Below are 56,762 nucleotides of genomic sequence, written 5' to 3' on the forward strand. Positions count from 1 at the left end.
CACTGGATGGTCGGCGTCATCAAGTCCGGAACCAGATTCGATCCGCAGCTAGCGCTTGCAAAACTCTAGCTGACACAGTATCTGCGAAGGCGGGGGCCTATACCATATCCCCGAAGTTAATCAGCATGCTATAGGCCCCCGCCTGCGCAAGGGCGATGTAGGGCGGATCCCGCTCAGCTGCCAGCCACCACCATGTTTTCAATCAGGATCGAGCCGCTCTGCTTGTTACCGCGCGTAAGTACATCGTTGCCGACCGCGACGATCTGGCGGAACATGTCCTTCATGTTGCCGGCAATGGTGATTTCCTCGACCGGATATTGAATCACGCCATTCTCGACCCAGAAGCCGGACGCGCCGCGCGAATAGTCGCCGGTGACGTAATTGGTGCCCTGCCCCATCAGTTCGGTCACCAGCAGGCCGCGGCCCATCTTGCGGATCATGCCGGCAAAATCGTCGCCCTTTTTGGTGGTGCTGGAAGTGATGCTGAGGTTATGCGAACCGCCTGCATTGCCCGTGGTTTGCATGCCCAGTTTGCGCGCCGAGTACGACGACAGGAAGTAACCCTTGACCACGCCGTTTTCCACCACCAGGCGACGCTGGGTGCGCACGCCCTCTTCGTCGAAGGGCGCCGAACCAACCCCGCCTACCTGGTGCGGGTCTTCCAGAATCTGGATATGGGGCTGGAACACGTCTTTGCCCAGCGAATCGAGCAGGAAACTGGACTTGCGATAGAGCGAGCCGCCCGACACCGCCTGCACGAAGGAGCCCAGCAGGCCCGCAGCCAACGGCGCCTCGAACAGGACCGGGCAGGTGCGGGTATCAAGCTTGCGGGCATTCAAGCGTGCCAGCGCGCGTTCGGCAGCATAGCGGCCGACTTTTTCGGGCGCTGCCATGTCCTTGGCGTTGCGCACCGAGGTGTACCAGTCGTCGCGCTGCATTTTGGCGCCCTTGCCGGCGATGGGTGCGACCGACAGGGTATGGCGCGAGAACGGGTAGCCGCCAATGAAGCCGCGCGTATTGGCCGCCACAAAGTGCGATTGCTGGGCATGGACGCTGGCGCCCTCGCTGTTGGTGATGCGCGGGTCGACCTCGAAGGCGGCGTGTTCGGCGCGCTGCGCCAGAATGACCGCTTCTTCGGTGGTGATGGGCCAGGGGTAGCACAGGCGCAGGTCGCGCGGATTCATTTCCAGCAGATCGGCGTCGGCCAGGCCGGCGCAGTCGTCTTCCGCGGTGAAACGGGCGATGTTGTAGGCTGCGTCCACGGTGGCGCGCAGGGCGGCGGTGGAAAAATCGGAGGTGCTGGCATTGCCGCGCTTCTGGCCGAAATAGACCGTCACGCCCATGCCCTTGTCCTTGTTTTGCTCGATGGTTTCGATTTTGCCGCGCCGGACCGAGACCGACAGGCCGCTGCCTTCGGAAATTTCGACCGCGGCGTCGGTGCCGCCAGCCTGTTTGGCGAAGGAAAGCACGTCGCGCGCCAGCTGTTTGAGCTGGTCCTGGGTATGGATGAAGACGGAGTCGGTCATGGGTGTTTTCTTCGGCTATCCGGTTAAAAGGGTATGATAGCAGTCGTTTACAGTTTTTACCGGTCGGACAAGCGCCTGCCGGATCCATATCATGCCAAATCCTAACCGCGGCGCCTGCGGGTTCCAGTCCTCCGAGTTCGAACAAGAATACGAGCGCCCTTCCAAGTCCGAACTCAAGCGCCAGATGAGCGAGCTGCAAAAACTCGGCGAAGAACTGGTCAACGAAGCGCGCGACCGCGTCAAGCGTGTGCCCATGCCCGAAGACGTGCGCGAGGCCATTCTGATGTGCCAGACGATCACCAATCACGAAGGGCGGCGCCGCCAGATGCAGTTCGTCGGCAAAAAAATGCGCACCCTGGACGAAGAAGAAATCGCCGTCATCCAGCGCACCATCGACAGCTGGAAAGGCATGTCCAAGGCCGACACCGCCGCCTTGCATGCGCTGGAGCGCCGCCGCGAAAAGTTGCTGGCCGACGACAAGGCCCTGACCGTGCTGCTGGCCGAACACGCCGAACTCGATGGCCAGCACCTGCGCACCCTGATCCGCAATGCCCGCAAGGAGCAGGCCGAGAACAAGCCGCCCAAGGCCTACCGCGAGATCTTCCAGATCCTCAAGGACCTGGCCAACAAGGGCAAGAAAGCGGCCGCACCGCTTGAAGACGACGCCGAGCCAGAAGATGACGAGTCCGACGACGAGTAACACTGAACTGGTGATCGGCCTGGTGTCGGTCTCGGACCGTGCCAGCGGCGGCGTCTACCAGGACCAGGGCTTGCCGGCCCTGACCGAATGGCTGGCCAGCGCGATCACCACGCCCTACCGCATCGAGCAGCACCTCATTGCCGACGAGCGCGGCCAGATTGAACAAGTCCTGATCGACCTGGTCGACCTGCAGCACTGCCACCTGGTGCTGACCACGGGCGGCACTGGCCCATCGCGGCGCGACGTCACACCGGAAGCGACGCTGGCCGTCGGCACCAAGGAAATGCCTGGCTTTGGCGAGCAGATGCGCCAGATCAGCCTGCAGTTCGTGCCAACCGCAATCCTGTCGCGCCAGACCGCCGTGATCCGCGAAACGAAAGACCATGCGGCGCTGATCATGAATCTGCCCGGCCAGCCGAAATCGATCAAGGAAACGCTGGAAGGCCTGAAAGACGCGGACGGCAAGCAGTCCGTTGCCGGCATTTTTGCGGCCGTGCCCTACTGCCTTGACCTGATCGGCGCGCCGTATATCGAAACCAATCCTGCGGTGTGCAAGGCGTTCCGGCCCAAGTCGGCACTGCGCCCGCAGCCTACTTCTGACTAATATGAGCAAACTGCTGGAACGAATTGAAATCGAAACCGCACCGAATCCCACGGCGGCGGTGATCTGGCTGCATGGCCTGGGTGCCAGCGGCGACGACTTTTCACCCTGGGCGCGCCAGATGAAGCTGGACGACCTCGGCGGGATTCGCTTCATATTCCCACATGCGAACACGATGCCGGTCACCATCAGCAATGGCTACATCATGCGTGCCTGGTACGACATTGTTTCGCTCAACCGGCTCGATCAGCGCGAAGACGAACAGGGCCTGCGCACATCGCAACAGCTCATTGAAGCACTGATCGCTCGCGAACTGGAACGCGGCATTCCGGCCGAACGCATCATTCTTGCCGGTTTCTCGCAAGGCTGCGTGATGACGCTGCAAACCGGCTTGCGCTATCCGCAACGCCTGGCTGGTTTGATGTGCCTGTCCGGCTATCTGCCGCTGGCGGCCAGCGTGGCGCAGGAACGCAGTCCCGCCAACCAGTCGACCCCGATCTTCATGGGGCACGGCCGCAGTGATGACGTGATCCCGATGATGCTTGGCGAGCGCAGTCGCGATGCCCTAAGCGCCATGGGTTATGACGTTGAATGGCATGACTACCCGATGCCGCACTCGACCTGCATGGACGAGTTGAACGACATCGTACGCTGGATTCGCAAAGTACTGGCTTAACCCCTTCACACACCTACAAGGCAGCAAATGAAAAAAACCGGCATGGCAAAGAGCGACGCCAAAAAATTGATGGGCAAGATGGTCGCTCCTGGCGCAGCCGGTTTTGGACAAGGCGATGCCGCCGCAGTCGACCGGCGCGAGCAGCGCGAACGCGAGCGCGCATTGGGCCTGGTGCCGTTTGCCTGCAAGCTCAATGGCGATCTGCTCAAGCAGCTGCAAGCCCTTGCGGCCGAACGCAAGACCGACATGAATGCGCTGGTAGCCGACTTGCTGAACAAAGGGCTGGCTGCCAAGTGAAGGTCGTTGTTCTTGGCGGGTACGGTAATTTTGGCGCGCGCATCTGCCGCGCGCTGGCGTCGACTCCCGGTATCGAACTGGTGATTGCCGGGCGCGATGGCGCCAAGGCGTCCGCACTGGCGCGTGAATGCGGCGCCACTGGCGCCGTGATCGACATCGGTGACCCCCAGCTTGCACAGCTGCTGTCCGACATGGGCGCGGGCATTGTGATTCACACCGCCGGGCCGTTCCAGGCGCAAGGTTACGATGTCGCGCTGGCCGTCGCCGCTGCCGGCGCCCATTACATCGATCTGGCTGACGGGCGCCGTTTTGTATGCGACTTCCCGGCCGCACTGGACGCCGCCTTCCGCAGCGCCGGACGCATCGCCATCACTGGTGCCAGTACCGTGCCGGCCCTGTCCTCGGCCGTGGTCGACCATCTGACTGCTGGCTGGCGCAGCGTGGCCGACATCGATTTTTGCATCGCACCGGCGCAAACCGCACCGCGCGGCGTGGCCACCATGGCTGCCGTGCTGGGTTACTGCGGCGAAGCGATCCAGGTCTGGCGCGGCGGGCGCTGGGAGACCCAGTACGGCTGGGAAGCCCCGGCGCGCGTTGAATACAAGCGTTTGCGTCCGCGCATTGGCGCCTTGTGCGACATTCCCGACCTGGAACTGTTCCCTGCCCATTACCAGGGTGCGCAGTCGGTGATGTTCCGCGCGGCGCTGGAGGTGGGCATCGGTCAGCGCGGCCTGGCCCTGCTGGGCAGCTTGCGCCGCATGGGCGTGTTGCCCCGCCCGCAGCAGCTGGCCGGCTTTCTCAACAGTGCCGCGAGCCTGCTCGACCCGTTTGGCACCGCCCTGGGCGGCATGGTGGTGCGCGTGCGCGGTGCCGACGCTGCGGGCGCGCCGGCGCAAGCCGAATGGCACATCGCCGCCGACAACGACCACGGACCGGAAATTCCCTGCATGGCCGCCATTCTGCTGGCGCGCCGCATCGCCGCTGGCACGCTGACCGAAGTGGGCGCGCGCACCAGCATGAACATGCTGACACTGGCCGACTTTGCGCCGGAATTTAGCAAATGGAATATGGTGACCGACATTGGCGCATGAGCGTCTGGTGTTCGCCATGCCGGCCAGCTGCGAGGTCGCGTTTGACGCTTTTCACTATCACCACTGGCGCCTGCGCTGGGACAGTCTGGTCGAGCACACCACGGTCGAAGGCGGCGGCCCCTGCCCGTACAAGGGCGCCGTAACCCGTTCGCGCGGGCGCGGTCCGATGCGCACGCTCGTCATGCGCACCGAGTTTGTCAGCTACCAGCGGCCTCGCCTTGCCGCGGCGCGGATGTTAGGCCAGTCATTTCCATTCACACGCTGGGCCGCTTCAATGAAGCACGAGCCGGTCGCCGACGGCGGATCGGCTATCATCTACACCTACACGATCGAAACCGGGCCGGCGCTTTTGCGCTGGCTCATGGAACCGATCGTGCAGCGCATCTTCAGGCGCCAGACATACAAGCGTTTTGAACGCATGCGCCAGTTTCTGGCCACCAGCGCCAGCGAAATCGAAGCGTGGCAGCGCAGTACTCACCCAGCAAAGGAGTAACACCATGGCCAAAAAAGAAGAACTCGACGAAGAGACGATGGAACTGATCAACTGGTGCATCGAAGTTGAAAAATTTCTGGTCGCCGGTGGCGCCACCGTCAAGCAAGCGCAGGATCACATCGAAGAACAAGTGGAATGGTTCACCGACCAGTTCTACGACGGCCTGACGCCCGAAGAAGCAGCCAAGGAAGCACTGGCGTAAATGGGCCTGTCACTGGCCTGGATCGGCGTGCGGGGTCTCGGCTACGAGCAGGTGCTCGATCGCCTTGCATTAGGCGTGACCGAAGCGCGTGCCGGGTACTGGAGTGCACCGGTCAGCGGCCGGCCTGCGCGTGACGGCTGGGTCATCATTGCCGCAATCGGCTGCGCGCATCGCATTGTCGACCCCACCAGCCTTGCCACGCTGTCGGCCGGGTGCGAAGTGGTTGCCTGCTCAATCGAAGAACACGTCATGTTCTGCAGCGCGGCGCAGTGGTCGGACGGTGCCCGCGTGTGGGAAGTCGTGCACGAGAGCGAACAGGGTGACGATCATCTGGCCACCGAGGGTGCCCTGCCCCACGATCTTGCCAAGCTGCTTGCCGAGAAACGCAACGCTTTGAATGGCAGCAGGGATGACGACACTGATTACGCTTTCGACATCCCACTTGATCTGGCGTTCAGCCTGACGGGGTTCCGCCATGACGGCCCGCTCACGCCCGACGACGAGCTGTTCACCGTTCTGCACGATGGCATGCCGCCCAAGCCCTGGTGGAAGTTCTGGCAATAACGCCGCGTGTCAGTCCGGCAGCGCAGCGCTGGCGCCTTCCGGTACTGCCGTCTGCGCTGCATTCATCACCATCGCCAACAGCGTGTAATAACCGTTAATTCCCATCAGATCGACCACGCCCTTTTCACCAAACAAGGCGGCTGCGTCAGCGTAGGTGGCATCGCTCACGCGCTTGTTGCGGTGCAGTTCGATACAAAAATCGTAGACCAGCTCTTCGTCGACCAGCATGGCTGGCGGGCGGCGCCGTTGTGCAATCGCGTCGATCACGTCACGCGCAATGCCACAGCGCTCGGCAATGGGCGCGTGAATGGCCCACTCGACTGGCTGGTCCCATTCGCGCGCGGTGACCAGGATCGCCATTTCCGACAAGCGGTTGCCAATCGCGCTGCGATAGCGCAGGTACTCACCCATCTGCTGCGCGCATTGCATCAGCTCCGGACTGCGCAGCAGGGGAATGAAGGGACCGTAGACGGCGCCGCGCGGGCCATCGATGACGGCTTGGGCAGCCGCGCGCTGGGCCGCGTTGAGTTGGTGTGGCGCCAGTGGGCCGAGTCGATCTGTCATGCAAAAATATTCGCACAGCTTGCGCGAAAAATCAAAAGAATCAATGGCTTCTGCGTTTATTGTCAACTGTCAATAAATTACAGTGGAGAAACCATGACCCAGCTCATGCATCGCAATCTGCGCCTTACGCCACCCGTCGCCGCCAGTGCCCAAGGCATGCGGATTCGCGACCGCGACGGCAAAAGCTATCTCGATGCCTGTGGTGGTGCCGCCGTCTCCTCGCTGGGCCACGGCCACCCCGAAATCCTCGCCGCCATGCAACGCCAGATGGCGCAATGCGCGTATGCCCATACCGCTTTCTTCACCACCGATGCCGCCGAAGAGCTGGCGCAGCGTCTCGCTGCCGGCGCGCCGGCCGGCCTCGATCAGGTGTACCTGGTATCGGGCGGCTCGGAAGCGATGGAAACCGCGCTCAAGCTGGCGCGCCAGTACTGTGTCGAGCGTGGCCAGGGCCAGCGCAAGCTGTTCATCGCCAGGCGCCAGAGCTATCACGGCAATACCCTGGGCGCGCTGGCGGTGGGCGGCAACGAATGGCGGCGGCGCCCTTTTGCGCCCTTGTTGATGAAGGTGCCCAGGGTCGCGCCCTGCTACGAGTACCGCGACCGGGCGGAAGGCCAGGGCCAGCATGAATATACCCAAGGCTTGCTGCGCGAGCTGGAGACAACGATCCTGGCCAACGGCCCGGACCAGGTGATCGCCTTTTGCGCCGAGCCGGTGGTGGGCGCGACGGGTGGTGCGATTCCACCGACGCCAGGGTATTTTCGGGGCGTGCGCGCGCTGTGCGACAAGTACGGCATTCTGTTCATTGCCGACGAAGTGATGTGCGGGATGGGGCGCACCGGCAGCATGTACGCGATCGATCAGGAGAACGTGGTACCCGATATCGTGGCCATTGCCAAGGGACTTGGGGCCGGGTATCAGCCAATTGGTGCGGTGCTGGCGCGCGGCAGCCTGGTTGAACAGCTGCGCATTGGCAGTGGCGCCTTCCTGCACGGGCACACGTATATTGGCCACCCCGTGGCCGCAGCGGCAGCGCTGGCGGTGCAGCAGGTGATCGAGCGCGATGATCTGCTGGCGGCAGTGCGTGCCCGGGGTGAGACCTTGCGGCGCTTGCTGGGCGAGGCGTTTGATGACCATCCGTATGTGGGCGATATACGCGGAAGGGGCTTGTTCATGGCGCTGGAGATTGTGCGCGACCGCGGCAGCAAGCAGCCCTTCGATCCGGTGTTAAAGCTGCATGCGCATATCAAGACGCAGGCAATGGCGCATGGGTTGATGGTGTATCCGATGGGGGGCACTGTCGATGGGGTGCATGGCGATCATGTGCTGCTGGCGCCGCCGTTTATTGCCAGCGATGCGGATATGGCGGAGATTGTGACGCGGTTGGTGGATTCGCTGGGGGCGGCGTTTCGGCAGAATCTATGATTGTGGCAAGCGCGAGCATGCTATAGGCCCCCGCCTTCGCGAGGGCGATGTGCTGTCGCCCTCGCGAAGGCGGGCTTGCATGCAAGCCCCCCATGCCACGCTTCCGAACCAGACGCGCTGGTTAAACAGCGTACCCAATCACATCCTGCTGCTGCTCCCCCAACCCCGCAATCCCCAGCCGCAGCGTATCGCCCTTTTTGAGGAAACGCTTCGGCGTACGCGCATCGCCCACACCCGGCGGGGTGCCGGTGGCGATAATGTCACCAGGTTCCAGCGTCATGAAACGCGACACATAGCTGACGATCTGCGCCACCGAGAAAATCATGGTATCGGTGCAGCCAGTCTGCATGCGCTTGCCGTTCAGTTCCAGGTACAGGTCCAGCTTCTGCACATCGATCACTTCATCGCGCGTGACCAGCCACGGGCCGACCGGACCGAAGGTGTCGCAGCCCTTGCCCTTGTCCCACTGCGGACCGCGCTCTTTTTGAAATTCGCGCTCGGACACGTCGTTGACCACGCAATAACCGGCCACGTACTTGAGGGCATCCGCTTCGCTGACATACTGCGCCTTGGTGCCGATGACCACGCCCAGTTCAACTTCCCAGTCGGTTTTTTTCGACCCTTGCGGCAGCATGATGGCGTCATCCGGGCCATTCAGGCAGGTGATCGCCTTCATGAAGATGATTGGTTCCTTCGGAATCGGCGCACCGGTTTCGGCTGCGTGGTCAGCGTAGTTCAGACCAATGCCGATGAATTTGCGGATGCCCGTCAATGGCACGCCAAAGCGCGGATTGCCGCGCACCAGAGGCAGCGTTTTTTCGTCGATGGCGGCCAGCTTCCTGAGGGCCTTGTCGGACAGAAGCGCAGGCTCGATATCGGCGATCACGCCAGACAGGTCGCGCAGGCGGCCTTCTTCATCGAGCAGTCCGGGTTTTTCTTTGCCTGGGCGGCCATAGCGAACGAGTTTCATTTTATTCCTGCAGTAAGCAATCGAGTCTGCGATTGTAACGCGAGACGCGATTGCACTGCCGCAGGGGCGCGTTTGCGCTACTTGGCCGGCGTGACCCGCCACACGACATCACCCACGTCGTCAGCGACCAGCAGCGCGCCCGCCTTGTCCACCGCAACGCCAACCGGGCGGCCATACGCGTCGCCGCTTGCGTTGACGAAGCCGGTCAGGATGTCGACTGGTTTTCCGGATGGGGCGCCGTTGGCAAACGGGATGAAGACCACGTTGTAGCCGTTCAGGGGCTTGCGGTTCCACGACCCGTGCTGGCCCACAAAGGCACCGCCGGCGTAGGTCGACGGCAGCAGGCTGCCTTCGTAAAAGGTCAGCCCGAGCGGGGCCACGTGGTTGCCCAGTGCGTAATCGGGCTTGATGGCGCTGGCCACCAGATCGGGGCGCGGCGGTTTTACGCGCTCGTCCACGTTGGCGCCGTAGTAGCTGTAAGGCCAGCCGTAGAAGGCACCATCCTTGACCGAGGTCAGATAGTCGGGCACCAGGTCGCTGCCAAGTTCGTCACGCTCGTTCACCACTGTCCATAGCGCGCCGCTTTGCGGCTGCCATGCCAGTCCGTTGGGGTTGCGCAGGCCGGACGCGAACAGGCGCGTGGCCTTGGTCGCCAGATCAACTTCCAGAATGGCGGCGCGGTTGGTTTCGTTCTCGATGCCGTTTTCAGCGGCGTTGCTGTTCGAGCCGACCGTGGCATACAGCTTGCTGCCATCCTTGCTGGCGATGATGTTCTTGGTCCAGTGGTGGTTGATCGGCCCGCCCGGCAGCGCGGCAACCGGCACCGCTGCCGTGGTGATCGCGGTGGCGCCCTCCTGATAGGGGAAGGCGACAATGCCGTCGGTGTTGGCCACATACAGCGTCTGCCCCACCAGCGCCATGCCGAACGGGGAATTGAGACCCTTGAGGAATTCGGTACGCACTTCGGCCTTGCCGTCGTGGTCGGCGTCGCGCAGTAAAGTAATGCGATTCGGACTGGGCACACCGGCGCCGGCCTTTGCCATGACTTTTTTCATGACCCAGCCCTTGATGCCCTTGCCGTCTTCGGGACGCGGCGGGCCGTTGGTTTCCGCAACGAGCACGTCGCCATTGGGCAGCACATACAACCAGCGCGGGTGCACCAGGCCGGCGGCAAAGGCATTCACCGCCAGGCCCTGGGCAGCAGTAGGCGTCAGGTCCTTGGGCCAGCCTTTGGCCGGTGCGATATCGACCGTGGGCACGAGCGACTTGACCGGCGCCGGCATGGCTGGCGCGGCGCCGACGCTGGCAGCTGGTGGCAGGGTCGCTTTTTCGGCACAGCCTGCGCAGGCGAGCAGCACGCCCGCTGCGCACAGGCGAAGCACGTGATGTTCGCGCATGAAGATCTCCTTGTGTTGGTATGTCAGCAAGTCAATTCTAGATGAAATGTTAATTCCTCCTGTTACGTTACGTGGAGGAATTTTTAGGGTGGGAGAACCACGAAAATGGCCTGTGCCGTGCCAGCACAAAGGCGATCAACCCGGGCAACTGCAACAGCACCAGCACCCCAAACGCGATCCGGTAAGCCAGCGCCGGATAGTGGCCGGCAAAGTCCGGACGCCACATGCCCAGCAGCAGACCAACCCCGGCCTGCACCAGAAACGCGCCCACGAAAATGAGCAGGTTCAGGCAAGTGGAGGCGCGTCCCGTCAACGCTGCAGGCATGCTCTGCGCGACGATGGCGTATTCCAGCCCGGTGATGCTGCCCACCAGTGTGAACAGCACGGCAAGCAGCGCCAGACTGGGGACGTAATTGAGCATGGCCAGCATCTGCACCAGTACGAACAGGGCAACGCCGATGGCGCCAACTTCCAGCGGTGTGACCCCATGACGGCCGGCCCATTCGGTCAGCATGCCGACCGCGATGGCGCCAAAGATCAAGGCCGCCATGCTCAGGTACAGCAGCCAGGCAACGGCCGCATCGCCGAAGTGCGCCACGTCGGCCAGCCAGCGGCCGATCCACAATCCCTGCACGCCAAAAAATACGGCATGCGGCACCAGCATCAGGGATGCGATGCGGCGGAAGGCAGGGTCGCGATAGACCGCGCGCACTGAGGCGAAGGGGGCAGCCCCGCTCGCGGTGGCGTGCGCGCGGGGTGCGGCCAACGCGATGAAGAGCGCGCAGCAAAGGGCAAATGCCGCCAGCATGGTGTACAGCCCGCGCCAGTTGGTAAATTCGAGCACCAGGCGAACCGGCAGCGTGGCACTGGCCGCCCCCAGGCCGCCCACCGCAATCATGTAGCCATGCACGGACGGCAGTTTGGCGGGGGCGATGTGGGCCGACACCGCCTTCACTGCCGACATGAAGCAGCCGCCCAGTCCCAGGCCAATCACGGCGCGCGCGGCGACCAGCTGCGGGAAGCTGGCACCGTGCGCAAACAACAGCGCGCCGGCCGCCACCACGACCAGCAGCACCAGCTGGACGCGGCGCGGCCCGTAGCGGTCCAGCGCAATCCCGACGGGCAGCTGGGCCAGCGCAAACGCCAGGAATAAAGCGCTGCTCAACAAACCAAGCTGCCCCGCGCTCAGGCCCAGTGCGAGCACCAGCTCCGGCGCCAGCACCGCATTCACGGTGCGCAGCAGCGACGACAGAAAGTGCCCGAGCGCGAACGGCAGGAACACCGTCATGAACACCTGGCTGCCGCGCATGATGGTCTGTCAGGCGCGCTGCGCGCTGTGGATGGGAATCACCCTGCCTGCCGGTCCGGCGTGGGTGTCGCTGTCATCGCCCTCAAAGAAAAAGCGCTTCCTGCCGAAGGCGGGCACCAGATGATCGAGCCAGGTCGCGTTGGGGTCGTAGCGCGCAAAGAAAGGCCGGCGTACCCAGTCCGGATTGCGCGCCTGCAGAAACTGCAGCGCAAACAGTTTTTCGCCGTTGATGGTGACCACCCCGTCGATCACGACCTTGCCGGGGAAGGCGCTCATGGAAGGCCCGCGCACGGTGCGCGACAGTCCCGACACCATCTGGTACGCGGCCTGAAATACTTCGTGGGCGCGCGCCAGCGGCAAGGCGAAGTATTCGCTGGGCCCTGTGTCGCGCTCGACGAACATGTAATACGGGATGGCGCCCAGGCGCACGCCGGTGGTCCACAGTTCGGCCCAGCTGTGCGGATCTTCGTTGATATGGCGGATGAGCGGCCCCTGCATGCGCAGCGTGGCGCCGGTCGAAACGATGCGCTTGACGGCGCGCTGGGCGATGCCATTGCGCAGCTCCGCCGCGTGACTGTAGTGGCCCATGATGGCCAGATTCTTGCCGGCGCCGACCACGCGCTCGAACAGGCGCATCAAGTCGTCGGCATCCTTGTCGCTGACAAAGCGCTGCGGCCAGTAGGCAACCGACTTGGTGCCGATGCGGATGTTCTGGATATGCGCCAATTGCGGCGAAAGCAGGGGTTCGATGATTTCCGCCAGCTGGCGCGTATTCATGATCAAGGGGTCGCCGCCGGTGATCAGCACATCGGTCACGCCGGGATGATGGGCCAGGTAGGCCACCAGCTCGGTGGTTTCGCGCGCGTCGAACTTCATGTCATCCATGCCGGCGAACTGCGGCCAGCGGAAGCAGAAGGTGCAGTAGGCGTGGCAGGTCTGGCCGGCGCTGGGAAAGAACAGCACTGTCTCCTTGTACTTGTGCTGCAGGCCGCGCAGCGGCGCATCGTTCACACGCGGCACGTTGTGCGTCATCTGGCCGGCCGGATGGGGATTCATGCGCATGCGGATCGTGTGCACCAGGCGCGCGATGGCGGCATCGTCCTTTTTGTACAGCACCAGATCGCGCAGCTGCGCGTATTCGCGCGGGGGCAGCATGTCGCGGTGCGGGAACACCAGGCGGTAGATCGGATCGTCCGGCACCCGGCTCCAATCGATCAGGTGATCGAGCACGTAGGCATTGGTGCGAAACGGCAGCACATGCGACACCACTTGCACTGCCTCTTGCAGGTCTGGCGCCATGGAGGACCACTGGCGCGCGTGCGTAATCGTCTGGCGGGTGTATGGCTTGAATTTATCGGGATAGCTGTCGGACTGCATGGCGGGCTCCACAAAATGGATGGGGAAGCATGCATCCTAAGCTTGCCAAACAGCACTGGAATTGCCCTGAATCAACCGGCATGCGAGAAAGGCAAAATCCCCGCCACGATGCAGAAAACGCCTGCAAGACCAGGCGCAAAACGGCCGCGCCCTGCACTTGTGACAGCGCAAGAACCCGCTTGGCTGGCAGCGTAAATTAGGGATGCAATTTAGAAACATTCCCTTGATAAATTTTTAAGGACTGCCATCATGCATACCAAGTTGAACGTCGCCGCGCTCTGCTTTGCCATCGCAGGCGGCAGCGCCTGGGCTGTTGAACCCACCGAAAAGGATGCCATCGCCATGACCGAGCGGGGGGCCGCCCTGATCAAGGCCAAGGGCAAGGATGAAATGGTCAAACGGATCAACGCCAAGGACCCCGATTACGTGCAAGGCTCGCTGTACATTGACATGCGCGACCTGTACAGCGGCATTGTGCTGGCGCACCCGATCAACAGTTCAATCGTGGGCAAGGACCTGACCGACATCCCCGACGCCAGCGGCAAGAACTACCGGCGCGAGATCATCGAACTGGCGCAAAAATCGGGCAAAGGCTGGGTGGAGTACCTGTACAAGAACCCTGCCAGCGGCAAGGTCGAACCGAAAACCACCTACATCCTGCGCGTGGACGACGTGGTGCTGGAAGCGGGCATCTACAAGAAGTGAGGCCTAACGAAACGGCCGGCTCAAAAAACGCGACCCGGCCAGGCCAAAGCGCCAAGGCACCTCCATGGCCTTGGAAATGCCGATGCGCGGGCCGACCAATACAGGAGCCGGTTCGCTGCGCGGCGCCAGAGCGAACGGTGATGCGCCCAGATCGGCCCCGTTCAGGGCGGGCGTGATGCCCAGGGCCTGGCCCAGTTTACCCGGCCCGGAACACAGACTGCGCAAGTCCTCGACGCCGCGCCTGGCCTGCATGGTTTCGATCCCGGTCAAGGGTTCAATGGCCCGGATCAGCACACCCGCCCCGTGCCCCTCTTCGCGGCACACGAAATTGAGGCACCAGTGAATCCCGTGCGACAAATACACATACGCGTGGCCGGGCGGGCCGAACATGGAACGGTTACGAGGACTGGGGCCGTTGAAGGTGTGCGACGCCGGGTCGTCGCGGTCGTAGGCTTCGGTTTCCACGATGCGCCCGCCCACCCCATTGACCAGCACCACAACGCCAATCAGCAGGGGCGCCACCTCGTGCGAGGGCGCCGCGAAATCGATACCGGCTAAGTTTCTTGACAACTTTTTCATGCACAAATTTTAGCTGCGGAATGTCGCCTTTCACCACACTTTACAATTTGCCGTAGTGCAACTTAAGGCGGCCTGGTTTATGATGGATCCTTGCCCGTTCACAACAGCGCTCCCGATACCAAATGCGTAACGTAGCCTCTTTGCCAAGCCCGGATACCGATCCGGTCGACGCCCTGATCAAGTCGATTCGCATTCCGCCGCGTCCCAGCCTGCTGGCCGATCTGCAGCGCGAACTGGCGGCCGACGATCCGGCGCCAGCGGCAATCGGGCGCATTATCGCCAGCGATGTGGGCATGGCAGCGGCCCTGCTCAAGCTGGCCAACTCCTCTTTTTACGGCGGCAACCGCAAGGCCAAATCAATCGAGCAAGCCATTCTGTTTTTGGGCATCAACCAGGTCGCGGCCCTGATGACCGGGCTGCTGGCGCGCCAGACCATCGGTACCGACAACCGCGCCCTGGCCAGCTTCTGGGATATCTCGACCCGGCGCGCCCAGGCGATGGTGTTTCTGGCGCGCCGGCTGCGCATTGGCGCGCCCGACGTGGCGCATACCTTTGGCCTGTTCTGCGACACCGGCGTGCCGCTGCTGATGGACCGTTTTCCCGACTACGCCGCCACCTTTGCGGAAGCGGCCAACGATCCTTCGCGCCCGCTGACCGCGCTCGAAGATGAACGCCACAGCACCAACCATGCCGCCATCGGCTGTCTGCTGGCGCGCAACTGGGGTTTGTCGACCGATGTGTCGTGGGCGATTTTGCACCACCAGGATTACAGCGTGCTGGAAGACAGCGCAACGGACGATGCCGTGCGCTCGCTGGTGGCGCTGTCGCTGCTGGCAGAAAGCGCCATTGCCCACTACCAGGGCATGGGCAGTTCGCTGGAATGGGACAAGGGCGGCGAACGCGCCTGCGCCTATCTCGGGCTGACCGAAGAAGAGACGACCGACCTGCTCGACGAGCTGCACGACAGCTTCCACGCCGACCACTAGACAGTCTTTGACAATGGCCGTTTGCAGGACGATACTAAAAGCTACGTATCGCAACGGAGGGCATCATGAAAACCGGTATCCGGCTACTCATCACGTGCTGCTGCCTGGTACTGGCAGGGTGCGCCACCCAAACCCAGCTCGCGCCCATGCCGTCGTCGGCCGACCTGTATCAGGACGCCAAATTTGCTGCGCCTTCGCGCCCGGTCAACGCTGATCAGCTGTTCGACCTGAGCCCGGCCATGCAGAACTATCTGCGCAGCCCCGGCTTTCAAAACCACACACGCAACGCAGGCCAGCAGCGCGGCCTGTTCGACGCCCTGTATACCAGCGGCGAACTCAAACTCGACTACGATTCCACCTATACCCGCAACGCCGCCGAAACCTTCGCTGCGCGCAAGGGCAACTGCCTGTCGCTGGTGATCATGACGGCCGCCTTCGCGCGCGCCATGGGTCTCAATCCCTACTTCCAGCAAGCCCTGATCGACCAGCAATGGAGCCGTGAAGGCAGTCTGTATATCGCCAGCACCCACGTCAATCTGCGCCTGGCCAATCGCCCGATCCGCGATGGCACGGTGGATCTGGCGGAGCGCTCGATGACGGTGGATTTCCTGCCGCCCGAGGACTCGAAATGGTATCCGACACTGCCGCTCGATGAAGCGACCATCGTGGCCATGTACATGAACAATCGCGCGGCCGAAGAACTGGCGCGCAACCGTCTGGACGACGCGTACTGGTGGGCGCGCGCCGCGATCGAACAATCGCCCTCGTTCATCTCGGCCTACAACACACTGGGCGTAGTCTATTTTTCGCATGGCGACATCGCCGCAGCCGAAAAGGTTTACCAGCGCGCCTTGCAGCGCTCCCCGGAAGACACCACCCTGATGCGCAATCTGCTGCCCGTGCTCGCGCGCCTGGGCAAAGGCAATGAGGCCGCTGCCCTGACCACACGCCTGGCCAGCATCGAGCCAACCCCGCCGTTCCACTTCTTCCAGCTGGGGATGAAGGCCATGGAACAGGGCCGCTATGCGGAAGCGCGGGCGCAGTTCGCGCGCGAAGTCCAGCGCTCGCCGTATTATCACGAGTTCCACTTCTGGCTGGCCATGGCCCACTGGCAGCTGGGCGAAGCCGGTTCGGCGCGCAAGCAGATGTCGCTGGCAGTTGACACCAGTACCACTGCCGAAGGGGCCAAGCGCTATTCGTCCAAGCTCGACTACCTGCGTTCGCTGTCGGCAGCAGGTGCACGCAAGGCCTGGTAGCAATCGTTCATAATGGGGGCTCCTTGAATCTCGGAGTCCCCTTATGCAGGCAGCACCGGCATTGATCATCATCGACATGCAGAACTGCATGGCCGATGCGCGCGCAGGACAGCGCAACAATCCCCAGGCCGAAGACCGCATCGCGCAGCTGCTGGCGGCGTGGCGCAGCATGGGCGCGCGGGTGATCCATGTGCGCCATATCTCGCGCAGCGCCACCTCGATGTTCGCGCCCGGCCAGGCCGGCGCCGCATTCCAGCCACGCTTTGTGCCGCTGGCGGCGGAACACGTGGTCGAAAAAAACGTACCGGATGCCTTCGTGCACTCGGGCCTGGAGCGCTGGCTGCATGTGCGCGGCATCACGCAGCTGGTGCTGGCCGGCGTGAGCACCAACAATTCGGTCGAGTCGAGCGCGCGCTCGGCCGGCAATCTGGGTTTCCAGACGCAAGTGGTGGCCGATGCGACCTTCGCTTACGCCCAGACCGACTATGCCGGCAACGCGCGCACGGCCGACGAGGTGCACGCCATGGCCCTGGCCAATTTGCAGGCCGACTATGCGCAGATCGTCACGTGCGAGGCGGTGATCGCGGCGCTGGCGCAAGCGGCTTAAGTCAGAGAAAGGCGCGCAAGGCCAGCCAGGCATCGCGCTTGCTGGCATAGGCCAGTGTGTAGGCCGGACTGCTTGATGGCAGGGACAGAATGTGCAGATGGGCGGCCTGATCACCCAGCACCTTCAAACCGAGCCGCGCGGCGGTGCCGCCATTGAAGGCAACGGCCTTCAGTTGCGGCAGCGTGGCAATGAGCGCCAGCAGATCGTTATCGTCCCGGGTGCGGATGTTGCTGTCGAGGCTGCCTTCGCGATGGGCCTGTGCCACCACGTCCCACAGACCGACATGGCTTGCGCGCAGGGCGGCAAGGCGCGCTGCATAAGCGAGCGGCACCAGCTCCTTGCCTGTCACTTCAGACATCAGCATCCAGAATCGGTTCTGCTTGTTGCCATAATATTCCTGGCGTGCCAGCGACTGCTCGCCTGGCAAACTGCCGAGCACAAGCAGCCGGGTGTGGGCGTCGACCACAGGATCGAAACAGCGTTTGCGCTCTGGCGAAGGGGATGCAAGCATGGCGCGATTCTAACTGCTGTCGCTGGCGACCGGTGTAGAATTGAAACGCATTTTATAAACCAACAATATGGCCGGAGACCGCCCACCATGACCGCACCAGCACGCGACATCGATACCCTGCTTGCCAAGTACAGCGAAAGCCATCTCAACCACACCAATGAAATCATCCATTTCATTTGCGTGCCCGTGATCGTGTTTACCTTGCTGGGCATCTTGTGGTGGGTCCATCCGTGGGTAGCGGTCGCGGTCACGGTGCTGTCCATGGTGTATTACATCAAGCTGTCCAAATCATTTGCGGTGGGCATGCTGCTGATGTCGGCCGCCATGCTGGCCATTCTCTCGCTGCTGCCGCCAGCCACGGTGCTGCCCCTGTCGCTGGCGATTTTCGTGCTGGCCTGGATCGGGCAATTTATCGGTCACAAGATCGAAGGTAAAAAGCCCTCGTTCTTTGATGATCTGCGCTTTCTGCTGATTGGCCCGCTGTTCGTGCTCAGTTTCCTGTATCGCCGCCTGAACCTGTCCTGGTAAGGGTGGCGGCAAGGCCGGGCCATGCCCGGCAGGAAATGTCATTTCACCGTATACTTTTTCGATGTCCTCTCCCCTCCTCTTTGCCATTGCCTCCCTGATCTGGGGTTCGACCTTCTGGGCCATTACCGTACAACTGGGCGAAGTCGCCCCCGCCGTGTCGGTGGTGTACCGCTTCGGGCTGGCATCGGCCACGCTGTTCCTGGTGTGCCTGGCGCGCGGGCAAAAGCTGTCCCTGCCCTGGCCGGCCCAGCGCTGGATGCTGCTGCAAGGCTTCTTCTCGTTTGCACTCTCCTACGTCTGCACCTACACATCGGAGCAATATCTGGTCTCGGCCCTGGTGGCTGTGCTGTTTGCCCTGATGGTGTTCTGGAACCCGATCTGCAGCCGCATTGCCTTTGGCACCGCCATCACCTGGCGCACCTGGGCTGCCGGCATGGTGGCCGTGAGCGGGGTGACAATGCTGTTCTTCCATTCGATTGCCGATGCCTGGCAAGAGATTGTCGGCGGCGGCACCGGTCACTTCCTGCTGGGCCTGGCGCTGGCCGTTACGGCCACGATCTCTAGTTCGGCCGGCAACATCGTCGTGACCAAGGTGCGCGAGCATTCGTCCAATCTGTTCCTGACCATGGCCTGGTCCATGTTGTGGGGCACCTTGATGGTGGCGCTGTGGGTGCTGGTCAGCGGCCAGCAGTTCACCCTGCCCACCAAGCCCCAGTACTGGATGGGCCTCGGCTACCTGGCGCTGTTCGGGTCCGTCATTGCTTTCAGTGCCTACTTCACCCTGATCAACCGGATCGGCTCGCAGAAAGCGGTGTACATCGGCGTGGTCACGCCGGTGATTTCGCTGCTGCTGTCGATCCAGCTTGAACACTACCGGCCCGGCGCGCTGGAATTTCTGGGCATGTTCCTGTGCCTGGCCAGCGTGGCCTGGGCGGTTCGCACACCCGCGCCCACACCCAAAGAGGCAGTTTGCCTCACCACCGTTCCCGAGGTCCCATGAGCACCAGCCCCCTGCAGATCCGTTTCGCCCAACCGGCCGACGTCGCCCACATCCACGCCATGATTGTGGAACTTGCGGTCTTCGAAAAGCTCGAACACATGGTGATCGCCACCGAAGCCTTGCTGCACGAGGGCCTGTTTGGCGTCCGTCCCGCCTGCGAAGCACTGATTGGCGAGGCTGACGGCAAGGTGGTCACGTTTGCCCTGTTCTTCCATAATTTTTCTACCTTCCTTACCCGCAAGGGCTTGTACCTGGAAGACCTGTACGTCAAGCAGGATTGCCGTGGCAAGGGCTACGGTCGCGCCATGCTGGTGGCCCTGGCCCAGCTGGCCGTGGAGCGCCAATGCGGGCGCTTCGAATGGTCGGTGCTGGACTGGAACGAGCCTGCGATCAATTTTTACAAGGGCATGGGGGCCGAACTGCTGCCCGACTGGCGCATCTGCCGGGTCACGGGCGACGCCCTGAGCAGCCTGGCCAAGGCTTAGAAAAGAAAAAACCCACGGGGCTGAGGCGCCGTGGGTGAACCCATTGTTTAGGATGGGGAGGGGAGATTGGATTCAATCCGGGATCTACTATAGTTCCGACCAGCCACTAATTGTAATTTAGTTACAATTGCTTACGGATAAATGTTGCAGATCGATCAAGCCTCCCATCATGCCCCTTGGGAAGAAATTCATTTTGACGCCAAACAAGTGTTGGGCGGATAGTCTCAACGGCGCTGGCGCCGCGTCGCCAGGCGCTCGGCCAGCTCGAACAGGGCCTGGGTCAGCAGCGCCATGGCCGCCGCCGGAATGGCGCCGGCCAGCAACATGTCATTGTCATTCAGGGCCAGCCCGGTTGTAATGCGCTCGCCGTAACCGCCGGCACCAATAAAGGCGGCAATGGTGGCCGTGCCAACGCAGGTGACGGCGGCGGTTTTCACGCCGGCCAGTATCACCGGCATTGCCAGCGGCAAGTCCACATGCAGCAGGCGCTGGCGCCGGCGCAAGCCCAGTGCCAATGCCGCCAGGCGCAAACCGGCCGGCACACCCAGGATGGCGGTGCAGGTATTGCGCACGATGGGCAGCAGCGCATACACAAACAGCGCCACCATGGCCGGCACGGCGCCGATCATCCCCAGCACCGGAATCAGAATTGCCAGCAGCGCCAGCGCTGGCACCGTTTGCAGCACGCCTACAAGGGCCAGCACCGGCTGGCGCACGCGTGGCACAAAGGCGGCCACGATCCCCAGCGGAATGCCGGCCAGGCAGGCCAGCGCAAGCGACACCAGCACCAGCACCAGGTGCTGGCGCGTGAGGGTCCACAGGTCGGGACCGAACAGCTTGGCCATCAGGCCGGCGCGGTCAGCGCTGGGGGTAGCGCTAGCCGACAGAAATGCGCGCGCAACGGCAGCGAAGCTTTTGCCTTCCAGCTCGGCAGCCGCGTTCATGGCGATCATGCGCTCGGCCGTGATGCGCCCTTCGAGGCGGCCGATCGCCGCCCACGCTTTGGGGAAGCGCTGCGGCGCGTCCAGACGGTATAGCAGGACTGCGTCGTAGCGGGGGAAATAAGCCAGATCATCCACCAGCACGCGCAAGTGATAGCGCGCGATTTTGGCGTCGGTGGAATAGATGTCGATCACATCGACCTGGCGCTGGTCCAGCGCTTCGTAGGCAATGCCATGATCGAGCCCGCGCGGCGCCTGGCCTAAACCGTAGCGTGCGGCCAGCCCGGGCCAGCCGTCAGCGCGGCCGATGAATTCATGCGACAGCCCAAAGCGCAATTGCGGCTGCGCCGCAAGGTCCGACAAGGTCTTGACCGTGCTGTCGGCGCGCACGGCAAGCGCATAGGTATTGTTGAACCCCAGCGGCACCGCGATGCCCAGTCCCATGGGCGCCAGCGCCGCCCGCATTTGTGCGAGCGAGGTAGGCTGCGCGTTCTTCAGAATCTCCTGGTCGATCGTGCCGATGTACTCAGGGTACACATCGATGCTGCTTGCCTGCAGCGCGGCCAGCACGATGGCCGTGTTGCCCAGTCCCTGGCGGTGCGCGGCCTGGCCGTGGACGGCAGCGCTCTGGGTGATGATTTCGCCCAGGATGTACGATTCGGTGAAGCGTTTGGAGCCCACCTGCAGCACGTCGCCTGCGCCAAAGGCGGGGCCGCACAGGCACAATATGAAAGCGGCAATGATGGTGCGCACGCACCCTCCCGGTTGGATTTAAGCGGGCAAGCTTACCACCGGATCGCGCAGGACGCCGCCGTTGACCACGGCGCGGCACGGGTTGAAGCCAAACGCATACGACAGGTCGGCCGGGCGGGCAATGTCCCACAGCGCAAAATCGGCGGCCTTGCCCACTTCGAGCGAACCGAGATCGTGGGCGCGGCCAAGCGCACGTGCAGCGTGGATGGTGACGCCGGCCAGCGCCTCTTGCGGCGTGAGGCGCCACAGCGTGCACGCCATATTCATGGCCAGCAGCAGCGACGTCATGGGCGAGGTGCCCGGATTGCAGTCGGTGGCCACCGCCATCGCGACGCCGGCGGCGCGCAGGGCGGCCACAGGCGGCGGCGTGGTGTCGCGCAAAAAGTAGTAGGCCCCCGGCAGCAGCACCGCCACCGTGCCGGCTGTGGCCATCGCCTCGATGCCGGCCGCGCTCAAGTGCTCCAGGTGATCAGCCGACAAGCCCTGGTAGCGCGCCACCAGTTCGGCCCCGCGCTGGTCCGACAACTGCTCGGCGTGCAGCTTGACGGGCAAGCCGTGCTGGCGCGCCGCCGCGAACACGCGCTCGGTCTGGGCGGTGGAAAAGCCGATCCGCTCGCAGAACGCGTCCACCGCATCAGCCAGGCAGTGCTCTGCAATCTGGGGCAGCATAACATCGCAAATATGGGTGACATAATCGTCGGCACGGCCCGCGTATTCGGGCGGCAGCGCATGGGCGCCCAAAAACGTGGTGACCACGTTCACTGGCAGCACCTGGCCCAGCTGGCGTGCCACGCGCAGCATTTTGGACTCGTCTTCCAGGGTCAGACCGTAGCCTGATTTGATCTCCAGCGTGGTCACGCCTTCGGCCAGCAGACTGGCGGCGCGAGGCAGGCTTTGACGCAGCAATTGCGCGTCGCTCGCTGCGCGCGTGGCGCGCACGGTGGACATGATGCCGCCGCCGGCACGGGCAATGTCTTCGTAGGTGGCGCCATTCAAGCGCGCTTCGAATTCATCGCTGCGGTTGCCCGCGTGGACAATGTGGGTATGGCAGTCGATCAGGCCGGGCGTGAGCCACTGGCCGCGGCCATCGTGGACCAGGGCGGCGTTGGGCGCGCTGGCCATGGGGCCGATCCAGGCAATGCGCCCGTCGCGCACGGCAATGGCACTATCGCGCTGCTGGCCATAGCCGTCGACCATGGTGGCCAGGTGCACATTGGTGATCAGAACATCGAACTGCGCCATCGATTACGCCTGATTGACGAAAATGTCGACCACCAGCACCGTGGCCTGGCCGGTCTCGAAGGTCCAGACGGTATCGGTATCGAACACCACGGCGTCGTAACGGACCAGGCCAATGCGCTCGGAATCGCTGCAGACGGACAGGCTTTCGCCTTCGGCCAGAAACACGATGGTGATATCGCCGCGCGGCGCAAACTCGGACACGCCGGACAGCACGCGCCGGCCGAGCCGATGATGGCATGTGGCGCGCCGCGTCATGACGTTGAAATCGGTGGTCGGCCCGCCGTTGACGGTGGCCGCCACCTGCGATTCGCCTGCGAATTCGACGACCGGATCGTCCTCCGAGAGCACAAAGCGGCCCTCGTCGCCGATGTCGAGCACGACACCCGGGCCGTCGACCAGGGCCAGCGTACGGTCGATGCCGGGAAAGGCGGAAAACGGACCGCTGACGGCAATTGTGGCCAGGCTGACGCGCCACTCGAAGGCATCGAGCGCGGCGCCCGGCGGCGCGATGGCGATCTCGGTGGTGCTGCCGCCACCGTTCTTCCAGGGTGCCGGTTCGAGGCCGGCAAAAGGAATCAGAAGTGTCATGCTCTCAGTGTACGCAATTCGGCAACGGTATGCACATATCGTTGTGCAATCTCGTCCTGCGCCACGTGTTCTTGATTTTGCACAACCCATTTTCCGCCCACCATGACGTCGCGCACCAGGTTGTCGTTGCCGCAGAAAACCAGGGTGCTCAGCACATCGCCCGGCTCCACACCTGCCAGATTGGGGTGGGCGCTGTCGAGCACCAGCAGGTCGGCGCGCTTGCCTTCTGCCAGAGCGCCGACCGGACGTCCGCAAGCGAGCGCGCCGCCCGCCAAAGCGCCCTGCCACAAAAAGTCGCCCACACGCCGCTGTTGCGCCGAAGCGGCCACATTGCGGCGCTGGTGCTGCAGGCGCTGGCCATACTCGAGCCAGCGCAGCTCCTCGACGGGCGACTGCGACACATGGCTGTCGCTGCCAATGCCAAAGCGGCCCTGCGCAGCCAAAAACGGCGCCAGCGAGAACAGCCCATCACCCAGATTGGCCTCGGTGGTCGGGCACAGGCCGGCCACCGCGCCGCTGGCAGCCAGCGCGGCCGTTTCCGCCTCGGCCAGGTGGGTGGCATGCACCAGGCACCAGCGCGCATCGAGCTGGAACTGGTCCATCAGATAGGCGACCGGACGCATGCCGGTGGCCGCAATGCACTGGTCCACCTCGGCCTGCTGCTCGGCGATATGGATATGCACGGGCCGCCCCGCCGGCAGCGCGGCAAGCACGGCGCGGATCTGCGCCACGCTGGCCGCACGCAGCGAATGTGGCGCCACGCCCACCTCGATCTGGCCGCTGCGCAGCGGTTCAAGCGCGTCCACGATGCGCAGCACATCGGCTGCATCGGTACGAAAGCGCTGCTGTTCGGGCTTGAGCGGCTGTTCGCCCAACCCGGCGTAGCTGTACAAGACGGGCAGCATGGTCAGACCAATGCCGCTCTTGCGGGCAGCGGCAATGACCCGCTCGGCCGTTTCAGCGGGGCGCGCATACAAGGCACCATCCTGATCGCGCTGCACATAATGGAATTCGCACAGCGAGGTATAGCCGTGACGCAGGCATTCCGAAAACAGCTGCGCCGCAATAGCCTCGATATGGGCCGGCGTGATGTGGCGCGCAAAGCGGTACATCAAGTCACGCCAGGTCCAGAAACTGTCAGGACTGTCGCCGGCGATCTCGGTCAGGCCGCCCAGCGCACGCTGAAATGCATGCGAATGCAGATTGATCATGCCCGGCACCACCAGCTCGACGCGTTGTTCGTTGGTGCGGTGGCCACTGTCGGGGGTGACCTCGGTCAGGCTGCCGGCCGCGCACCACTCGATGCGCACATTTTCGCGCCAACCTTCCGGGAGCAAGGCATGGCGTGCAAACAGCGAGGTCACGCGCGCACCCAGTCGACGGCAGCGCCAGTGAGCTTGCGCAGCAGCGGCTGCACGCGTGCAGCCAGCTCCGGACGGTAGGCGAACGGCGCGCTTTCATCCATGTACAGGCACTGACACATCTCCAGCTGGATCGCGTGCACATTGCGCGCCGGCTGGCCATAGTGGCGCGTAATGTGGCCGCCCTTGAAGCGGCCGTTGACTGCGACCGAGAAGGCATCCTGAGTACGGGCCACGGCCACCACGGCCTGCTCCATGCCGGGCGCGCAGGAGGTACCTTGGGCGGTGCCGAAATTCAGATCCGGCAAGCGGCCCTCAAAAAAGCGCGGCACGACGGAGGCAATCGAATGCGCATCCCACAGCACCACGCGGCCGTGCAGCGCCAGCAGGCGATCGAGTTCTGCGCGCAGCTGCTGATGATACGGTTGCCAGTAGCGCTGCAGGCGCATTTGCACCTGCGCTTCGTCGGGTGCCTGGCCGGGCAGGTACAACTGCTCGCTGCCAAAGGTATCGACCGGGCACAGGCCGGTGGTGGACAGCCCCGGATACAGATTGGTGTCTTCCGGTGGACGATTCAGATCGATCACGTAGCGCGACCAGCGCGCGGCAATGGTTGAAGCCCCCATCTCGCCCAGAAACCCGTACAGTTCCTTGAGGTGCCAGTCGGTATCGGCCTTCGCCAGCGCGCACGGCGCCATGCTGGCCGCAATATCGTCGGGGATGTCGGTACCCACATGCGGCATCGACACCAGAAGTGGAATACTGCCTGCCTTGAACGAGAAATCCATGCGCGGCTCCCGGGTTTATTGGTACAGCGATGCGAACAGGTTCTTGCAGGTCGCGCTGAGCTCCCCGCCCACGACCATCTGCTTGGCCGCTTCGATATCAGGTGCGAAGAAGCGGTCCGCATCAAAGAACGGCACCTTCTGGCGCAACTGCGCATGCACGTGCTCCAGGTGTGGCGAAGACTTGAGCGGGCGATGGAAATCGATGCCCTGCGCCGCCGCCAGCAGCTCGATGCCGACAATGACGGCCGTATTTTGCGCCATGTCGTCCAGGCGGCGCGCCGCGAAGGTGGCCATGCTGACATGGTCTTCCTGGTTGGCCGAGGTGGGCAGGCTGTCGACGCTGGCCGGATGGGCCAGCGACTTGTTTTCCGACGCCAGGGCCGCAGCCGTGACATGGGCAATCATGAAGCCCGAATTAACGCCAGGGTCACGCACCAGGAATGGCGGCAGGCCGGACAAGGTCGCATCGATCAAGAGTGCGATACGGCGCTCGGCCAGGCCGCCAATTTCGGCAATCGCCAGCGCCAGCGTATCGGCTGCAAACGCGACCGGCTCGGCGTGGAAATTGCCACCCGAGATAATGTCGCCGGTGGCCGGGAAGATCAGCGGATTGTCGGTCACCGCATTGGCTTCGATCAGCAAGGTACGCGACACGTTCGTGATCAGATCGATGATGGCGCCCATGACTTGCGGCTGGCAGCGCAGGCTGTACGGATCCTGCACACGCTCATCACCCACCAGATGCGAGGCGCGGATCGCGCTGGACGCCATCAGCTGGCGATAAATGGCTGCTGCAGCAATCTGGCCGGGCTGACCGCGCACCTCGTGCACGCGCGCGTCGAACGGCGCATCACTGCCCTTGGCCGCGTCCAGCGACAGGGAGCCGGCCACCATGGCCGCTTCCAGCAAGCGCTCCGTCATGAACAAGCCATGCAGCGCCAGCGCGGTCGACACCTGGGTGCCATTGATCAGGGCCAGGCCTTCCTTGGCGGCCAGCACAACCGGCTCGATGCCCGCGTTCATGAGTGCAACGTTGGCCTCGACCAGCTTGCCGTCCACCCGCACCTGGCCCACGCCCAGAATGGCCAGCGTCATGTGCGCCAGCGGCGCCAGGTCGCCCGAAGCGCCAACGGAGCCCTTGGCAGGAATCGCCGGCACAATGCCCGCGTTGTACATCGCGATGAGCGTGTCGATGATCAAAGGACGCACGCCCGAAAAACCGCGCGCCAGGCTGCCGATTTTCATCAGCACGATCAAGCGCACCACCGCGTCCGACAGCAGTTCGCCAGTGCCGACCGAATGCGACAGGATCAGATTGCGCTGCAGCTCTTCGAGCTTCTCGTCCGGAATGCGGGCCTTGGCCAGAATGCCGAAGCCGGTATTGATACCATAGGCGGCGTCGCCCTTGGCCACGATGGCTTGCACCGCGGCGGCCGATGCATGGATGGCCGGGTAAGCGTCTGCCGACAGGGTCAGTGGCGCGGGTGCGGCCCACACGGCGCGCAGCGCATCCATCGTCATTTTGCCCGGAGTGAGCGTCCAGCCTTTTTGGGTAATCGTCATTTTTGTCGTCGTCAGTATGTTGTAGATGGGCGCGCCCGAAGCAATCGTTGCGCGCCGGAGGCAGCCGGCAGCGGCGTCCTCAAGGAATCATGGGCAGATTGAGCTTGTTACGCTTGGCGCAGGCAACGGCGCTTTCGTAGCCGGCATCGGCATGGCGCATCACGCCCGAGGCGCTGTCGTTGACCAGCACACGGCCCAGGCGCTTGGCTGCGGCATCGCTGCCATCGGCCACGATCACCACGCCCGAATGCTGCGAGTAACCCATGCCCACACCGCCACCGTGGTGCAGCGACACCCAGGTGGCGCCGCCGGCCGTGTTGAGCATGGCATTGAGCAGCGGCCAGTCGGACACTGCATCGGTACCGTCGCGCATGGCTTCGGTTTCGCGATTCGGGCTGGCCACCGAACCGGTGTCGAGGTGATCGCGGCCGATCACGACCGGCGCTTTCAGTTCGCCCGTGCGCACCATCTCATTGAAAGCCAGACCGGCGATATGGCGCTCGCCCAGACCGAGCCAGCAAATCCGCGCCGGCAAGCCCTGGAAGGCAATCCGTTCGCGCGCCATGTCCAGCCAGTGGTGCACCTGTTTCTGCTCGGGGAACAGCTCCTTGATCTTGGCATCGGTCTTGTAAATGTCTTCCGGATCGCCCGACAGCGCCACCCAGCGGAACGGTCCGCGCCCTTCACAGAACTGCGGCCGGATATAGGCCGGCACAAAGCCCGGGAAGGCAAACGCATTCTTGACGCCGTGGTCCAGCGCCACCTGGCGGATATTGTTACCGTAGTCAACCGCCTTCACACCCATCGCGTGGAAGTCGAGGATGGCCTGCACGTGCACCGCGCACGACTCGGTGGCGGCAGCGGTCAGGCGCGCATGCTGGGACGGATCCTTCTGCGCCGCCTTCCACTCGTCCACGCTCCAGCCGCGCGGCAGATAGCCATTGATCAGATCATGGGCCGAGGTCTGGTCGGTGACCAGATCAGGCTTGATGCCGCCCGCCTTGGCGCGCTTGACCAGTTCGGGCAGCACATCAGCCGCGTTGCCCAGCAGGGCGATCGAAATGGCTTCGCGCCGCTCGGTGTGGTGCTTGATCAGGGCGATGGCATCGTCGATGTCGCGTGCCTGCTTGTCCACATAGCGGGTGCGCAGACGGAAGTCGATGCTCGACTGCTGGCACTCGATATTGAGCGAGACCGCGCCGGCAAAGGTGGCCGCCAGCGGCTGCGCGCCGCCCATGCCGCCCAGGCCCGCGGTCAGGATCCAGCGTCCGCCCCAGTCGCCGCCGAAGTGCTGGCGGCCAGCCTCGGCGAAGGTTTCGTAGGTGCCCTGCACGATGCCCTGAGTGCCAATGTAGATCCAGCTGCCGGCTGTCATCTGGCCGTACATGAACAAGCCCTTGCGGTCGAGTTCATTGAAGTGCTCCCAGTTGGCCCACTTGGGTACCAGGTTCGAATTGGCGATCAGCACGCGCGGGGCATCAGGGTGGGTCTGGAACACGCCAACTGGTTTGCCCGACTGGATCAGGAGGGTCTGGTCGTCTTCCAGCTCCTTGAGCGACGCCAGAATCTGATCGTAGCAAGCCCAGTTGCGGGCCGCGCGGCCGATGCCGCCGTAGACCACCAGATGCTTGGGATTTTCCGCCACTTCCGCATCCAGATTATTCTGAATCATGCGATAAGCCGCCTCGGTCAACCAGCTTTTGCAGGCCAGTTCCGTGCCGCGCGGGGCGCGGATATTGCGGCTGGCGTCGTAGCGCGGATCGGCGCCCATCTGGATCGAATCGGTGGTCATGGCAGCTCCTTGAAAACGGTTGGGACCGGACGCGCGCAAGCGCACGCCCCGTGTGCATGATCAAAGTCTAAGTTGTATATACAACCAAGTCAAATGTTTTTTCTGCGTTCCCTGGCCGCCCCGCGCCCTACTTCTTGACAAATACCTGGCGGCCCGCGACCCAGGTTTCGAGCACGCCCACCTTGTGCAGATCGGCGGCGGGAATGGTGAACATATCGCGGTCGAGAATCACAAAATCGGCCCACTTGCCTTTTTCCAGAGAGCCGAGCACTTTCTCCTGATGGCCAGCCCACGCCGCGTCCATCGTGAAGCAGCGCAGCGCCTCGGTCAGCGTCATCGCTTCGTTGGCGTACCAGCCGGCGGCGGGGGTACCGGCGGCGTCCTGGCGCGTGACGGCAGCGTGGATGCCGAAGAAAGGATTGGGTGACTCGACCGGGAAATCTGAGCCGCATGCAATGCGCGAGCCCTGCTTGAGGAAAGTGCGCCAGGCGTAGGCGCCCTTGATGCGCTGCGGGCCGACGCGTTGTTCGGCCATGTTCATGTCGGACGTCGCGTGGGTTGGCTGCATGGACGGCACGATGTCGAGCGACTTGAAGCGCGCGATATCGTCCAGCGACACCACCTGCGCGTGCTCCATGCGGTGGCGCAGATCACGGCTGCCGGTTTTCTCAAGCAGGACCTGGTAGCCGTCGAGGATCTGGCGATTGCCCGCGTCGCCAATCGCATGCACATTGACCTGATAGCCGCGCTTCATCGCATTTTCCATCATCGCGTAGATATCGGCATTCTGGCGGAACAGCAGGCCATGCGACTTTGGTTCATCGCTGTAGGGCGCGATCAGGGCGGCGCCGCGGCTGCCCAGGGCGCCGTCGGCATACAGCTTGACCGCGCGCAGCGCATACAAGTCCGATGCATAGGATTTGAGTGGACCGTCACGCGAGAGCAGATCGAAGTCGGTACCGACATCGCCGATCATCGCATACACGCGCGTGGTGAGCTTGTTACGGTCCGCGTAATCGCGGTAGATCGCGTCCTGGCTGGCCGTGATGCCGGCATCATGCACGCTGGTCAGGCCGACCGAAGCGAGCGTTTCAAGTGACCGGTCCAGCGTGGCGCGGGCCTCGGCCTCGGTCTGCTTGGGCAGGACCTTTTCCATCAGCTCCTGGGCCGCGTCGACCAGCACGCCGGTGGCGACGCCGTTCGCATCGCGCATGATCTTGCCGCCGACCGGGTCGGGGGTGGCATTCGTGATGCCCGCCAGCTGGAGCGCGCGCGAATTGGCCCAGCCGGCGTGGCCGTCGACGCGATCGAGCCACACCGGGCGATCGGCGACGGCGGCATCGAGTTCGGCCGCCGTTGGGAAGCGGCCCAGTTTCCAGATCTCCTGATTCCAGCCGCGTCCGCGCAACCAGGATTGGGTGGGATGGGCCTTGGCATACGCAGCGGCCGCGGCCTGCGCATCGGCCAGCGAAGCGCTGCCGGTCAGATCGAGGCGGGTGAGCTGCTCGCCCAGACCGAACACATGGCCATGGGCGTCAATCAAGCCGGGGATGACGGTCTTGCCCTGCACATCGATATGACGGGCTTTCTTCGCGCGGGCGGCGGTGAATTCCGCGTTCCCGACGGCGATGATACGGCCCTTGTCATCGAAGGCCATGGACGAAAAGCGCAACAACTGGTTTTTACTGTCGAGGGTATAGCCATTGGCATTGTCGATGACAGTCGCCGCCTGCGCAGCGCCGAGGGCCGCCGCGGTTGTCAATACGAGCAAAGAAGAATGGATCAAACGCATCAGACACCCCAATGAATGGACAAAATCAGAGTGTATCGCGCCAACCGGGGTCAGACCTCAATTCTGAAATAATTTTCTAATCGGGGTCAGACCTCAATACTGCAAGTTTGTTGCGCACGTTTGCGCAAGTCCGTCCTGCTGGAAATGACGGCTTGTACGCTCAGTGATTTATAGGAGCATCAGATGAGCCGTTTTCCCCGTCCCGTGTTTCCACACGTGCCACTCCACATAATTCAGCGTGGCAACAACCGTTTGCCATGCTTTTTTTCTAGAAACGACTATCAAACCTTTCTCGATATCCTTGCTGATGCGCGTCACTGTTTTCCCTGCCATATACATGCATATGTCTTGATGCCAAATCACGTGCATCTTCTCGCTACCCCTGTCGAAGCCGGGGCGCCAGCCGCATTGATGAAATGGGTCAGTCAGAGATATGTGCAAAGGGTGAACAAAAAATACCAACGATTCGGCACGCTCTGGCAGGGCAGATATCGATCTTGTCTCGTGGAAACGGAGCGCTACTTCATCGCTTGTCAGCGCTACATCGAGCTGAACCCGGTGCGCGCCACGCTCAGCCGCCACCCTGCGGATTACGACTGGTCCAGCTATCGCGCGAATGCATTTGGGCAGCGCAACCCGATCATCACGCCCCACGCCATCTACACGGAACTTGCGACAGACCCGACAGAGCGGCACGCCTGCTATCGGTCGCTGGTCGACGAGGCGATGTCTGACTCAACAATTGCGGAGATCCGTTCAGCTACGAATAGCAATATGTTTTTCGGCTCGACAGATTTTGCGGATCGCATGGGATATATTCTTGGCCGCAACGCCACCCTCGGGCAACCAGGCCGACGTCGTGCTTAATGCAAAAATTGTTTCAGTATTGAGGTCTGACCCCGATTAAAAAACAATTTCAGTATTGAGGTCTGACCCCGATAAAAAAACATTTTGGCTTAGGGTTTTTCGCGATCGAGCAGGGCGCGCTTGCGCTCGATGCCCCAGCGGTAGCCCGACAACGCGCCGTCCTGGCGCACAACCCGGTGACAGGGGATGGCAACGGCGACCGGGTTGGCAGCGCAGGCGCCGGCAATGGCGCGCGCGCCGGCGACAATCCCCAGCCGCGCCGCCAGTTCGGCATAGCTGACGGTGGCGCCACTGGGAATCTGGCGCAGCGCTTCCCATACGCGCTGCTGAAATGCGGTCCCGCGCACGTCCAGCGGCAGGTCGAGCCCGACACCCGGCGCTTCAATCAGGCCGATGACTTTGGCCACGGTGTCTTCGTAGCCACGGTCGGCACCTTGCAGTTCGGCCGCGGGAAAACGGTCCTGCAGGTCGCGCGCCAGCTGCTCGGGGTCGTCGCCCATCAGGATGGCGCAGATGCCGCGCGCGGTCGAGGCGACCAAAATGGCGCCCAGCGTGCAGGCGCCGATGGCAAAGCGAATTGCTTCGCCACTGCCGCCCGCACGCCATGCTTTTGGGGTCATGCCCAGCCGCGCCGGCGCGCCAGCGTAAAAGCGCCCGCTGGAGTTGAATCCGGCCGCATATATGGCGTCGGTCACGCTGCCCGCTTGTCCCAGGGCTGTGGTCAGGCGCTGCGCACGCTGGGCGGCGGCGTAGGCTTTGGGCGTGATGCCGGTGTGCGCTTTGAAGATGCGGTGGAAGTGAAAGCGGCTCATGCCGCAAGCGGCAGCCAGGCTGTCCAGATCCGGTTCGTCCACGCTGGCGTCGATCAGGCGGCAGGCCCGTTCGACCACCTGCGCGTGGCGCTCGGCCAGCGGCGGCTGATCCGGCTTGCAGCGCTGGCACGGCCGAAAGCCCGCCGCTTCGGCCGCTTCGCGCGTGTCGTGGAAGGCCACGTGCTTGCGCAGCGCGGCACGCGCGCCACACGAGGGCCGGCAGTACACGCCGGTGCTGCTGACGGAGTACCAGAAGGCGCCGTCGGCCTGCGCGTCGCGCTGCGCCAGCGCGGCCCAGCGCGCGGCCTCACTGCTGTAATTGGCTGTCTTCATGGCTGTGTTCATTTCTGCTTTCATGGCGCTCTCCGGGACTCGATGCTGAAACCGATTCTCGCGCACGGCGCCAGCGCCCGCACTCCGGCTCTTGCTTTTGAATCCCGTACGGCCAGCCAGTGCTAGAATCGGGCTTTCCCCCGCCCCCTCCGGAGAGTAGTTTGGAAGATCAAATTGCGCAAGACAGCACGCCCATTTTCCAGCGCATCAAGGATTACCTGACCGGCGAGATCGCCGCCGGCCGCTGGAAGGAAGGCGATGTGGTGCCGTCCGAGCAGGCGCTGGTGCGCCAGTTCGGCGTCTCGCGCATGACGGTCAACCGCGCGGTGCGCGAGCTGACGGCCGAGCAGGTGCTGGTCCGGCGCCAGGGCTCCGGCACCTACGTGGCGCCACAAAAATACCAGGCCACGCTGGTCGAGATTCGCAGCATCGCCGATGAGGTGCGGGCCCGCGGCCACCGCCACGCCAGCCGCCTTGAACTGCTCGAGAAGGTGCGCGCCGCCGATGCGCTGGCCCTGCAGTTCGATCTGCCGGCCGGCGAGTCCCTGTTCCATTCGCTGATTGTCCACTTCGAAAACGAGGTGCCGATTCAGGTCGAGGACCGCTGGGTCAATCCGGCTTGCGCGCCCGATTATCTGGACCAGGACTTCGCCACCATCACGCCAAACGAACATCTGATGCAGGCCGCGCCTTTGCAAAGTGCCACCTACAGCATCGAGGCCCTGCAGGCGCCGCGCGAGATCGCTGACATGCTGGCCATCGATGCGCGCCAGTGCTGCCTGGTGCTCAAGCGCCGCACCCGCGCGCTGGGCCAGGTGGCGTCGGTGGTGACCATGTGGCACCCGGGCCAGCTGTATCAGTTCACCGGCAGCGTGAACTAGCAAACCAGCGCTGTGGCAGGGCCGCACGGGTGGCATGAAGATTCCTTCAGAATTATCATAATGTCATTTAAAATGGCGGGAGCCGTGTTTACGCTTCCCTCCACTGCAGCCCCGAAAGGATTGCCTTGTCCCGCCGCTTTTCCGCGATGCCGTCGCTCCGCTGGCGGCGCCTGGCACAAACCTGCCCGCTGCGGGTCGTGCTGGGCGCCGCACTGCTGCTGCCGCTGACCGCGCTGGCGCTGGAGACGGTCGCGCCGGCGCCCGATCCGCATCCCGCACTCGGCTCGCTGTATATCACCTTGACGGGCGCGCTGGTCCTGCTGCTGGCCGCTGCCGCGGTGGCGTGGCGCTTCGCGCATCTGGGTGCGCTGCTGCAGCGCGAACGGCGCGCCCTGCGCGCCACCGAACAGCGCTTGAGCAGTGCCGAACACCTGTGGGGCTTTGCGCTCGAAGGCTCGGGCGAAGGCATGTGGCAGTGGTCGCGCCTGGGCGGCGAACTGACCCTGTCCCCGCGCTACAAGGAATTGCTCGGCTACGGTCCCGCTGAATTCGAGGTGCGCTTCAATGCGTGGCTGCTGCATGTGCATCCCGACGATCTGCCGCGTTTTCAGGCGGAGCTGAACCGCTTTGCCCGCGCCGCGCCCGCGACCGACCGTTCCAGTCTGTCGTGCGAATTTCGCATGCGCTGCAAGGACGGCAGCTGGAAGTGGCTGCTGGGGCGCGCCATTGTGGTGGCTCGCGACGATGATGGCCGGCCGCTGCGCATGACCGGTACGGTGGCCGATATCGGCGAGCGCAAACAGGCCGAGGAGACGCGCGTGCGGGCGGTGCTGGAAGCCTCGCCCGAGGCGATGCTGGTGCTCGATGGCGAAGGCAGGATCCGCTATGCCAATGCCTTGTGTGCGGCCAGCTTCGGTTACCAGCATGGGGAACTGGCTGGCATGCAGGCCAGCCGTCTGGCGCCCGGCATCGATGCCGCGGCCGGCCCGAACCAGGTGCTGCGCGCCACCCGCGCCGATGGCGCCAGTTTTCCAGCCGAGATCAATCTGACGCCGCTGCTTCTGCTGGGCCAGAAGCTGACCATTGTGTCGCTGCGCGACATCGGCGAGCGCCAGCGCGCCAGCGAGGCGCTCAAGGAGATGGCCGCGCGCCTGCACGAGATCATCCAGATGATGCCGATCGGTTTGTTCATCAAGGACCCGCAAGGCCGGGTGACGCTGATGAACAGCGCTTGCCAGACCCAGTTCGGCCTGTCGGCCGCGCAGCTCGAAGGCGTCCACAGCGCCGACTTCGACAACGCGGCCATGCGCGAGCAGGTCGACACCATCGCCAGCGGCGGCGCTGTGCAGCATTTGCGCACCTTCCGCAAGCCGGTGTTCGACGAGCAGGGCCAGCCTGCCTATCTGATCGGGATGATGGTCGATATCAGCGCCAGCATGGCGGCCGAACGGGCACTGCGCGAATTGAACGAGCATCTGGAAGAGCGCGTGGCCCAGCGCACCTGCCAGCTCGATCAGGCCAAGCAGGTGGCCGAGGAGGCCAGTCTGGCCAAGGGCCAGTTCCTGGCCAATATGAGCCATGAAATCCGCACCCCGATGAATGGCGTGATCGGCATGGCCTACCTGGCCCTGCAAACCAATCCCGATGCGCGCCAGCGCGATTACCTGGAAAAGATCCACTTCGCTGGCGAACACCTGCTGGGTATCATTGATGACATTCTCGATTTCTCCAAGATCGAGGCCGGCATGCTGGAGCTGGAAAAGGTGCCCTTCACGCTTGACCATGTGATCGAAACGGTCACCACCCTGGTCGCGCCCAAGGCGGCCAGCAAAGACTTGGCGCTGTTGTTCGAGCTCGATCCCGCGCTGCCGCCGGCACTCGAGGGCGATCCGCTGCGCATTGGCCAGATCCTGATCAACTATGCCAACAATGCGGTCAAGTTCTGCGACAGCGGCGCAGTCACGGTCAGGGTCAGGCCGCTCGCGCAGGACGCGGGCGTGTGCACGCTGCGCTTTGAAGTCAGCGACACCGGCATCGGTCTCTCGCCGGAGGAGGCGGGCAAGCTGTTTCAGTCATTCCAGCAGGCGGACACGTCGACCACGCGCGAATTCGGCGGCACTGGTCTGGGCCTGGCCATTTGCAAGCAGCTGGCCCAGCTGATGCACGGCGAGGTTGGCGTCGAGAGCGAACCTGGCTGCGGCAGCACGTTCTGGTTCACGGCCCAGGTGGGCACGCTGGCTGCGCCCACCCTGGCGCCGTCAGCGGCGCGGGCCACGCCAGTGACAGCCGATGCGGCCCTGGCCGGGGCCTGCATTTTGCTGGTGGAAGACAATCCCTTCAATCAGCAAATTGCCATGGAAATGCTGGAGCAGGCCGGCTGCGTGGTGTGCGTGGCGCACAACGGCCTGGAAGCCATCGACTTGCTGGCCAAGACCGCGTTTGATTGCGTGCTGATGGACGTGCAGATGCCGGTGATGGATGGCTTGCAGGCGACGCGCCTGATCCGGCTGGACCCGCGCCTGGCCGGCTTGCCGATTCTGGCAATGACGGCCAACGCCACCAGCGCCGACCGCGACAGCGCCCTGCAAGCGGGCATGGACGACTTCATTACCAAGCCGGTGCAGCCAGCGTTGCTGTTCCAGGCGGTGGCACGGGCCCTGCCGGCGCGCCCCAAGGACCAGCCGCGCCCGCCTGCCGCCCCGGCGCCCGTGCCAGCGCGCGTGATTTTGCCAGGCAATCCAGACGTGATTGACCTGACGATTCTGGCCAAGTTGCTCAGTTATGACCCGGACAAAGTGCGCAAGTTCGCGTTCAAGTTCTTGCAGACGACCCACGAGGGCTTTGACGACATGGAGCGCGCCCTGGCAGCGGGCAATGTCGAGCGCGTGCGCGAACTGGGGCACCGGATCAAGTCGGCCGCGCGCACCGTCGGGGCGCTGGGCATGGCAACCCTGTGCGAACGGCTGGAGCAGTTACCGCCGGCCACCTCCGAGCAGGAACGCCAGGCCGCGCGCGATCTGGTGGCCCGGCTATGGCCCCTGCTGGAACAAGTGACCGAACATATTATGCAAAACACCACCTTTGCCAGCGAAGCCTGATTAATTTGGCGTGAAATCGATTACGTGGCGCCGGGCTGTGCAATTTTCCATGATAATGCGTGCACCAATGCACAGCCTCCGTCCATGACCGATCCCCTACCCAGCGCGCGCCCCTCGGTGCTGCTCCTCGACGACGATCATTTCACCTTGTCCATGCTGGCGGACATGCTGGAAAGCGCCGGCCATGCCGACGTGCGCTGCGAATCCGATGCCAGGCAAGCCTTGCACAGTCTGGCCGCCAATCCCCCGGGCCTGTTGATCTGCGACCTGTCCATGCCCGAGATGGATGGGATCGAGTTTCTGCAGGCCGCCGCCAGTGCCGGCTATCGCGGCCATGTGATGCTGCTGACGGGCATGGAGTCGGGAGTGCGGCGCGCGGCCGAACGGCTGGCGCGGGCCCAGGGCTTGCAGTTGCTGGGCGCCTTCGCCAAACCGCTGACCCCGGCGCAACTGGGCGCGGCGCTGGCCCTGTTGCCGCCCCCGTTGGCGGACGCGACGGGGAATTTGTACAATGCGACGACACTTTCTGGAAAATAGGTTATTATTTCGTCTAAATCCCCGCCTGATACCCTCTCGCACCTGGCCGGTCGCTCCACTTCCACCTATTGTTTTTGCGCACACTGTCACCACACTAGTGTTGCAGCATACAAGGAAGCCGGATGGCGATGGCAAAGCAGGGTCGGCTTATCCCCCAGGCGTTATTGACCCCCTACCTCTTCTGAGGAACACATGAGCGAAAATATTAAACATATCAGCGATGCATCTTTCGAAACCGACGTGCTCAAGTCCGAGCGTCCGGTCCTGGTCGACTTCTGGGCCGAGTGGTGCGGTCCTTGCAAGGCAATTGGCCCGATCCTCGAAGAAGTCGCCAAAGAATACGATGGCAAGATCCTGATCGCCAAGATGGACGTGGACGCCAACCAGGCCGTGCCGGCCAAGTTCGGCATCCGCGGCATCCCGACCCTGATCCTGTTCAAGAATGGCGTTGTGGCCGCCCAGAAAGTTGGCGCCATGGCCAAGGGGCAGTTGACCTCTTTCATCGATAGCAATATTTAAACTTGCGACGGCAGCGCGCCCGCGCTGCCGTCATGCTGGCCGGGAAGCGAACCAGCCTGTCTGACTCCTTCCCACACGATTAACCCACGCTGTTCCCTCCCCTACCTTTACTTCCCGTCACGGGACTCAACCATGCATTTATCTGAACTGAAGGCCATGCACGTCTCCGCTCTGCTGGAGATGGCGATCGGCCTCGATATCGACAACGCAGCCCGTCTGCGCAAACAAGAACTGATGTTCGCGATCCTCAAAAAGCGCGCAAAATCAGGCGAACAAATTTTTGGCGATGGCGCCCTCGAAGTCTTGCCCGACGGCTTTGGCTTCCTGCGCTCGCCCGACGCCAGCTACATGGCGTCCACCGACGACATTTATATCTCGCCTTCCCAGATCCGCCGTTTCAATCTGCACACGGGCGATTCGATCGAAGGGGAAGTGCGGACCCCGAAAGACGGCGAGCGCTACTTTGCGCTGGTCAAGGTCGACAAGGTCAATGGCGAATCTCCGGAAGCGAGCAAGCATCGCATTCTGTTCGAGAACCTGACCCCGCTGCACCCGAACGAACCGCTCAAGCTTGAGCGCGAAATGAATGGCCAGGAAAACATCACCGGCCGCATCATCGACCTGATTGCCCCGATCGGCAAAGGCCAGCGCGGTCTGCTGGTGGCGTCGCCAAAATCGGGTAAATCGGTGATTCTGCAACACATTGCCCACGCCATTACGGCCAACCATCCCGACTGCACCCTGATCGTGCTGCTCATTGACGAGCGCCCGGAAGAAGTGACCGAGATGCAGCGTTCGGTGCGCGGCGAAGTGGTCGCGTCCACCTTCGACGAGCCGGCCACGCGCCACGTCCAGGTGGCCGAAATGGTGCTGGAAAAAGCCAAGCGCCTGGTGGAAATGAAGAAAGACGTGATCATTCTGCTGGACTCGATCACGCGTCTGGCGCGCGCCTACAATACCGTCATCCCTGCCTCGGGCAAGGTCCTGACCGGTGGTGTCGATGCCAACGCGCTGCAGCGTCCGAAACGCTTCTTCGGCGCCGCCCGCAATATCGAAGAAGGCGGTTCGCTGACCATCATCGCGACTGCGCTGATCGAAACCGGTTCGCGCATGGATGACGTGATCTTTGAAGAATTCAAGGGTACCGGCAACATGGAAGTGCACCTCGAGCGCCGCCTGGCCGAGAAGCGTGTCTATCCTGCCATCAACCTGAACAAGTCCGGCACGCGCCGCGAAGAACTGCTGATCAAGGCCGACCAGCTGCAAAAGATCTGGATTCTGCGCAAGCTGCTGTACTCGATGGACGAGATCGAGGCGATGGAGTTCATCCTCGACAAGATGAAGGCAACGAAGAACAACAACGAGTTCTTCGACATGATGCGCCGCGGCGGGTAAATATAGCCGCAGCCTCAGCATCGCCACCACATCGCCCTCGCGCAGGCGGGGGCCTATACCACTTGTCCGGATTCGGCAGCGTGGCATAGGCCCCCGCCTCCGCGAGGGCGATGTATTTGTGGCAACGCATTGCCGATTGCCCTGCCCAGCCAAACCCCTGTATAATCGCCGGTTGCAGTATTTAACCCCTGGCAAGTGATCAGCAATCGGGTCAAGAAGCGAGACCGACCGACGAAGTGCTGTTTGGCTACCAAACTAACCGAGGCATGACCATGCGTAACGATATCCATCCAGATTACCGCGAAGTTGTTTTCCACGACCTGTCGTGCGATTTCAAATTCATCACCCGTTCGACCATCCAGACCCGTGAGAAAATCACCCATGAAGGTCAGGAATACCCACTCGTCAAGATCGAGGTATCGGCTGAATCGCACCCGTTCTACACCGGCAAGCACAAGATCGTCGACACCGCTGGCCGCGTCGAGAAGTTCCGCCAGAAATTCGGCGCAGTTGGTTCGAAGACTTCGGTCGCCAACGGCTAAGTTTTTGCCGCGCAAGACAAAAAAAGCAGCCCCCGGCTGCTTTTTTTTCGTTGATACTACGTCCTATCTCATTTGCATCCCGCCCTCTATCGATGAAGCCAGTCCGCCTTGCCGCCGCCGCCACCCTTGCCCTGCCCCGCTGGGCCCTGCTGGGACTGGCCATGCTGTACATCCTGCCCGGCCTGATTGGCCGCGAATTGTGGAAGGAAGACGCGGCCGGCTTTGGCGTGATGTGGACCATGGCCCAGGGTGGCCTGGCCGACTGGCTGGCGCCGAATCTGGCCGGCCTGCCCATCCATGACGATGGCCCCCTGGCCTACTGGCTGGGCGCCATTTGCATCAAGCTGTTTGGCTGGCTGACCGGCGGCGCCATGGCGGCGCGCATGTCGAATATCGGTATTTTCATGCTGGGCACGCTCTCGGTCTGGTATACCGCCTTCCACCTCGGCCGCCGGCCTGAAGCCCAGCCGCTGCGCCTGGCCTTCGGTGGCCAGCCCGAACCAGACGATTACGGCCGTACCCTGGCCGATACGGCCGTGCTGATCTACCTGGGCTGCCTGGGCTTGCTGCTGTTCAGCCACGAAACCCTGGCGGTCACCCTGCAAGGCTCGCTGCTGGCTTATTTCCTGTACCGCGCGGTGCGCTATGTCGAAAACGCCAGTGTCCGCAATGCCGTGCTGGTCGGCCTGGCGCTGGGCGCGATGACGCTCGCGCGCGGCTGGCAAACCCCGCTGACCCTGACCCTGGCACTGCTGCTGTGCACGCGCTTCCTGGCGTTGCCGCCAGCACGCACACTGGCGCATCTGGCGCTGGCCGGCGCCAGCGCCGTGCTCATGGCCCTGGGCTGGGTGGCTGCCTGCGCCCTTGCGCTCGAGCAAGGCGCGGCCCCCGTCTTCGGCTGGCTGGACTGGAACTTGCACCAGCTGGCGCTGCCAAGCTGGAATTCGGGCAAGGCCTTCCTGCGCACCGGCATCTGGTTCTTCTGGCCGGCTTGGCCGTTTGCCGGCTGGGCCATCTATGCCTGGCGCCGCCAGCATCACCTGCTGCACATCGTGCTGCCCTTGTTCGTGGTGGGCGCGCTGGTGCTGCTGATTATCTGCGACCCGGCACCGGAAAACGGCGACCTGCTCAAACTGCTGCCGCCACTGGCCATCATGGCTGCTTTTGGCCTGCCCACCATGAAACGCGGCGCCATCAACGCCATTGACTGGTTCTCGGTCATGGTGCTGACCATGCTGGCAGCGCTGTTGTGGGTGTTCTATATTGCCAAACTGACTGGCTGGCCCGCCCAGCCTGCAAAGAATCTGCTCAAGCTGCTGCCCGGCTTTGCGCCGGAATTTTCCTGGTTCCCCTTCCTGGTTGCAGCCTGCGCCACGGCAGGCTGGGTGTTCCTGGTGCAGTGGCGTGTTTCGCGCCAGCCGGCGGTATTGTGGCGCGCGGTGGTGCTGTCGTCCGGTGGCCTGATCCTGCTGTGGGTGATGCTGACCACGCTGTTCCTGCAGGACATCAACTACAGCAAAAGCTATGCAAGCGTGGCGCGCCAGCTGAAATCAAGCCTGCCGCCCGGCACCAGCTGCATCGAAAGCAATGTCGGCGTGGCCCAGCGTGCCTCGTTCGCGTATTACGGCGACTTGCCGTTTTCGCGTCCAGGCCAGCATTGCAGCTTGCGCTTGCTGCAGGACAGCGTGCGCACCAAAGATCACAAGGAACAATTACTGCCGCCAGAAGCGGGCCGGTGGGTGATGATCTGGGAAGGCCGGCGCCAGTCCGACCGCGATGAACGTTTCCGCCTGTATCAGAGGCAGGACTGAAGCGCGCGCCTGCACACTTATTTTTATGACAAGCTGCCCCCAACCACCGGCCGGAACCTCCATGCAAGCGCCAGCTCACTTTCACTACCTCGACGGATGGCGCGGGCTGGCAATTTTCTTCCTGCTGGTGGGCCATTTCTTCCCGGTCCCCGGGATCAATTTCGGCGCGGTCGGCGTCAATCTGTTTTTCGTCCTGTCCGGGCTTCTGATGGCCCGATTGCTGTTCGTGCAGCAGGTGCCGCTAGCGCAGTTCTATCAGCGCCGGATTGCACGCATCTTCCCGGCGGTGCTGGTATTTTTGCTGCTCATGGTGCTCATTTTGCTGCTGCTGGGCCAGCCCTTGCGCTGGGACGAAGTCGCAGTCGCTGCCCTGTTTGTCAATAATTACACCGTGGGTGCCAGCGGCAGCAACTCGCTTCCCTTCGGCCATTTCTGGTCTCTGTGCGTGGAAGAACACAGCTACATCCTCCTGTCACTGCTGGCTGTCGGCGCCCGCCGTTACCTGGCGCGGGCGGGCACGCTGGTTGGCGCGGCTGCGCTGGCCAGCGGCCTGACCAGCCTGGCGTACACCGTCATCTACCGCGACACCGAGCTGTGGCGCATGTCGATGCATTCGGAAGTTGCAGCGTTTGGCATCCTGTCCTCGGCCGCGCTGATGTTGTGGCTGCACGGACGCACGCTGCCGCGTCTGCCGGGCTGGAGCAGCGTCGCCCTGGTCGTGCTGGGGATCGCCTTGCATTGGTGGACGGTGCCGCCCGCGCTCAGATTGATCGGTGGCATTGCCGCGTTTGCGCTGGCAATCAATCTGCTGGCTGGCGCCTCGCCTGCGGTCCACGCGCTGCTGGCGCTGCGCCCCCTGCGTACGCTGGGGCTGTGGTCATTCTCGCTGTACGTTTGGCAGCAGCCGTTTTATCTGCTGAGCAAATACCACGGCATGCATCCAGTCCTGGGCGTGCTGCTGGCCGGCGCCTGCGGCGTGGCATCCTACTACCTGGTGGAGCGCCCCAGCCGCAATTGGCTCAATGCGCGCTTCGGCGCCCGTACGCCAGCGGCGGCGACCGTTGTCAGCGGCGAGGCGCCCCCCTTGGCCTCGGGTTAAACCTTCATCGGCAAAATCACCATCTGCAAGCCTTCCAGATGCAGGCGGCGCTGCACGGCCAGCGCGGCCTGGTTGTGCAGCACGCGGGTGAACCAGTTATCGGTGGCAAAAATCAGCTTGCTGGTAAAGAAGATCGAGCTGGGATATTCGCGGTTGATTTCCTCGCACAGCTTGGTCACTTCATCGACGGCATCGGTACCGAAGCTGATATACGACGAGGCTGCCATCCCGTGACTCTGGCAAAAGTCGACAAAAAATTCCAGGGTAGCGGCCGCTTCTTCGCGCATTTTTTCCAGCGCGCCCACGCCGCCATAGGCATGCGAATCGACGGTTCTGGCGTTGACGAACAAGAAGTTCTTGAAGTGACCGGGGAACATGCGCAGCACCCATAACAGCGCATGCAATCCGCCCCCGCGCGAGGAGCCGACAATAAAGACCGCGGTCTGGTGCTCAGGATCGGGCTCAACCGGCTCGGTGACGGGCCCGAAGGGCTGATGTTCAAACACCACATCGACCGAATGGATGGCTTCCTTGGTCTGGCGGTAATGCTTGCGAATGACCACGCACAGCCCGCCCATGGCAGCAATGATCGCCACCGTGGCCCAGCCGCCTTCGGCAAACCGCTCGAACAGCAGAATGGCCAGGATGCCCGAACAAATAATGAAGCCGGTGGCCGACAAGAGCAGGCGCCGCTTCCAGCTGTCCCCGCCCTTGCGGTTTTGCCACCAGTACATGCACAAGCCAAACAGGGAAATCGCAAAGGTCAGAAACACCGAAATCGAATACAGCACCACCAGCAAGGTGACCTTGCCTTCGGTCCAGAACAAGATCGCCAGCGCGGCAATGCCCATCACCAGGATGCCGTTCTGGGTCACCAGCCGCGTCGACAGATAGCGGAATTTATGTGGGACCCAGGAGTCGCCAGCCATGTTCGACAGCACGGCCGGTCCGCCCAGAAAGCCCGTGTTGGCCGCCACAAACAGCAAGCCTGCTTCGAAGGCCAGCACCACGGCCAGCAACACCTGGTTCAGAAGCGGACCGCCCAGACCCATGCTGTCGATGATCAGCTTGAAGGTGGAGGCATTCAGGGTCTGGCCAGGCACCTGTTTGGCATCCCACAGCAGATACAGCAAGATGATGCCGGAGGCAGTCAGCGCCAGCGACAGGGCCATGTACAGCATGGTCATCTTGCCCGTGCGCACACGCGGCTCGGCCAGCAGGTTGACGTTGTTCGACACCGCTTCCAGGCCGGTGTAGGTGCCGCCGCCCTGCGAGTAGGCCAGCAGCAGCATGGCGGCCACGCCGGTCCAGCCGATGTTGCTGGCCAGCTCGGTGGTACTGGCCATGGTGGTGGGCACCAGTTCCGGCAGGTAGGACACATGGGCGGCAATGCCGTACACAATCAGGATCAGGTGGGTGACCACGAAGCCGAGGAAAATCGGCAGCAGGATCTGGATGGCTTCCTTCAAGCCACGCAAGTTCATTACGATCAGCAAGGCAATGAAGAAGGCTTCGGCCCATAACTTGTAGGGTTGAAAACCCAACGGCAGGAAGGAGGCCAGCGCATCGACACCAGAGGCGATCGATATGGCAATCGTCAGCACATAATCGAGAATCAGTGCGCAGCCGGAAATCAAGCCCAGGTAGGGGCCGACCAGCTTGGTGGCGACGCGGTAACCGCCGCCCCCGGTGGGAAACAGTTCGATGACCTGGTTGTAGGCCAGCGCAATGATGAAGACGGTGACGGCGGTGGCAATCGCCAGGTACAGGCCCAGCTCGGTGTGCCCGCCCAGGGCGTGGAAGGTTTCTTCAGGACCGTAGGCGGAGGAAGACAGGCCATCGGCCCCCAGCCCGACCCAGGCCAGGAAAGCGACCAGCGCCATCGAGTGGCGGGTTTCACTTTTCATGGGATCGAGCGCCTTGCCCAGCAAAATTTCGCGGATTTTCTTGTTCTTCATCGTGCGCGCCGGCCTGCAAGGACGACGGGGTAGCCTGAGTAGAACGCGATGATACGCCGTTCGCGCAGGGCAGCGTACGAAAGTACTGACAGGATGGCCTTGCTTGTTGCGTTTTTATCCACAGCTGAGCAAGGCGTTGCGTCAAGACCTGCAAATCGAGGATTACAATTTCTGCCGCGTTACTCTATAATGCGGTCCTTGTGCATGAATGCTGTCGTGCTGCCCGGATGGTGGAACTGGTAGACACAGCAGACTCAAAATCTGCCGCTTCGCGGCGTGCCGGTTCGATTCCGGCTCTGGGCACCAGTTTTCATGGCACATAGTTTGGTTTGACTAAACCCGCCCATCGGCTACGACGGCGGGTTTTTTTATGGCCAGCGCCGGCCAGCGTGTAGATCGTTGCGGCGTGGTCGAATGGGGAAGAATAAGGCCTCGTGCGTGAGGCCGATCAAGATTCCTTGTTCAGTTCACGGTGGAACGCGCTGATGCATTCCCCGCAAATAAGCGCCGTGTCGCCCTCGACATAACTGCCCATAAATTCAAACCGGCGCTTTCCACAAAACGAACATCGCGTGCGTTCCGGCTGCGCATCGTAATAGTCAAGTGCCGCTTCGACACTGGTTTCCCTGTCCACCCAGCGCGATGCCACCCCGGGATAATTGTCTTCCGCTCTCGCCTTGCCTGCCTCGACGGATGCGCCCAGCATCACGCCAAGCACATGCCAATCGGCGTCACAATGACACAGCAGAGCGCCCATATCCGCGCCCAGATTGCTGCAAATTGCCAGGCACGGTACCTGCTCTACGCGTTCACCAGCGACGTACAAGCTTCCCCATTGCCGGTACGGAATGTCATCAACGAATGCATAAGCGATGACGCGCGCGGCATCAATCACCAATGGCGGGTTGTTCCTGTTCATCCTTGCACCCTCTGTCTGCACCACCAAGTTATTCGGCATGAAGTCGCGAGATCGTCGCTGAACACGCCAACTTTCAATATTTTCAACATGGTAAGCCCCCGTGCACCAAAACACCAACGGACAGGGCCTCGGATTGACTTTCTATCGGTCAACTATTACACTGCATTGCACAAAAGTAAATCTACTTTCCCCCTACAAAGTCTCCCAAGAACGGAATCCCATGCTTCGTATTTCTGCCGTGCTCGCTATCGTGCTGAGCCTGACCGCCTGTGGCGGCGTCCCACGCGTGACCATCAAACCCGTTACCGCCCTGCAGACACGCGAAATTTGCATCGTCAATAATCCTGCAGTCAAACCCGGCTTCCTTGAGTCTTACAAGCGCGCCCTGGTCGCCAAGGGCTACACGGTCAAGCAGCTGGAAGCGAACTCCGACGTGAGCGCTTGCCGCGTGACGACGGTCTATTCGGCCAACTGGAAATGGGACGTGGCGCTGTACATGTCGTATGCCCAGATCACCGTGTTCCGCGACAACGTTGAAGTGGGCAATGCCAATTACGACGCCCGACGCGGACGCGGCAACATGAGCAAGTTCGGCGAGGCCGACACCAAGATCGCCGATCTGGTCAATCAGCTGTTCCCAGGCAACGCACGCTAAGCCATCCCCTCACGGCGCCAGTTCTGGCGCCGCGCGCGTCTGCGCGGCCAGCGCCCCGGCATGTGCCGAGGTCAGGCTGCGCAGAAACGCCACCAAATCCCGTTTGTCCTGCTCGTTTAATTCCAGCCGCTGCAACAAGGCATCCTTGGCCCCATTGTCGATGCCGCCGCGCTGGTAAAAATCAATCACCTCTTCCAGCGTCGCGATACTGCCGTCATGCATGTACGGTCCCGTGATCGCCACATTGCGCAGGCTGGGCGTGCGGTAGGCCCAGCGATCGCGCGCCGCGCCCGTGACTTCGAAGCGGCCCGCGTCAGCCTGCAAGGGTTCCGACACGCTGGCCACGTCCCGGGCGCGCAAGGTGGTCCACACGCCAGGCGCCAGTTGCACCTGAAAACTGCGCTGCGGGTCGTGCCGTGGCGCGGCGCCCACACCCGTGTTATGGAAGCGCCCGTCGGCAAACAGGGCCGCGCGCGCCCCCACGGTATGGCAGGCAATGCAGCGCCCTTTGCCAGCGAAGATGGCAAACCCGGCCTGCTCGGACAAACTCAGGGCATCGGCCTGGCCGCCGTAGCGCCAGCGGTCAAAACGCGAATCACCGGCCAGCAGGGTGCGCTGATAGCTGGCCAGGGCAGCGCCCACCCTGGCACGATCGGCAGGGCCGCCGTAGGCCGCTTCGAATTTGCCCGCGTAATCGGGCAGGCTGCGCAGGCGCGCGAGCACATCGTCGCTGCCGGTATTGCCCATCTCGATTTCGTTGAGCAAAGGATCCCAGGCTTGCTGTTCCAGCGAGGCGGCGCGCCCATCGTGGAACAGTTGCCCGACATACGCCACGTTCAGCAGGCTGGGCGCATTGCGCCGCAAACTGCGCCCTTCCAGACCCACCGAAGTGCTCAGCTCGACCGCGGCAAAGCCTTGCTCCGGCACGTGGCACATGGCGCAGGACATGGTGCCGTTGCGCGACAGGCGCGTATCCATGAACAGTTTGCGGCCCAGCGCAACAGCATCCGGCGCGGCTGGCGCGCTGGCCAGCGGCGGCAGGCCCAGCGTGGCTGTCGCTGGCATGGGCGCGCGCTGGCAGCCTGTGACGGCAAGCAGGATCGACGCGCCAAGCAGCCGGTACAGCAGCGTCGTCATTTTTTGGCGGCGCGCCGCTCCAGCAGCAGCGTCTTGATATCGCCCAGCAGCATGGTGGGATGCAAAAAGGCAGGACTGTAGATTTCACGCACGCTACCGGCAGCATCGATCAGGTAGACCTTGAGCATGTGACTGAGCACGGGCACACGCTGGCCCGCCGGCTGATCCTCGGCCACGGCAAGGTCCTGGCCGAACCCGTCCAGCACTGGCGCCAGCGCCGGACCCGACGGTGCGGTCAGAAAGTGCCAGCGCACCCCGCGCTGGTCGCGCGTTTCCGGGTCGCCATACAGGCGCATGGTGTCGGGTGTGTCGTTGCGCGGGTCGAAACTCATGCTCACGAAACGCACTTGGTCGCGCAGCGCGGCATCGTTGCGAATGGCCGCGCGCAGCGTGTGCAGGGTTTCGTAGGCCAGCGGACAGCCCTTCGGGTCGCTGCAATAGGTATAGATGAAGGAAAACACCGTCACTTTGCCGGTGGTGAATTCGGACAGGCGATGGGCACTGCCGTCCGTCTCCAGCACCGCGCCGTCCGGCGCACGCAGGATGTGATACAGGCGGTAACTGCCTGGTGCCGGCGGCGTGAAGCCCAGGGGCGGCAGCGCGCCATGCGCCGCGCCCGCCATGCCGGCAAGCAGGCAGAGTGCCGCTGCCCCAGTGAAGCCGCGCACGATGCCTAGCGCGCTGCCACGGCCGTGCGCGCCAGATCCTTGGCGCCAAACTTCATGTGGTGCGCCCGGCCCAGCTTGGCCTTGTAGAAATCGATGGCAAAGCGCTCTGTCAGCTCCTTGCCGTCCCAGGCAAACAGCTTGAGGAATTGCTCGTCGTCGGCGCCCTTTTTGTCCCAGTTGGCCAGCAGCGAACTGGTCACGTAGACGCGCTTGCCATCCCAGCTTTGCGACACCATGTTCACTTGCGAACCCGTGTGCTTGGCGTAGGTCTGCTTGGGCGCTTCAGGATTGCTCAGGTCAAAATAACGGGTGGTGCCATCCATGAAGGTGTTGACCCACAGGCCCTTGCCGTCCGCCGTGATGGAAATGTCGACGGGCAGCGGGATCTTGGCCGGGTCGCCAATGGTGGCCACGTCCTTGGCTTGCCACTGGCCGCTGCCATCTTTTTTGACCAGCCACAGCTTGGACGTGAGGGCGGTGGCCGTGATGGCCCAGTCTTCGCCCTCCTTGAGCGACCAGCGCACTTCCAGCGGCGCGCCTGGCACGGCGAAGATTTGTTCCGGCTGCATGGATTTCAGGTTCCACATCACCATGGTGCCACCGAAGTTTTTCATGGCACTCTGGTCTTGCATCAATTTGCCCAGGTCCATCATGTAATTGTTCCAGCCGGCGAAGCTGGACGTGAGCAGCGCATTCTTGCCCGGATTGACGGCGATGTCGTAGCCGTAGCCGTCGCCGCCATTGGTGACCGGCATGTCGTGCTTGCTGACGAAGTCGCCCTTGTTGTTGTACATCGCCATGCCGGTCACGCCGCCATGGTCCTTGGTATTGGACAGCGCTCCCACCAGCATGCGCCCTGGCATGGCGTAGAAGGTATGCGGCCCCACCAGCCCGGACTTGGCGCCCAGGTCGCTGATGGTCTTGACCAGCTTGGGCTTGGCCGGGTTGCTGTGAATGTCGAACACATAGATCTTGCTGTCATCGAGTCCACCCGCCCACAGGAAGCGGCGGTCGTCGGTAAAGCCCATGTGGTGCGCTTCGCCGCGCGACTTGACCGACACGTGGCCGATCACTTTGCCGTAGTGCTTGGAGGCAGGGTTGACGTCGACCGTGACCAGCTTGTCAAAGCCATCGCCCAGCCCTTTCACACCCAGCGTCCAGACATGGACGTAGTCTTCCTGCCCCTTGATCAGGTTGGCCATGTAGGGCGAGTTGCAGGTTTCGTCCGCCAGCGCCAGCGGCGCGGCAAGGGAGAAACAGAACGCGAGAGCGGCCGCCAGCGGGGCCGTTTTGCCAGTGTGGAAAAGCATAGGAATGTCTCCAGTAATAGACGACGCGATGGGCGCTTGCAGCGTTTTATTTTAATCCGGCCGTCACGTATGTACGCCAGAATGCTGACGAATGTAGCGCATTCGGTCCGCGCTGTGGCGCATATTCTGCGAATCGGCTTTGCCCGGGCAAAGTGGTGGTTAAAATGACACAGTTAAGCACCCTTCATTACCCAGCCCGGGTCGGCGCGCGTCGTCTGCCCGCCTACTTCCTGCGCTGGCGCCCCACGCAGGTGAGCAGCATCAGCGCGGCCAGCACCAGCGGCAGGGGCGCCGGTTCGGGGACCGTGGCGGTGATGGTGAAGCGGTCGCCTGCCTGCAGGCCGCTCAGGTCGAGCAGCCAGTTGCGCTGGCCATCGTTGCCCAGCGGATTACCAAAATAGAACTCGGCATATTCCGGGCTGCCAAAACCGACACTGGCGCGCGTGCTGCCGGCGTCCATTGCGGCGATGCTGCCAAAGGTGGGCGTGACCGTGCCCTGCTGCACAAAGCGAATGCCGTCCAGATGGAAACTGAACTGGCGCAGGCCGGCGCCGCTCAAGTTGCGCACCAGCGCGCTGAAGTCGAGCGTGCTCGAGGCCAGGTCGTCGGCGCCCAGTTCAAATTCGAGCCGGGTGGGCGCAAAGTGGCGCAGGTCCAGATCGAAAGAGACCAGTGCGGCACTGCTGTAGTCGGTGACGGCATTGCCGCTGGCCGCGCTCAACACGGCGCCCTGGGCCGCGCCGGCCAGGGTCAATGTGGCCAGCAAGGCGGCCAGGTGGGAAGTGCGTTTCATGGTGTCGCTCCTTGTGGTTACAGCGGGCCGTTGGCCCAGGGGCCGGTAATGGCAAGCGAGATGCCCGGCGTTTGAATGTTCACGAACAGATAGCGGCCGGTCGGGTCGAAGCAGGCGCCGGCAAACTCATTGGCGCGATGGTCGCCCGCCAGGTAGGTCTGTTTGCCAGCCACGGCCAGTTGCACCGCGCTCAGTTGCACATTGTTTTTGGCGAAAATGTAGGCATCGCCTTGCCCGGTCAGGCCCATCAGGCGCTGGCCGAAGCCGAAGCTGTCGGTGGCGGCAGTTGAGGCATCTTCGCAGATCAGGATGGCCTGGCGTGGGCTGACGGTCAGGTTGTCGCCCATATTGCCCACCACCGGGGCCGGGCTCGAGTAAATGCAGGTCAGCGTTTGTGTGGCCAGATCCAGCTGCCAGATGGCGCCGCGCGCCACGCTGCCGCCGGAAGTGTCCATCACGAACATTTTCCCGTCCGCATACCAGATGCCCTCGCCCCGGTTCATGCGCAGCGCGCCCTGGCGCCAGCCTTGCACGAAGGGGCCAGCCGCGTTGCTGATGGCTTCACCGTTCAGGCCGATGGCGTCGCCGCGCGCCTGGTCGGGATTGGCAATATCGACCCAGTCCAGCGCCAGCTTCGCGTGCAGCGCCGCCTTGGCCAGATTGGCATTGCTCACGCCCTTGATGCGCGCCATCTGCAGCACCCCGCCCATTGCCAGCGAACCGCGCGCGCCAGGGCGGATATCGGGCAGATAGCGGTAGAAGCCCGATTTACCCGAGCTATCCTCGGTCATGTAGACGATGCCGGTGGCCGCGTCGACGGCTGCCGCTTCGTGCGCGAAGCGGCCCATGCCAATGATGGGCGAGCCGTCCGTCAGCGCCGGATCGGCCGCGACTTCAAACACATAGCCGTGCTTCTTGCCGGCCGAGCCGAGCGCATCGGAACCCACTTCCTCGCAGCTGAGCCAGGTGCCCCAAGGCGTGATGCCGCCGGCGCAATTGCCGGCCGTGCCGCCCAGGCTGGGCGTCATGCTGTACCAGTTGCCATCACGAAAAACCAGATTGGTGGTGCCGCCGCCAAACACCTCGCTGCTCCCGGCGCTGACCTTGCCGTAGTCGTACACGCCAGGCGCGTTCAGGAAGTTACCAGGGCCCGTGGCACCGACTTCGTGATTACGGATCAGCACCAGTTCGCTGCTGCGGCCGGCCTTGCGCGCCAGCACCACGCCCATGCCGTCGTGCCCGCCCGGGCAGGGCTTGCCGTCGCTCATGGGGTCGCCGCGCCAGCCATAGCTTTTGTAGACAAAGCCAGCGGGCAATTGCAGCAAAGGCAGGCCGGTGCTGATGTCATTGACCGGTGCAATCGGGCCGTAGGGGCTGCTGACCAGCGCAGTGGCGCCATCGGCTGCGCTGGCCTCGCGCACATGCAGGGCGCCCAGTGCTGCCACGAACGGCAGGGCCGAGGCGCTGGCCAAGCCTTGCAATACCTGGCGGCGTGAAATGGAAGTGTCATGCATTGTCATCGTCTTACCTCACGAAAATAATGTCCTGCACGCGCGCGCATGCGGCGTGTCCCAGGTCATTACAGCAAAGCTTTGCTACCGGCGAATGACAGCTTGATGACGAACCAACTTGCTTCTCCTGGCAAGCTGAAATGGGAGTAAACTTAGTCTTTCCAATCGCCAACAACGGAGCCGGTCGTGCGCAACTTTATCCCCACTCAATTGCTTCCAGTCGGCCTGTGCCTGGTCGCGTCCAGTGCCTTCGCGCTGTCGCTGAGCGACTTGTCGAATACCGACGCTGCCAGCGGCCTGCGCGTCGCGCTGGAGAAGGGCTCGGTTGCCGCGGTCGGCAAGCTGGGCGTGGAAAACGGCTTTCTGAATAATGAGAAGGTGCGCATTCCTTTGCCCAAGGTGCTGGAAAAGGCGCGCCCGCTGCTGGAAATGACGGGCCGTGGCCAGCAACTCAATGACCTGGAAGTGGCAATGAACCACGCGGCCGAAGCGGCCGTGCCCATGGCCAAGCCGCTGCTGCTCGACGCCGTCAAATCGCTGACCGTGACCGACGCCAAGAACATCCTGTCTGGCGGCGAGACTTCGGTCACCGACTTCTTCCGCGAGCGTACCGGCGCCAAGCTGTCGGTCCAGTTCCTGCCGCTGGTCAAGCGCGTGACGGACCGCTCCAAGCTGTCGGCCAAGTTCAACAGCGCGATTGGCCAGATCAACAAATTTGGCGTGGCGCAGGGCCCGGCCTCGGTCGAAGATTACGTCACCGAGCGCGCCGTCGAAGGCTTGTTCGTGATGATTGCAGAAGAAGAAAAGGAAATCCGGCGCGATCCAATTGGCACCGGCAGCAAGATCCTGAGCAAGGTCTTTGGCGCGCTGTAAGCGCACTTCATTCACCGTCACACCTCACAGGAGCTTATATGGGATTGCTCGATCAACTTGCAGGACAAGTCATGGGCTCGCTGAGCGGGCAGCAGGATCAGCCCGGCAGTACCAGTGGCGCCATGGGTGCGGTCATGGCCCTGGTCGAACGTGCCGGCGGCGTGCCAGCCTTGCTGGAACAATTACGCGCGAGCGGTCTGGGTGACCAGGTCGCATCGTGGATCGGCACCGGCGCCAACCATGCCATTTCGGGCGAGCAGCTCAGCTCTGCCGTGGGCGATGGCGCACTGGCCCAGGTGGCCCGGCAAAGCGGCATTGAGCCATCGGCGCTGTCAGGCGCCCTGGCGGGCTTGCTGCCGCAGGTGATTGACCATCTCAGTCCAAACGGCAACATGCCAAGCGAGGATTTGCTGAGCCAGGGCTTGAATATGCTCAAAGGCAAACTGTTTAACTAGCAGCACGGCGCCGTCAGCGCACGGCGCCTGCCTTGGTTTCCACCCAGGTATCGTATTTGTGGTCCAGTTTGCGCCAGGTGCCATCGCGCAGCATGGCGTCGAGTGCCTCGTTGAGGCGGGTAATGGTACTGTCCGGCACCCCGCGGTTGCAGGCCAAATACAGTTTCACACGGTTGAAGGTCAGCACCGGCACGATGGTGTCGGCCCAGCCGTTTACCTCCAGCACCGCACTGCCGCGCCGAATGCCGGCTGCCCACAGGTCAATCCGGTTCATCATCAGCTTGCGTGGATTGATCATGTCGTTTGGCGCGGGATCGACCTTGAAGCCGCGCGCGCGCAAGTACTCGTCGCGGGCGTCGCCATTGTAGGTGCCGATGCGCAGCTTGCGTGCGTCTTCCAGCGTCTCGAGCTTGTATTGACGGTCGGCCCGCCCCAGCAGCACCCACTCGCCTTCGTCGGTCGGACCGACCCACTTGAACAAACCCTCGCGCTCGGGAGTCCGGGTGGTGGAATAGACGCAGCTGTCGGATCGGTTCAGGGCCGCCGCGTACGCCCGTTTCCAGGGCAGCAGCTCAATGCTGTAGGCGATGCCGGTGCGGGCCAGCGCTTCGCGGATCTTGTCGGTGGCGCTGCCGATCACCCGCTCGCCCTCCTGCATGCTGGTGGGCGGCGAATATTCGGTGGTGATGTACAGCGGCGCCGGCGGCGCCGATAGCGGTACAGCCGCAGCGGCGGCTTGCCATGCCAATAATGCTGCAACGACGACAATCTGCTTGACCATTCTGCGCTTTCGCTCCATCAGCAGGCAGGATAGCAGCAAGCCTGAACGGGCTGCAACACAAACCCGCCCGGCCTCGCTGCGCTGTCGTTTTGGCGGCGCTTAGCTGACGCTTAGCTGGTGCTGCCGCTGGCCAGCGGGCGGGCCGCGGCGCCCGGCTGGCGGCGCGCCACCAGTTCGTGGTAGAGGTCGGTGTAGCCCTGCGCCATGCGCTCGGCAGTGAAGAGTTCCTGGTAACGCTCGCCGGCACGCTGGCCCATGGCGGCAGCCAGATCCGGGTTCTCCCACAGGCGCGTCATGGCCGCGCGCAAGGCTTGCGGGTCCGATGGCGGCACCACAATGCCCGTCACTTCATCGACATTGATGTAGGTGGTGCCGGTGCCAATTTCGCTGGAAATCATCGGCTTGCCAAACATGGCGCCTTCGAGCAAGGAAATGCCGAACGCTTCCGAACGCAGGTGCGAGGGGAACGCCAGGGCATAGCTGAGCGTGAGCAAGGCCACCTTGTCGACATCGTCGACCGCGCCGACGAAATGGACATGGGTCAGGCCCAGCTGCTGTGCATGGGCCTTGAGTTCGGCTTCGATGGGGCCGGCGCCGACAATCACCACCGGGTAGTCCAGCTGGGCCATTGCATCAAGCAGGATGTGCAAGCCCTTGTAGTAGCGCAGCACACCGACAAACAGGAAGAACTTGGGACCAATGCGCGCGCGCCAGTGGGCCATGCGCTCGGCATCGGCGGCCGGATAGATGGTCTTGTCCAGGCCGTACGTGATGATGCGGGTCTTGTCGCGGTAGCGTTCCAGCACGGCCGACGAGGCCATGTAGTTGGGCGAGGTGGCGACAATCGCGTCCACGCTTTGCAGGAAGCGGTGCTTGAGCGGCTGGTACACCTTGAGCAGCAGCTTCTGGCGCACGATGTCGGAGTGGTAGGTCAGCACGCTCGGTTTGTCGACGCGCGCCATGAAGTGCGCCATGTCGCCAAACGGCCAGGGGAAGTGGTAGTGCACCACGTCGGCCTCGGCCGCCAGCCGTTTAAGTTCGCCGATGGCGCCGAACGCCATGCTGTTCGAGGCGATCTCCAGATCCTGCGGCACACGCCGCACGCGGTGGCCCTGGAACGGGAAATCAAGATCGGTTTTCTGGCGCGTGAGCGTGAGCACGGTGTTGGACACGCCCAGATGGCCGGTGCCCACGCACATCTGGCGGATCACCTGTTCGATGCCGCCCATCGAATCGGGGTAGTAGGTTTTATAAAAATGTAAGACACGCATAATGGATTCTGCCAGCTGCTCAAGAGGATAATACGGACCGGTACACTGCGGCCGTCTGCAATGCGGTGTCATGCCAGGTCAATTGGCGCGCGCGCGCGCGGCCGGCCGCAATGCAGCGTGCGCGTTCGCGCGCGTCGCTGGCCAGGGTCAGCATGGCCGCCGCAATGGCGCCGGTATCGAGCGGATCGACGTCCAGCGCCGCCCCGCAAGTCACTTCCGGCAAGGAACTGCTGTTGGACGCCACCACCGGCACCCCGGAGGCAAACGCCTCGACCACGGGAATGCCGAAACCTTCATACAGCGAAGGGAACACGAATACGCCGGCACCGGCGTACAGCGCGCGCAGGGTGTCACCGTCACGCACCTGGTCGAGCCAGACCACGGCAGCGCCGTTTTCACGCGCCGCATGCAAGCGCGCCACCAGTTGTTCGCAGCGCCAGCCGGGCGCGCCCACGATCACCAGCTGGCGTTCGGCGCGCACCATGGCCGGCAAGGCCAGGTAGGCGTCCAGCAGGCGTTCGATGTTCTTGCGCGGCTGCAGGGTGCCGACAAACAGGAAGTAGCCGGCGCGCAGCGCGTGCGCTGTCAGCGTGGCCGCCAGCGCGGCCTCGTCCACCGGATCGAACCAGTGCGCATCGACGCCGCAGGGCACCACGCTGATGCGGCGCTCGTCAATGCCAAAACACTCGACCAGTTCGGCAATGGCAAAGTGCGACAGCGCGATCACGTGGTCGGCCTTTTGCGCGGCCTTGATCTGGAGCCAGTTCTTGGTCCCGCGCAGACCCGTGCTGCACCACTGCGGGTATTTGATCGGCAGGGCGTCGTGCAGCGTGGCCACCACCGGGCAATCCATGCGCACGATCCGGTAATCGGTCACATGGAAAATATCGGCCGCCATGGCCTGACGCCGCGTCGCCGGGGTCAGCAGATCGGCAAGGGTGGCGGTCTCGAACGCGTGCGGCAGCGGCTGGCCGACGCTGATGTCGTGCCGCCCACCGCGCAGGCGCGGATAGGAATACGGCAGCACCTGGCAGCCAGCCGCGCCCAGATTGCGCATCAAGGCCTGGGTGTAGGTACCGATGCCGTCCAGACGGCCGCCGGTCAAACCCGGTTCGATCATTGTCGTCCCGAGGCCGACCCGCAGCTGATTCACGCCTCGTACATCCAGCGCAGCGTGTCTGCCAGCGGGGTTGGCGCGATCGCGCCAATCACGCTGCTCAGTTTGGCGTTGTTGCCCACCAGGGTGATTACATCGTCCTTGCGCATGAAGGCGGGATTGCTGTGCACCTTGATCTGGTAGCCCGCAATCGCGCCCATGGTGTCAATCACGCTGGCCAGCGAGTGCGCCTGACCGGAACAGACATTGAAGGTCTGGCCGGCCGGACTGACGTGCAGCAGGCGGCGGTAGCAGGCTGCGACCACGCGCACGTCGGAAAAATCGCGTGCGATGGCCAGATTGCCCAGTTCGATCTCGGGCGCCGCCTGGCGGAAATGGGACACGATCTTCGGCAGCAGGAAGTTCGCTTCCTGGCCCACGCCCGTGTAATTGAAGGGGCGCACAATCACGATCGGCAGCTTGCTGCTCCACAGGCGGGCCATGTATTCCATGGCCAGCTTGGAGACGGCATAGTCGTTGGTCGGCACCGGCGCGACCTGCTCGTCGAGCATGCCGCTGCTGGCATTGCCATAGATATTGCCCGACGAGGCCAGCAGCACGCAGCCAGGCTGGTGCGCCTGGGCAGCGAGCGCTTCGAGCAGGTTGCGGCTGGCGATCACATTGACGCGATAAATCTGCTCGATGTTGGCATGGCCGACAAAGGAAATGGCCGCCAGATGCGCCACCACGTCCGGCTGCACTTGCGCGATCA

At 63.1% G+C, this 56,762-nt stretch carries 55 protein-coding genes, 1 tRNA gene and 1 pseudogene (1 of these 57 running past the window's edge); 29 read left to right on the forward strand and 28 right to left on the reverse strand.

The window, feature by feature from the left end; translation table 11 throughout:
* Positions 1-173 precede the first annotated feature (173 nt).
* Complete coding sequence (pmbA, locus tag BUC24_RS21335; RefSeq protein ID WP_073221713.1) at positions 174-1,526, reverse strand: metalloprotease PmbA; 1,353 nt, start codon at positions 1,524-1,526, stop codon at positions 174-176.
* A gap of 91 nt (positions 1,527-1,617) precedes the next feature.
* Between pmbA and yjgA the strand changes: the two genes are divergently transcribed.
* Genes yjgA through BUC24_RS21375 form a run of 8 tightly spaced genes read left to right on the forward strand, consistent with a single transcriptional unit; the run spans position 1,618 to position 6,150 of the window.
* On the forward strand, positions 1,618-2,226 hold the full coding sequence (yjgA, locus tag BUC24_RS21340; RefSeq protein ID WP_073221715.1) for a ribosome biogenesis factor YjgA: 609 nt from the start codon (positions 1,618-1,620) through the stop codon (positions 2,224-2,226).
* Positions 2,204-2,830: a molybdopterin adenylyltransferase gene (gene mog, locus BUC24_RS21345; RefSeq protein ID WP_073221718.1), complete on the forward strand. Its 627-nt coding sequence runs from the start codon at positions 2,204-2,206 to the stop codon at positions 2,828-2,830. Before yjgA ends, mog begins: the two co-directional genes overlap by 23 nt.
* Before the next feature lies 1 nt (position 2,831).
* A complete protein-coding gene (locus BUC24_RS21350; protein WP_073221720.1) occupies positions 2,832-3,503 on the forward strand; it encodes an alpha/beta hydrolase in 672 nt (223 codons plus the stop codon).
* A gap of 27 nt (positions 3,504-3,530) precedes the next feature.
* Complete coding sequence (locus tag BUC24_RS21355) at positions 3,531-3,800, forward strand: hypothetical protein (RefSeq protein ID WP_073221722.1); 270 nt, start codon at positions 3,531-3,533, stop codon at positions 3,798-3,800.
* Positions 3,797-4,891 (forward strand): saccharopine dehydrogenase family protein, encoded by a 1,095-nt coding sequence (locus BUC24_RS21360; RefSeq protein WP_073221723.1) that lies wholly within the window; start codon positions 3,797-3,799, stop codon positions 4,889-4,891. Before BUC24_RS21355 ends, BUC24_RS21360 begins: the two co-directional genes overlap by 4 nt.
* Complete coding sequence (locus tag BUC24_RS21365) at positions 4,881-5,384, forward strand: SRPBCC family protein (protein ID WP_073221725.1); 504 nt, start codon at positions 4,881-4,883, stop codon at positions 5,382-5,384. The genes BUC24_RS21360 and BUC24_RS21365 overlap by 11 nt, the downstream gene beginning before the upstream one ends.
* 4 nt (positions 5,385-5,388) lie before the next feature.
* Positions 5,389-5,586: a hypothetical protein gene (locus BUC24_RS21370; protein ID WP_073221730.1), complete on the forward strand. Its 198-nt coding sequence runs from the start codon at positions 5,389-5,391 to the stop codon at positions 5,584-5,586.
* The gene (locus tag BUC24_RS21375) at positions 5,587-6,150 is read left to right on the forward strand and encodes a hypothetical protein (protein ID WP_073221732.1); all 564 of its coding nucleotides are present in this window, start codon (positions 5,587-5,589) and stop codon (positions 6,148-6,150) included. It abuts the gene before it with no gap.
* Positions 6,151-6,159: 9 nt separating this feature from the next.
* Here BUC24_RS21375 and BUC24_RS21380 read toward each other — a convergent pair whose 3' ends face one another.
* Complete coding sequence (locus BUC24_RS21380; RefSeq protein WP_073222461.1) at positions 6,160-6,714, reverse strand: carboxymuconolactone decarboxylase family protein; 555 nt, start codon at positions 6,712-6,714, stop codon at positions 6,160-6,162.
* 93 nt (positions 6,715-6,807) lie between these two features.
* On the opposite strand from BUC24_RS21380, the gene BUC24_RS21385 reads away from it, so the two are divergent.
* The gene (locus BUC24_RS21385) at positions 6,808-8,139 is read left to right on the forward strand and encodes an aspartate aminotransferase family protein (RefSeq protein WP_073221734.1); all 1,332 of its coding nucleotides are present in this window, start codon (positions 6,808-6,810) and stop codon (positions 8,137-8,139) included.
* 121 nt (positions 8,140-8,260) lie between these two features.
* Here BUC24_RS21385 and BUC24_RS21390 read toward each other — a convergent pair whose 3' ends face one another.
* From BUC24_RS21390 to BUC24_RS21405, 4 genes are all read right to left on the reverse strand, one after another.
* A complete protein-coding gene (locus BUC24_RS21390; protein ID WP_073221737.1) occupies positions 8,261-9,109 on the reverse strand; it encodes a fumarylacetoacetate hydrolase family protein in 849 nt (282 codons plus the stop codon).
* A gap of 77 nt (positions 9,110-9,186) precedes the next feature.
* Positions 9,187-10,506, reverse strand: a complete 1,320-nt coding sequence (locus BUC24_RS21395) for a PQQ-dependent sugar dehydrogenase (RefSeq protein ID WP_073221740.1) — start codon at positions 10,504-10,506, stop codon at positions 9,187-9,189.
* Between the two features lie 67 nt (positions 10,507-10,573).
* Positions 10,574-11,815, reverse strand: a complete 1,242-nt coding sequence (locus BUC24_RS21400; protein WP_073221742.1) for an MFS transporter — start codon at positions 11,813-11,815, stop codon at positions 10,574-10,576.
* A gap of 9 nt (positions 11,816-11,824) precedes the next feature.
* The gene (locus BUC24_RS21405; RefSeq protein WP_073221743.1) at positions 11,825-13,192 is read right to left on the reverse strand and encodes a KamA family radical SAM protein; all 1,368 of its coding nucleotides are present in this window, start codon (positions 13,190-13,192) and stop codon (positions 11,825-11,827) included.
* Between the two features lie 249 nt (positions 13,193-13,441).
* Between BUC24_RS21405 and BUC24_RS21410 the strand changes: the two genes are divergently transcribed.
* Complete coding sequence (locus BUC24_RS21410) at positions 13,442-13,897, forward strand: cache domain-containing protein (protein ID WP_073221745.1); 456 nt, start codon at positions 13,442-13,444, stop codon at positions 13,895-13,897.
* Positions 13,898-13,900: 3 nt separating this feature from the next.
* On the opposite strand, the gene BUC24_RS21415 is transcribed toward BUC24_RS21410, so the two are convergent.
* The gene (locus BUC24_RS21415; protein WP_083599078.1) at positions 13,901-14,476 is read right to left on the reverse strand and encodes a DNA-3-methyladenine glycosylase; all 576 of its coding nucleotides are present in this window, start codon (positions 14,474-14,476) and stop codon (positions 13,901-13,903) included.
* 122 nt (positions 14,477-14,598) lie between these two features.
* Between BUC24_RS21415 and BUC24_RS21420 the strand changes: the two genes are divergently transcribed.
* The 3 genes from BUC24_RS21420 to BUC24_RS21430 all read left to right on the forward strand — a co-directional run bounded on the left by BUC24_RS21420 (position 14,599) and on the right by BUC24_RS21430 (position 17,325).
* Complete coding sequence (locus BUC24_RS21420) at positions 14,599-15,462, forward strand: HDOD domain-containing protein (protein WP_073221747.1); 864 nt, start codon at positions 14,599-14,601, stop codon at positions 15,460-15,462.
* A gap of 65 nt (positions 15,463-15,527) precedes the next feature.
* Positions 15,528-16,718, forward strand: a complete 1,191-nt coding sequence (locus tag BUC24_RS21425) for a tetratricopeptide repeat protein (RefSeq protein WP_073221749.1) — start codon at positions 15,528-15,530, stop codon at positions 16,716-16,718.
* A gap of 43 nt (positions 16,719-16,761) precedes the next feature.
* Positions 16,762-17,325, forward strand: coding sequence for a cysteine hydrolase family protein (locus BUC24_RS21430; RefSeq protein WP_073221752.1), 564 nt, complete (start codon positions 16,762-16,764; stop codon positions 17,323-17,325).
* Position 17,326: 1 nt separating this feature from the next.
* Here BUC24_RS21430 and BUC24_RS21435 read toward each other — a convergent pair whose 3' ends face one another.
* Positions 17,327-17,836: a DNA-deoxyinosine glycosylase gene (locus BUC24_RS21435; protein ID WP_073221755.1), complete on the reverse strand. Its 510-nt coding sequence runs from the start codon at positions 17,834-17,836 to the stop codon at positions 17,327-17,329.
* An 87-nt stretch (positions 17,837-17,923) separates the two neighbouring features.
* Here BUC24_RS21435 and BUC24_RS21440 point away from each other — a divergent pair, with 87 nt between their 5' ends.
* From BUC24_RS21440 to BUC24_RS21450, 3 genes are all read left to right on the forward strand, one after another.
* Entirely contained in the window at positions 17,924-18,364 is a 441-nt protein-coding gene (locus BUC24_RS21440) for an Mpo1 family 2-hydroxy fatty acid dioxygenase (RefSeq protein ID WP_073221757.1), read from the forward strand.
* A 61-nt stretch (positions 18,365-18,425) separates the two neighbouring features.
* Positions 18,426-19,364 carry a DMT family transporter gene (locus tag BUC24_RS21445; protein ID WP_073221760.1) on the forward strand — a complete coding sequence of 313 codons (939 nt, stop codon included), beginning with the start codon at positions 18,426-18,428 and terminating at the stop codon, positions 19,362-19,364.
* A complete protein-coding gene (locus BUC24_RS21450; RefSeq protein WP_073221762.1) occupies positions 19,361-19,849 on the forward strand; it encodes a GNAT family N-acetyltransferase in 489 nt (162 codons plus the stop codon). Before BUC24_RS21445 ends, BUC24_RS21450 begins: the two co-directional genes overlap by 4 nt.
* A gap of 224 nt (positions 19,850-20,073) precedes the next feature.
* On the opposite strand, the gene BUC24_RS21455 is transcribed toward BUC24_RS21450, so the two are convergent.
* From BUC24_RS21455 to BUC24_RS21490, 8 genes are all read right to left on the reverse strand, one after another.
* On the reverse strand, positions 20,074-21,543 hold the full coding sequence (locus BUC24_RS21455; protein ID WP_178372597.1) for an ABC transporter permease/substrate-binding protein: 1,470 nt from the start codon (positions 21,541-21,543) through the stop codon (positions 20,074-20,076).
* A gap of 18 nt (positions 21,544-21,561) precedes the next feature.
* Positions 21,562-22,785: an imidazolonepropionase gene (gene hutI / locus BUC24_RS21460; RefSeq protein ID WP_073221764.1), complete on the reverse strand. Its 1,224-nt coding sequence runs from the start codon at positions 22,783-22,785 to the stop codon at positions 21,562-21,564.
* Between the two features lie 3 nt (positions 22,786-22,788).
* Positions 22,789-23,373, reverse strand: a complete 585-nt coding sequence (locus tag BUC24_RS21465; protein WP_073221767.1) for a HutD/Ves family protein — start codon at positions 23,371-23,373, stop codon at positions 22,789-22,791.
* A complete protein-coding gene (locus BUC24_RS21470; protein WP_143167615.1) occupies positions 23,370-24,737 on the reverse strand; it encodes a formimidoylglutamate deiminase in 1,368 nt (455 codons plus the stop codon). The genes BUC24_RS21465 and BUC24_RS21470 overlap by 4 nt, the downstream gene beginning before the upstream one ends.
* On the reverse strand, positions 24,734-25,522 hold the full coding sequence (gene hutG / locus BUC24_RS21475; RefSeq protein ID WP_073221773.1) for an N-formylglutamate deformylase: 789 nt from the start codon (positions 25,520-25,522) through the stop codon (positions 24,734-24,736). The genes BUC24_RS21470 and hutG overlap by 4 nt, the downstream gene beginning before the upstream one ends.
* Positions 25,523-25,537: 15 nt before the next feature.
* A complete protein-coding gene (gene hutH / locus BUC24_RS21480) occupies positions 25,538-27,085 on the reverse strand; it encodes a histidine ammonia-lyase (protein ID WP_073221776.1) in 1,548 nt (515 codons plus the stop codon).
* A gap of 79 nt (positions 27,086-27,164) precedes the next feature.
* Positions 27,165-28,877 (reverse strand): urocanate hydratase, encoded by a 1,713-nt coding sequence (hutU, locus tag BUC24_RS21485; protein ID WP_073221779.1) that lies wholly within the window; start codon positions 28,875-28,877, stop codon positions 27,165-27,167.
* Between the two features lie 127 nt (positions 28,878-29,004).
* Positions 29,005-30,669 (reverse strand): amidohydrolase, encoded by a 1,665-nt coding sequence (locus BUC24_RS21490; protein WP_083599080.1) that lies wholly within the window; start codon positions 30,667-30,669, stop codon positions 29,005-29,007.
* Between the two features lie 183 nt (positions 30,670-30,852).
* On the opposite strand from BUC24_RS21490, the gene BUC24_RS21495 reads away from it, so the two are divergent.
* A complete protein-coding gene (locus BUC24_RS21495) occupies positions 30,853-31,536 on the forward strand; it encodes a transposase (RefSeq protein WP_073221787.1) in 684 nt (227 codons plus the stop codon).
* Between the two features lie 89 nt (positions 31,537-31,625).
* On the opposite strand, the gene ada is transcribed toward BUC24_RS21495, so the two are convergent.
* The gene (gene ada / locus BUC24_RS21500; RefSeq protein ID WP_073221790.1) at positions 31,626-32,705 is read right to left on the reverse strand and encodes a bifunctional DNA-binding transcriptional regulator/O6-methylguanine-DNA methyltransferase Ada; all 1,080 of its coding nucleotides are present in this window, start codon (positions 32,703-32,705) and stop codon (positions 31,626-31,628) included.
* A gap of 137 nt (positions 32,706-32,842) precedes the next feature.
* Between ada and hutC the strand changes: the two genes are divergently transcribed.
* The 8 genes from hutC to BUC24_RS21540 all read left to right on the forward strand — a co-directional run bounded on the left by hutC (position 32,843) and on the right by BUC24_RS21540 (position 42,563).
* Positions 32,843-33,562: a histidine utilization transcriptional repressor HutC gene (hutC, locus tag BUC24_RS21505; protein ID WP_143167616.1), complete on the forward strand. Its 720-nt coding sequence runs from the start codon at positions 32,843-32,845 to the stop codon at positions 33,560-33,562.
* 125 nt (positions 33,563-33,687) lie between these two features.
* Positions 33,688-36,660: a PAS domain-containing hybrid sensor histidine kinase/response regulator gene (locus BUC24_RS21510; protein ID WP_143167617.1), complete on the forward strand. Its 2,973-nt coding sequence runs from the start codon at positions 33,688-33,690 to the stop codon at positions 36,658-36,660.
* Between the two features lie 84 nt (positions 36,661-36,744).
* Positions 36,745-37,197: a response regulator gene (locus BUC24_RS21515; protein WP_073221797.1), complete on the forward strand. Its 453-nt coding sequence runs from the start codon at positions 36,745-36,747 to the stop codon at positions 37,195-37,197.
* Between the two features lie 192 nt (positions 37,198-37,389).
* On the forward strand, positions 37,390-37,716 hold the full coding sequence (trxA, locus tag BUC24_RS21520) for a thioredoxin TrxA (protein ID WP_073221799.1): 327 nt from the start codon (positions 37,390-37,392) through the stop codon (positions 37,714-37,716).
* Between the two features lie 132 nt (positions 37,717-37,848).
* Entirely contained in the window at positions 37,849-39,111 is a 1,263-nt protein-coding gene (gene rho, locus BUC24_RS21525) for a transcription termination factor Rho (RefSeq protein WP_073221801.1), read from the forward strand.
* 272 nt (positions 39,112-39,383) lie between these two features.
* Entirely contained in the window at positions 39,384-39,653 is a 270-nt protein-coding gene (locus BUC24_RS21530; RefSeq protein WP_073221803.1) for a type B 50S ribosomal protein L31, read from the forward strand.
* 92 nt (positions 39,654-39,745) lie between these two features.
* Positions 39,746-41,464: an ArnT family glycosyltransferase gene (locus BUC24_RS21535; protein WP_073221805.1), complete on the forward strand. Its 1,719-nt coding sequence runs from the start codon at positions 39,746-39,748 to the stop codon at positions 41,462-41,464.
* A 61-nt stretch (positions 41,465-41,525) separates the two neighbouring features.
* Positions 41,526-42,563 (forward strand): acyltransferase family protein, encoded by a 1,038-nt coding sequence (locus BUC24_RS21540; protein WP_073221807.1) that lies wholly within the window; start codon positions 41,526-41,528, stop codon positions 42,561-42,563.
* Here BUC24_RS21540 and BUC24_RS21545 read toward each other — a convergent pair.
* The gene (locus BUC24_RS21545; protein WP_073221809.1) at positions 42,560-44,521 is read right to left on the reverse strand and encodes an APC family permease; all 1,962 of its coding nucleotides are present in this window, start codon (positions 44,519-44,521) and stop codon (positions 42,560-42,562) included. The two genes, BUC24_RS21540 and BUC24_RS21545, sit on opposite strands and share 4 nt — an antisense overlap.
* 221 nt (positions 44,522-44,742) lie before the next feature.
* Between BUC24_RS21545 and BUC24_RS21550 the strand changes: the two genes are divergently transcribed.
* A tRNA-Leu gene (locus tag BUC24_RS21550) sits at positions 44,743-44,827 on the forward strand.
* A 142-nt stretch (positions 44,828-44,969) separates the two neighbouring features.
* Here the strand turns inward: BUC24_RS21550 and BUC24_RS21555 are convergent.
* The gene (locus BUC24_RS21555) at positions 44,970-45,479 is read right to left on the reverse strand and encodes a hypothetical protein (RefSeq protein WP_073221815.1); all 510 of its coding nucleotides are present in this window, start codon (positions 45,477-45,479) and stop codon (positions 44,970-44,972) included.
* 181 nt (positions 45,480-45,660) lie between these two features.
* Here BUC24_RS21555 and BUC24_RS21560 point away from each other — a divergent pair, with 181 nt between their 5' ends.
* A complete protein-coding gene (locus BUC24_RS21560; RefSeq protein WP_073221818.1) occupies positions 45,661-46,095 on the forward strand; it encodes an Sbal_3080 family lipoprotein in 435 nt (144 codons plus the stop codon).
* Positions 46,096-46,104: 9 nt separating this feature from the next.
* Here the strand turns inward: BUC24_RS21560 and BUC24_RS21565 are convergent, their stop codons facing one another.
* The 5 genes from BUC24_RS21565 to BUC24_RS21585 all read right to left on the reverse strand — a co-directional run bounded on the left by BUC24_RS21565 (position 46,105) and on the right by BUC24_RS21585 (position 51,517).
* Complete coding sequence (locus BUC24_RS21565) at positions 46,105-47,232, reverse strand: cytochrome-c peroxidase (protein WP_073221821.1); 1,128 nt, start codon at positions 47,230-47,232, stop codon at positions 46,105-46,107.
* Entirely contained in the window at positions 47,229-47,900 is a 672-nt protein-coding gene (locus tag BUC24_RS21570) for an SCO family protein (RefSeq protein ID WP_229448547.1), read from the reverse strand. Before BUC24_RS21570 ends, BUC24_RS21565 begins: the two co-directional genes overlap by 4 nt.
* A 5-nt stretch (positions 47,901-47,905) precedes the next feature.
* A complete protein-coding gene (locus BUC24_RS21575) occupies positions 47,906-49,210 on the reverse strand; it encodes a methanethiol oxidase (protein ID WP_073221824.1) in 1,305 nt (434 codons plus the stop codon).
* A gap of 223 nt (positions 49,211-49,433) precedes the next feature.
* Positions 49,434-50,003, reverse strand: a complete 570-nt coding sequence (locus BUC24_RS21580; RefSeq protein WP_073221826.1) for a PEP-CTERM sorting domain-containing protein — start codon at positions 50,001-50,003, stop codon at positions 49,434-49,436.
* Between the two features lie 17 nt (positions 50,004-50,020).
* Positions 50,021-51,517 carry a PhoX family protein gene (locus BUC24_RS21585; RefSeq protein ID WP_229448549.1) on the reverse strand — a complete coding sequence of 499 codons (1,497 nt, stop codon included), beginning with the start codon at positions 51,515-51,517 and terminating at the stop codon, positions 50,021-50,023.
* Between the two features lie 183 nt (positions 51,518-51,700).
* Between BUC24_RS21585 and BUC24_RS21590 the strand changes: the two genes are divergently transcribed.
* Together BUC24_RS21590 and BUC24_RS21595 are read left to right on the forward strand one after the other, a co-directional pair.
* Positions 51,701-52,387, forward strand: a complete 687-nt coding sequence (locus BUC24_RS21590) for a DUF4197 domain-containing protein (protein ID WP_073221832.1) — start codon at positions 51,701-51,703, stop codon at positions 52,385-52,387.
* 23 nt (positions 52,388-52,410) lie between these two features.
* A pseudogene (locus BUC24_RS21595) lies at positions 52,411-52,842 on the forward strand (YidB family protein); the annotation flags it as partial.
* Positions 52,843-52,855: 13 nt separating this feature from the next.
* Here the strand turns inward: BUC24_RS21595 and BUC24_RS21600 are convergent.
* The 4 genes from BUC24_RS21600 to BUC24_RS21615 form a co-directional block, all read right to left on the reverse strand.
* Complete coding sequence (locus tag BUC24_RS21600) at positions 52,856-53,623, reverse strand: substrate-binding periplasmic protein (RefSeq protein ID WP_073221838.1); 768 nt, start codon at positions 53,621-53,623, stop codon at positions 52,856-52,858.
* 110 nt (positions 53,624-53,733) lie between these two features.
* On the reverse strand, positions 53,734-54,894 hold the full coding sequence (locus tag BUC24_RS21605) for a glycosyltransferase family 4 protein (RefSeq protein WP_073221840.1): 1,161 nt from the start codon (positions 54,892-54,894) through the stop codon (positions 53,734-53,736).
* Between the two features lie 19 nt (positions 54,895-54,913).
* A complete protein-coding gene (locus tag BUC24_RS21610; RefSeq protein ID WP_307188474.1) occupies positions 54,914-56,047 on the reverse strand; it encodes a glycosyltransferase family 4 protein in 1,134 nt (377 codons plus the stop codon).
* A protein-coding gene (locus BUC24_RS21615; RefSeq protein WP_083599082.1) for an NAD-dependent epimerase/dehydratase family protein crosses the window boundary here: on the reverse strand, positions 56,044-56,762 show its 3' portion. Its footprint extends 223 nt past the window's final position; only the last 719 of its 942 coding nucleotides appear in the window; the start codon falls outside the window, past its right edge — the gene reads right to left on this strand; its stop codon occupies positions 56,044-56,046. Before BUC24_RS21615 ends, BUC24_RS21610 begins: the two co-directional genes overlap by 4 nt.

Source organism: Massilia sp. CF038, from assembly GCF_900129765.1.
Classification (GTDB): Bacteria; Pseudomonadota; Gammaproteobacteria; order Burkholderiales; family Burkholderiaceae_D; genus Telluria_A.

Coding starts and splice junctions, on each gene's coding strand:
- BUC24_RS21600 (WP_073221838.1), bottom strand. CDS start 53,623: ATGGTCAAGCAGATTGTCGTCGTTGCAGCATTATTGGCATGGCAAGCC.
- BUC24_RS21440 (WP_073221757.1), top strand. CDS start 17,924: ATGACCGCACCAGCACGCGACATCGATACCCTGCTTGCCAAGTACAGC.
- trxA (WP_073221799.1), top strand. CDS start 37,390: ATGAGCGAAAATATTAAACATATCAGCGATGCATCTTTCGAAACCGAC.
- BUC24_RS21355 (WP_073221722.1), top strand. CDS start 3,531: ATGAAAAAAACCGGCATGGCAAAGAGCGACGCCAAAAAATTGATGGGC.
- BUC24_RS21420 (WP_073221747.1), top strand. CDS start 14,599: ATGCGTAACGTAGCCTCTTTGCCAAGCCCGGATACCGATCCGGTCGAC.
- BUC24_RS21605 (WP_073221840.1), bottom strand. CDS start 54,894: ATGCGTGTCTTACATTTTTATAAAACCTACTACCCCGATTCGATGGGC.
- BUC24_RS21530 (WP_073221803.1), top strand. CDS start 39,384: ATGCGTAACGATATCCATCCAGATTACCGCGAAGTTGTTTTCCACGAC.
- BUC24_RS21380 (WP_073222461.1), bottom strand. CDS start 6,714: ATGACAGATCGACTCGGCCCACTGGCGCCACACCAACTCAACGCGGCC.
- BUC24_RS21375 (WP_073221732.1), top strand. CDS start 5,587: ATGGGCCTGTCACTGGCCTGGATCGGCGTGCGGGGTCTCGGCTACGAG.
- BUC24_RS21585 (WP_229448549.1), bottom strand. CDS start 51,517: ATGCATGACACTTCCATTTCACGCCGCCAGGTATTGCAAGGCTTGGCC.
- BUC24_RS21350 (WP_073221720.1), top strand. CDS start 2,832: ATGAGCAAACTGCTGGAACGAATTGAAATCGAAACCGCACCGAATCCC.
- BUC24_RS21400 (WP_073221742.1), bottom strand. CDS start 11,815: ATGCGCGGCAGCCAGGTGTTCATGACGGTGTTCCTGCCGTTCGCGCTC.
- BUC24_RS21415 (WP_083599078.1), bottom strand. CDS start 14,476: ATGAAAAAGTTGTCAAGAAACTTAGCCGGTATCGATTTCGCGGCGCCC.
- BUC24_RS21515 (WP_073221797.1), top strand. CDS start 36,745: ATGACCGATCCCCTACCCAGCGCGCGCCCCTCGGTGCTGCTCCTCGAC.
- BUC24_RS21575 (WP_073221824.1), bottom strand. CDS start 49,210: ATGCTTTTCCACACTGGCAAAACGGCCCCGCTGGCGGCCGCTCTCGCG.
- BUC24_RS21430 (WP_073221752.1), top strand. CDS start 16,762: ATGCAGGCAGCACCGGCATTGATCATCATCGACATGCAGAACTGCATG.
- hutI (WP_073221764.1), bottom strand. CDS start 22,785: ATGGCGCAGTTCGATGTTCTGATCACCAATGTGCACCTGGCCACCATG.
- yjgA (WP_073221715.1), top strand. CDS start 1,618: ATGCCAAATCCTAACCGCGGCGCCTGCGGGTTCCAGTCCTCCGAGTTC.
- BUC24_RS21565 (WP_073221821.1), bottom strand. CDS start 47,232: ATGACGACGCTGCTGTACCGGCTGCTTGGCGCGTCGATCCTGCTTGCC.
- rho (WP_073221801.1), top strand. CDS start 37,849: ATGCATTTATCTGAACTGAAGGCCATGCACGTCTCCGCTCTGCTGGAG.
- pmbA (WP_073221713.1), bottom strand. CDS start 1,526: ATGACCGACTCCGTCTTCATCCATACCCAGGACCAGCTCAAACAGCTG.
- BUC24_RS21490 (WP_083599080.1), bottom strand. CDS start 30,669: ATGCGTTTGATCCATTCTTCTTTGCTCGTATTGACAACCGCGGCGGCC.
- BUC24_RS21540 (WP_073221807.1), top strand. CDS start 41,526: ATGCAAGCGCCAGCTCACTTTCACTACCTCGACGGATGGCGCGGGCTG.
- BUC24_RS21410 (WP_073221745.1), top strand. CDS start 13,442: ATGCATACCAAGTTGAACGTCGCCGCGCTCTGCTTTGCCATCGCAGGC.
- BUC24_RS21495 (WP_073221787.1), top strand. CDS start 30,853: ATGAGCCGTTTTCCCCGTCCCGTGTTTCCACACGTGCCACTCCACATA.
- BUC24_RS21535 (WP_073221805.1), top strand. CDS start 39,746: ATGAAGCCAGTCCGCCTTGCCGCCGCCGCCACCCTTGCCCTGCCCCGC.
- BUC24_RS21395 (WP_073221740.1), bottom strand. CDS start 10,506: ATGCGCGAACATCACGTGCTTCGCCTGTGCGCAGCGGGCGTGCTGCTC.
- ada (WP_073221790.1), bottom strand. CDS start 32,705: ATGAAAGCAGAAATGAACACAGCCATGAAGACAGCCAATTACAGCAGT.
- BUC24_RS21545 (WP_073221809.1), bottom strand. CDS start 44,521: ATGAAGAACAAGAAAATCCGCGAAATTTTGCTGGGCAAGGCGCTCGAT.
- BUC24_RS21450 (WP_073221762.1), top strand. CDS start 19,361: ATGAGCACCAGCCCCCTGCAGATCCGTTTCGCCCAACCGGCCGACGTC.
- BUC24_RS21580 (WP_073221826.1), bottom strand. CDS start 50,003: ATGAAACGCACTTCCCACCTGGCCGCCTTGCTGGCCACATTGACCCTG.
- hutH (WP_073221776.1), bottom strand. CDS start 27,085: ATGACGATTACCCAAAAAGGCTGGACGCTCACTCCGGGCAAAATGACG.
- BUC24_RS21385 (WP_073221734.1), top strand. CDS start 6,808: ATGACCCAGCTCATGCATCGCAATCTGCGCCTTACGCCACCCGTCGCC.
- BUC24_RS21425 (WP_073221749.1), top strand. CDS start 15,528: ATGAAAACCGGTATCCGGCTACTCATCACGTGCTGCTGCCTGGTACTG.
- BUC24_RS21370 (WP_073221730.1), top strand. CDS start 5,389: ATGGCCAAAAAAGAAGAACTCGACGAAGAGACGATGGAACTGATCAAC.
- BUC24_RS21390 (WP_073221737.1), bottom strand. CDS start 9,109: ATGAAACTCGTTCGCTATGGCCGCCCAGGCAAAGAAAAACCCGGACTG.
- BUC24_RS21465 (WP_073221767.1), bottom strand. CDS start 23,373: ATGACACTTCTGATTCCTTTTGCCGGCCTCGAACCGGCACCCTGGAAG.
- mog (WP_073221718.1), top strand. CDS start 2,204: ATGACGAGTCCGACGACGAGTAACACTGAACTGGTGATCGGCCTGGTG.
- BUC24_RS21445 (WP_073221760.1), top strand. CDS start 18,426: ATGTCCTCTCCCCTCCTCTTTGCCATTGCCTCCCTGATCTGGGGTTCG.
- hutU (WP_073221779.1), bottom strand. CDS start 28,877: ATGACCACCGATTCGATCCAGATGGGCGCCGATCCGCGCTACGACGCC.
- hutG (WP_073221773.1), bottom strand. CDS start 25,522: ATGGATTTCTCGTTCAAGGCAGGCAGTATTCCACTTCTGGTGTCGATG.
- BUC24_RS21435 (WP_073221755.1), bottom strand. CDS start 17,836: ATGCTTGCATCCCCTTCGCCAGAGCGCAAACGCTGTTTCGATCCTGTG.
- BUC24_RS21560 (WP_073221818.1), top strand. CDS start 45,661: ATGCTTCGTATTTCTGCCGTGCTCGCTATCGTGCTGAGCCTGACCGCC.
- BUC24_RS21405 (WP_073221743.1), bottom strand. CDS start 13,192: ATGCAGTCCGACAGCTATCCCGATAAATTCAAGCCATACACCCGCCAG.
- BUC24_RS21555 (WP_073221815.1), bottom strand. CDS start 45,479: ATGCCGAATAACTTGGTGGTGCAGACAGAGGGTGCAAGGATGAACAGG.